The sequence below is a fragment of the Micromonospora yongxingensis genome (assembly GCF_052601155.1).
In genome coordinates this window covers 1-57,671 of the sequence record NZ_JBQXEO010000034.1, presented here as the reverse complement: position 1 = coordinate 57,671, position 57,671 = coordinate 1, and the positions used below count along the sequence as shown (strand labels likewise).

Genomic DNA, 57,671 nt, shown 5'->3' with positions numbered 1-57,671 from the left:
CACCGCCGGCCCGTCGCGCTCACCGCAGGACCCCAACCACGAACAGCACGAGTACGACCACCGCGATCGCGATGCCGTAGGCGTACTGCCGCCGGGTGAGCGGCGCCCGCGTCGGCCGGGCCGGACCGGGCACCCGATCCCCGTCCGGCTGCGGTGGCCGCGCGCCGGCAACGGGGTACGCGGGCGGCAGCGGCCCATCCGGCAAACGCTCGTCCAACTGTGCCTCATCGATGACGTGATCCGCTCGATCCAGTCCGGCGCACGCTCCAGCCCGGCGGCAAGTTGCCATCCATCGCGGAACTCGGCGAGCAGTACCGAGCCAGCGACACACCCATCAGGCTGGCCCTGCGGATCTTGGATGAGCGGGGCTGGATCGAGGTGCACCAGGGCAAGGGGTCGTTCGTGGCTGCGGAGCCGCCAGCCTGACTCCCTGGGCCACCACTCGCGGGTATTGGCTCGACGCTGGGATGGCCGCCTGCCACGATGCGGAGCCATGGCGGACGACGGGTCGAACAGACATCTTCTCGAGACGTGGGCGGACGTCGACCCAGCGCGGTACCCGTTCGACCCGGTCGAGATGTCGGTGGCGGTCCGGACGTTGGTGCCTCCGCCGCCTGCCCGGCCGACCTTCGGTGAGGGCGGGTGGGTCGGGTATTCAGAAGCCTCCGCCTGGGTCGACTCCGTCAGCGTTCTCCTGTCCGACCGGTACGGCCCGTGGGCTTACCGCTGGCACTGGGGGCCCTGGGAGAGGGAGCATGCGGGCTTCGTGACCGACCGCATCCCGACGCCGGCTGACGCGCCGACGTTCGTCGCCGACTCGCTGCTGGCCTGGCGGCGCTGGTTGGAGAGCCTGGCTGAGCGTTTCGACCACCTGCTGCCGTCGCTCGATCCGGCGCGGGCCGCCGGCGCGACCGACGTCGTCGCCGCCTGGGAGGTCGCCGTCGCACAGCTGATGGCGTTTGTCGCCGCCCCCGTCGTCGACGACGACGGCTGGCAGGGAAACTGCGAGCTCACCCTGCGGTGGTTCCTCACCGCCGCCGGCATACCGTCGGAACAAGCGCAGGCGGTGGTCGACGGAGCGCTCGAACGGTTCGGCTGGTGGGCGCCGCTGACCGCGGTGGAGATCGGCGAGATCGCCGAACGGGTCGCCCGAGACGCGCTCAACCCCGCCGGGATCGTGCCGGCCGGCCGAGTCGACAACTGGCCCGACACCTGGCCACAGGACTGGCCGTCCTGGCGGGCGACGAACACCGGCTGGGGCGCGCGGCCACCGTCCGACCGTGGGCAATCCGCCTGACACCACGGACCTCCTGACACCACGGGACCGCCCGACACCACCAGACCGGCACCCCGAAGATCCGCACAACTTCGGGGAAGTTGCTGCGTCGACGACGCCTGAGGCAGCAACTTCCCCGAAAGTGTGCGGATCTTGTCGCGCGGCACCGCGTGTGGGGCGGACCGGCAGGCTTGGCCGCGCGCGAACGGATCTCGCGCAGTAGGTTGGCGGGGTGACTGGACGGTTCCCGATCGAAGACGTCTCCCCCGTCGTCTCGTGCGGGCGGTACCCGGCCAAGGCGGTGGTCGACGAACCAGTTCCGGTGTCGGCCCGCGCCTACCGGGAGGGGCACGACGCACTCGGCTGCAACGTGGTCTGGACCGGCCCGGACGGCGCGCAGCGGCCGTTCACCCGGATGCGTCCGGGTGAACCCGGGCAGGACCGCTGGCACGCCGTGATCCGGCCGGACGCCGTCGGCACCTGGACGTTCTCCGTCGAGGCGTTCGCGGACCCGTACCTGACCTGGCAGAACGCGGTGACCAAGAAGGTCGCCGCCGGGCAGGGGCCGGAGGATCTGGCCAACGACCTGGCCGAGGGTGCGCGGGTGCTCGCCGCCGCCCGGGACCTGGTGCCGACCGCCGACCGGCCCCGGGTCGCCGATGCCCTCACCGCGCTGGTCGACACCGACCTGCCGCTACCGCAGCGGGTCGACCCGGCGCTGGCCCTGGCCGACCTGCTCTGGGACCACCCGGTGCGGGAGCTGGTGACCGCCGGTGAGACGTACTCCCTCTGGGTGGACCGGCAGCGGGCGCTCTTCTCCTCCTGGTACGAGTTCTTCCCCCGCTCGGAGGGGGCGGTGCTGGCGAGCGCAGACGCTCCGGCCCGTTCCGGGACCTTCGCCACGGCCACCGAGCGGCTGCCCGGGGTCGCCGCGATGGGCTTCGACGTGCTCTACCTGCCGCCGATCCACCCGATCGGCCGGGTCAACCGCAAGGGCCGCAACAACGCCCTCACCGCCGGGGCGGACGACGTGGGCTCGCCGTGGGCGATCGGCGCCGCCGAGGGCGGCCACGACACCATCCACCCCGACCTGGGTACGCCGGCGGACTTCCGGGCCTTCATCGAAGCGGCGGCCGCGCAGGGCCTGGAGGTGGCGATGGACCTGGCGTTGCAGTGCGCGCCGGACCACCCGTGGGTCACCGAGCACCCGGAGTGGTTCACCACCCGTGCCGACGGCAGCATCGCGTACGCGGAGAACCCGCCGAAGAAGTACCAGGACATCTACCCGGTGAACTTCGACAACGACCCGGAGGGCATCCGGGCCGAGGTGCTGCGGGTGGTGCTGCACTGGGTCGGCGAGGGCATCCGGATCTTCCGGGTGGACAACCCGCACACCAAGCCGTTCGACTTCTGGCACTGGCTGATCGCCGAGGTGAAGAAGGTCGATCCGGACGTGCTGTTCCTGGCCGAGGCGTTCACCCGGCCGGCGATCATGCACGGCCTCGGCAAGATCGGCTTCACGCAGTCGTACACCTATTTCACCTGGCGCACGACGGCGGCCGAGATGCGGGAGTACTGCGAGGAGCTGCTCGCGGCGGCCGACTACATGCGGCCGAACTTCTGGCCGAACACCCCGGACATCCTGCACGAGTCGTTGCAGCACGGCGGCCCGGCCATGTTCAAGATCCGGGCCGTGCTGGCCGCGCTGCTCTCCCCCTCCTGGGGCCTGTACGCCGGCTACGAGCTGTTCGAGCACGTGGCACGCCCCGGCGCCGAGGAGTACCTGGACAACGAGAAGTACGAGCTGCGCCCCCGCGACTGGGCCGGCGCCGAGGCGCAGGGCCGCTCGCTGGCGCCCTTCCTCGCCACCCTCAACCGGGTACGCCACGACAATCCCGCCCTGCACCAGCTGCGCAACCTGCGCTTCCACGAGATCGACAACCCGGCGCTGCTGTGCTGGTCCAAACACGACCCGGAGACGGGCAACACCGTCATCGTGATCTGCTCGTTCGACCCGCGTGTCGTGCAGTGGGGCAACACCACGCTCGACATGCCCGCCCTCGGCTTCGACTGGCACGAGCGGTTCACCGTGCACGACGAGCTGACCGGCACCAGCTACGACTGGGGTCAGCGCAACGCGGTGCGGCTCGACCCGTACCTGCAACCGGCGCACGTGCTCACCGTGCGTCGGCCGACCGTGCCCAGCACACCGGTGCCCGCCGCGACCGTCCCGGCCACGCTCACCGTCGCGGACGTCCCCTCCGACCTGTCCGGTGGTACCGCGCCGACCGCTCCCGCTCCGAAGGACGCCCGATGGACCAGCTGATCACCGGCGTGACGCACGACCCGCACGCGCTGCTCGGCGCGCACCCCGCCGACGGATGGACGACGATCCGCACGATGCGACGCGGCGCCCAGGACGTCGTGCTGCTTCTCGACGACGAGCGGCACCCCATGAAGCGGGTGCACGACACCGGCGTCTTCGAGAGCCACGTCGAGGGCACGGTGCTCGACTACCGGGTCGAGGTGGACGGCGCGGTGCACGACGACCCGTACCGCTACCCGCCGACCCTCGGTGAGCTGGACCTGCACCTGATCGGCGAGGGCCGGCACGAGCGGCTGTGGGAGGCGCTCGGCGCCCGGGTCTTCGACGAGGGTGTCGCCTTCGCCGTCTGGGCGCCCAGCGCCCGCGGGGTGCGGGTGGTCGGCGACTTCACCGGCTGGGGCCCCGACGACGGCTGGCCGATGCGCTCGCTCGGCTCCAGCGGCGTGTGGGAGCTGTTCGTCCCCAACGCCCGCGTCGGTTCCCGCTACAAGTACCGGGTGCTGGGCGCCGACGGGCAGTGGCGGGACAAGGCCGACCCCCTCGCGGCGTACGCCGAGGTGCCGCCGGCCACCGCGTCGGTCGTGCACCACTCGACCTACCGGTGGTCCGACGCGGACTGGCTGGCCCGCCGGGCCGAGCGGCAGCCGCACCAGGAGCCGATGAGCGTCTACGAGGTGCACCTCGGTTCGTGGCGGCCCGGGCTGGGCTACCGCGAGCTGGCCGAGCAGCTCACCGCGTACGTCACCGAGCTGGGCTTCACCCACGTGGAGTTCCTGCCGGTCATGGAGCACCCGTTCGGCGGTTCCTGGGGCTACCAGGTGACCGGCTACTACGCGCCGACCTCCCGTTTCGGCGACCCGGACGAGTTCCGGCACCTGGTCGACGAGCTGCACGCCGCCGGCGTCGGCGTGATCCTCGACTGGGTGCCGGCGCACTTCCCCAAGGACGAGTGGGCCCTCGCGCGCTTCGACGGCACCCCGCTCTACGAGCACGCCGACCCGCGGCGCGGCGAGCACCCCGACTGGGGCACGTACGTCTTCGACTTCGGCCGCCGCGAGGTCCGCAACTTCCTCGTCGCCAACGCGCTCTACTGGTGCGACCAGTTCCACGTCGACGGGCTGCGGGTGGACGCCGTCGCCTCGATGCTCTACCTGGACTACTCCCGCAAGGACGGCGAGTGGGCGCCCAACCAGTACGGCGGCCGGGAGAACCTTGAGGCCATCGCGCTCATGCAGGAGGTGAACGCGACCGTCTACAAGCACCACGCCGGCGTGGTGATGATCGCCGAGGAGTCCACCGCCTGGCCGGGGGTGACCCGACCCACCGCCGATGGCGGGCTGGGCTTCGGGTTCAAGTGGAACATGGGCTGGATGCACGACACCCTGCTCTACACCTCGAAGGACCCGATCTACCGCCAGCACCACCACCACCAGCTCACCTTCTCCCTGGCGTACGCCTGGAGCGAGAACTACGTGCTGCCGATCAGCCACGACGAGGTGGTGCACGGCAAGGGCTCACTGGCCGGCAAGATGCCCGGCGACACCTGGCAGCGGCTGGCCAACGTGCGGGCGCTGCTGGCGTACATGTGGGCGCACCCCGGCAAGCAGCTGCTCTTCATGGGCTCCGAGCTGGCCGACGACCGGGAGTGGAGCGAGGAGCGCGGCCTCGACTGGTACCTGCTGCACGACCCGGCCCGGGCCGGGGTGCAGCGCCTCGTCGGCGACCTGAACCGGGTCTACCGGGACACCCCGGCGCTCTGGGCGCAGGACACCGAGCCGGCCGGGTTCCGGTGGATCGCCGGTGACGACGTCGCCAACAACACCGTGTCGTTCATCCGGATCGCCCCGGACGGCTCGACGCTGGTCTGCGTGGCGAATTTCTCCGCCCAGCCGCTGCACGACTACCGGATCGGGCTGCCGGCCGGTGGCACCTGGGCGGAGGTGCTCAACACCGACGCGCAGCACTACGGCGGGTCCGGGGTCGGCAACCTGGGCGAGGTGCGTGCCGAGGACGTGCCGTGGCACGGGATGGTGGCCTCCGCCGCCCTCCAGGTCCCCCCGCTCGGCGTCATCTGGCTCCGCCAGGGCTGACGCCGCCCGCTGCGCGGGTCAGACCAGGCCGGCGTCGCGCAGCAGTTGCCACAGGCCGGCGCCGTCCGGTGCGGAGAGCCACTTCTGCCCCACCGGTCCCGCCGACGGGCGGCCGGCCGGGGCGGGCAGGCTGCCGGCCAGCACCGACTGGGTCGGGGAGAGCCGGCGGATCGCCACCCCGGCGACGTTCTCCGGGTGGGCGGCGGCGAACTCCCGGTAGATCTCCTGGTCGTGCTGGCCGTCGTCGCCGACCAGCAGCCAGCGCACCTCCGGGAACTCCCGGGCCAGTCGGGCCAGGGTGACCCGCTTGTGCTCCATGCCGCTGCGGAACCAGCGGTCGGCCGTCGGGCCCCAGTCGGTGAGCAGCAACGGCCCGGCCGGGTAGAGGTGCCGGGACAGGAACCGGGTCAGCGTCGGCGCCACGTTCCACGCACCGGTGGAGAGGTAGAAGACCGGCGCGCCGGGGTGCGCGGTGACCAGCCGTTCGTAGAGCACCGCCATGCCGGGCACCGCGGCCCGGGCGTGCTCGTCGAGCACGAACGTGTTCCACGCGGCGAGCAGCGGCCGGGGCAGCGCCGTCACCATCACCGTGTCGTCGATGTCGGAGAGGATGCCGAACCTGACGTCCGGGTCGAGGATGCGCACCGGCGCGTCGACCGGTTCGGCGTCCGGGACGCTGAGCCGGACCGTACCCCAGCCCGGTGGCAGGTCGGCCTCGACCAGCGTGTCGACGAAGCCGCTGCGGTCGGCCCGGGTCTCGTGCCGCACGCCGCCGGCCTCGATGGTCACGGTGACGTGTTTGGCCGGCAGCGTGGTGAAGCTGCGCCAGCCGCGGACCTTGTCCAACCGGCCCCGCTGACGGGTGTCCGGCCGGCCGAGCAGCACCCGGCACATCACCCGAACCCAACCCGGGGAGCCGTAGCCGGTGTACGCGATGATGTTCATCCGCCAGCCGGTGCGCCGCAACCGACGCTCCACGAGCTGGTGCACGGCGTCCTCGATCCGCGCGGCCCGGTGCAGGTTCGGAACGGCCAGTTGGCCGGCGGGAGTGGGTGGCACGCGCCAACCCTGCCACACGTCGACGACCACGGCCACGCGAGCCGACCCCGTCTGCCGCGAACCACCCCGACCACCCCGCCGTCCGTGAAACACTCCGGTCGGGACGACGACGGGGGCGTGGTCGTGTCGACACCAGAGCAGGACCGTGGGCGGTGGCGCCCGCGACTCGACCGACCGGCGCTCGTGGCGCTGCTGTTCGGGCTGGCCGGGGTCGTGTACCGGCTGGTCCTGACGCTGTACACCGTGCCGGTGTCGAACAGCGACGAGGCCACCTTCGGTCTCGCCGCGCTGCACATCGGGCAGGGCCGGGAACGCCCGGTCTTCCTCTACGGGCAGCACTACATGGGGATGCTGGAGTCGTACCTGGCCGCGCCGCTGGTCGCGGTGGCCGGGCCGAGCTGGCCGGTGCTGCGGCTGCCGATGCTCGCGCTGTACGCGGTCTTCCTCTACCTGATCTACCGGCTGACCCGGCGGCTCTGCACGCCGTGGTTCGCCGCGTTCGTCGTCGGTCTGCTGGCGCTCGGGCCGGAGCGGGTGGTGCGCGACCAGCTCACCGTGGTCGGCGGACGGCCCGAGGTGAAGCCGGCGGTGCTGCTGATGCTGCTGATCACCATGGGGCTGGCCGCCGGCACGGTCCGCCGCCGCCGGCTCGCCGTCGCGCTGTTCGGCCTGCTCGTCGGGTTGGCCGCCTGGTCGGACTGGCTGATCCTGCCCTACCTGGCGGTGGCCGGGCTGGCGCTGGTGTGGGCGGTGCGGCGGGAACTCCTCGGCTGGTCCGGCCTGCTGCTGGTGGCGGGCGTCGTGGTCGGGGTGGCTCCGATGCTGTGGGACAACCTGCGGGCGGCGCCCGGTGAGGATTCCCTGTCGGTGTTCCGGGAGGTCAGCACGAAGGCGGGCCCGATGCCGCCGTGGTCGGACCGGATCCGGGGCGGCCTGCTGGAGGGGGTGCCGCTGGCGCACGGCCTCTGCCCGGTGGACGGCTGCGGCCGCTGGCAGCAGTGGTTCGGGCTGCTCTACCCGGTGCTGCTGGCGATCGCCGCGGTGCTCGCGGTCCTCGCGTACCGCCGGGCCGCGGGCGCGCCGCGCGGGGAGCGGGTCCGGCCGGTGGTGCAGCTCGCCCTCGTCGCCGGCGCCGCGTTGACCCTGCTGTCGTACGTGCGCAGCCCGCTCGCCGCGACCAGCCCGCTGGACAACGCCCGCTACCTGTCGGTGCTGCAACTGTCGCTGCCGGCGGTGCTCTGGCCGCTCTGGGCGGCCGCCGTCGCCTGCTGGCGAGGGACGGTCGGAGCGCTCGGTCGGCTCACCGGCGCGCTGGCAACCGCCGCGCTGGCCGCCCTGACCGCGACCATGCTGGTGATCACCGTGCTCTTCGCGACCAGCGGCGTGCAGGCGTCCCGGACCGAGGAGCGCCAGGCCCGGCAGCTGGCCTCCGCGCTGCGCGCCAACGGCCCCCACGAGGTGTACGGGGACTACTGGACCTGCAACCGGTTGATCTTCAACACGGACGAGACGGTGGTCTGCGGGGTGCTCGACGCCGACCTGTCCCCCGGGCAGAACCGCTACCTGCCCTACTGGCGGCAGGTCGGGCGGGCCGAGCGACCCGGCTACGTCGTGGAGGTCGACTCGCCGATGGAGCGGCGGCTGCGGCGGCTGCTCGGCGACCGGCCCGACGCCGCGCCGGTACGGGAGGTCGACGGCTATCGCGTGTACCACCCCGACACCCCGGTGCGGCCGTGGCGGTAACGGCTGGTCGTACGCTGGCCGGGCCGGCGCGCGGGGCGCCGCCCGTACCGCCCGTCGAGGAGACCCGATGCTCATCCTGCTGCCGCCCTCGGAGGGGAAGGCCGACGCCGGCACCGGGCGACGGTGGAACCCGGACCGGCTGTCGCTGCCCGAGTTGAACCCGGCCCGGGAGCGGGTGCTGGACGCGCTGGTGGCGCTGTGCTCCGGGCCCGACGAGGCGCAGGCGCGGGCGGCACTCGGGCTCAGCGAGGGCCAGCGCGGCGAGCTGCGCCGCAACGCCCGGCTGCGGGTGGCCGCCACCGCGCCGGCCGCGCAGATCTACACCGGGGTGCTCTACGAGGCGCTGGATCTGGCCTCGCTGCCGGCGACGGCGCAGCGGGCTGCCCGACGGTCGATCCTGATCAGCTCCGGCCTGTGGGGCGCGGTCCGGCTCGCCGACCGGATTCCGCCGTACCGCTGCCCGATCGGTGCCCGGCTGCCCGGCGTGGGGGCGCTGTCGGCGTACTGGCGGCCGGTGCTGGCGCCGGCGCTGGTGGCCGCGGCCGGTTCCGGGCCGGTGCTCGACCTGCGCTCCGGCTCGTACGCGGCCACCTGGACGCCGCGCGGGGAGTTGGCCGAGCGCACGGTGACCGTGCGGGTGCTGCACGAGCGTGAGGTCGACGGTGTGCCGGTCCGCTCGGTGGTGAGCCACTTCAACAAGGCGACCAAGGGGCGTGTGGTCCGTGACCTGCTGGTCGCCGGCGCCCGGCCGCGTACCGCCGCGGAGCTGATCGGCACGCTGCGCGAGCTGAAGCACACCGTCGTGGAGCAGGAGGCCGCGGCCGGCCGGCCGCGGCAGGTCGATCTGGTCGTCGCCGACCTGTAGGCGCGGCCGCCAAGCCGCAAGATTTCCTCAAGGCTGGGCGGGATCGGTTCCGCAACGGCGGCGCAGGGGCCACGGTAGGGGAACCCAGACTCCGACAAGGGAGCACCTCGTTGGCCCGTGAACCCGCCCTGCTCGACCGGCCCCGCTCACCGGCGACGCCACCACCGCTGGACTGGCTGACCCTGGGCGACGCGTTCGAGGCCGCGTGCCTGCTGCGGTGCACACCCCCGCCGACGGCCGCCCGGCCGACCGCGGCGCCTCCGTCGCACTCGCCGGGTGTCGAGTTCAACCGGGAGGACGCCGCGCAGCGGATGCGGCAGCTCCTGGCCCGACTGGACATCCCGGTCCGCCACGAGGTCGCCGTCGGCGGCCTGCGCCGCCGCTACGAGCTGCACCGGCTCTCCGTGCCCCGGGAGCACCACGGCGCGTACGCCCGGATGCTGGACGCCGGCTGGTGGCAGGGGCGTCGGGAGCTGCTCGGCGGGCCGCTGCCCGGGGCGTCACCGGCCCGCCGGCGGTGGGTGTCCCAGCTCGCGGCGGCGGCCTGGCGCGCGGCGCTGCTGGCCGGCGGGCGGCATGTCCGCCGGCACATCCTCGGCGTGCGCCTCACCGACCGCGAGCTGGCGGCCGTGCTGATCCGCGGCGCGGCCGTGCTCGACGTGCCGGCCGTGCTCCGCCCGGGCACCGGCTGTTTCCTGGTCAGCGTCGCCGACGGGCCGGACCGGCAGCGGATTCTGCGCAGCGCCGCGATGGAGGCGGCACGCGGCGCGGCACCGGAGCGGGCGCGCCACCCGGCCTGCTGACGGAGCGGGCCACCTCGACGACCCGAACGGGGCTTGCGCGCTCCCGTCCGACGGCGCACAGTGCACCGCGTGAGTCGTACCTCGTCCTCCCGGCCCGGCCACCGCCGTCCGGGGACGGCGGCCCTGCTGGCGCTGCTGCTGGCCACGACCCTGACCGGCGCCGCCGGCTGCCAGGACGCGCCGGCCGAGCCCCTGACGATCAGGATCGCCACCGGCAGTCCGACCGCCGTCTACTACGCCTTCGGGCAGTCCCTGGCGACCATCCTCAACCGGGAGCTGCCCGACGTGCGGGCCAGCGTGGTGATCACCGCCGCCTCGGCGGAGAACGTCCGGCTGGTCGGCTCCGGCGCGGCCGAGCTGGGCTTCACGCAGGCCGACGTGCTGCCCACGACCACGGCGGGAAGCCCGGCGGTCGACGCGGTCGCCCGGGTGTACGACGACCAGCTGCACCTGGTCACCACGGGCGGCGGACCGGTCCGCACGGTCGCCGACCTGCGCGGTCGGCGGGTGTCCGTCGGCGCGCCCGGCTCGGGCACCGAGATCACCGCGACCCGGCTGCTGGATGTGGCCCGGCTCGGCGACGACGAGGTGCAGCTGGAGCGGCTCGGGCTGGACCACTCGGTGGCCGCGCTCCGCTCCGGGCAGATCGACGCGTTCTTCTTCTCCGGTGGGCTGCCCGTGCAGGGCATCACGGAGCTGGCCTGGCGCAGTGCCACCCGGCTCGTGGACCTCAGGGAGTGGACGGAGCCGCTGCGCTCCCGCTACGGCCAGGTCTACGTCTCCCGCGACATCCCCCGCTCGGTGTACGGCGTGGACCCGGTGACCACGGTCGCCGACCCGAACTACCTGATCGTCCGGGCCGACCTGCCGGAGCGGTTGGTCCGGGAGGTGACGCGACTGCTGATGGAGCGCCGGGCCGAGCTGGGCGCCGCACATCCGGCGGCGGGACGGATGAGCCCGCGCTCGGCGATCGTCACCGCGCCGCTGTCGCTGCACCCCGGCGCCGCCGCCTGGTACCGGGCGGCCAAACCCTGACGGCCGTCCCGCTAACGGGCGGGGGCGGGCCGTAGATCGGCGGCGGGATCCTCGTCGGCCGCCTCGACGGGGTCGGGTGGGGGCGCCGGGAACCACAGGCCGGCGACCAGGCCACGCGGCTCCCCCGGGCGCATGGTGAGCCGCCCGTCGGACGCGTCCACCAGGACGGCGGCGATCGTCAGGCCGAGACCCGCGCCGTCGACGTTCTGCGCGTCCGGTGCCCGCCAGAACCGCTCGGTGGCCTGACCGAGCTGACTCTCGGTCATGCCCGGGCCGGTGTCGCGCACCTCCAGGGCCACCCCGTGGTCGCGGCGGGCCACGGTCACCGTCACCGCCCCTCCGACACCGCTGAACTTCACCGCGTTGTCGATCAGCGCGTCCAGTGCCTGGTCGACGGCGGTCGGCACGGTCCGCGCGTACGCCGGGGCGTCGGTCGTGGCGAGCCGCAGCGCGACCGACCGGTGCCGGGCCAGCGGCGCCCACGCCGCCACCCGGGACGCGGCCACGGCGGCGGCGTCGACGGTGACCCGCTCGTTCTCCTCCCGTTCGGCCCGGGCCAGGGTGAGCAGCGCGTCGAGCACCAGAGCCAGCCGGTCGGTCTCCTCCAGTGCCAGCCGGTGCTCGGAGCGCCCCTCCGGGTCCGTCAGGCTGGGGCCCAGCTCCTCCACCCGCAGCCGCAGCGCGGTGAGCGGGTTGCGCAGTTGGTGGCTGGCGTGCGCCACGAAGGCGCGCTGCCGGTCCATCACGTCGGAGACCACATCGGCCATGTGGTTGAAGCTCGTCGCGAGCCGGCGCAGCTCCGGCGGGCCCAGCCGGTGCTGCACCCGCGCGCCCCGGTCCCCCTCGGCGATCTCGTGGGTGACGGCGTCCAGCTCGGTGACCGGGCGCAGCACCCAACCGGCCAGCCCGAACGCGGTGAGCACGCAGGCCAGCACGGCCAGCAGACCGGCCAGCGTGAGCAGCAGCCACCAACTGGCGACGGCCTGGCGGATCGGGCCGGCCGGGGTCACGATCACCACCGCGCCGAGCACCTCACCACCGTCGTTGATCGGCACCGCCACCACCACCGGGCCGGCCGTCCACGGCCACACCGACCCGGGGGCACTGGTCTGCTGGCCGGACAGCGCGACGTCCAGGGCCGCGGCGGTCCCGGAGGCGGGCTGCCAGCCGGGCGAGGCGACCACGGTGCGCCGGTCCCGGTCGACGACCGCCGCGCCGATCGCGTACAGCTCGTCGTAGCTGCGCAGCTCCGCCTCGAGGGGGTCCGGCCCGCCTCCGCGCAGCGCCGGCCCGGCCAGCGAGGCGAACCGGGTGGCGTCGGCGAGCCGGTCGGCGCGGACCCGTTCGGTCTCGCGGCTGGCCAGCGTGACGGCCAGCGGAGTCTCCAACGCGATGAGGACGAGCACCATCAGCAGCAGGTAGCTGATCACCAGTCGACGGCGCACGGCGACTCCTCACGCATCGCGCAGCCGGTAGCCGACGCCGCGTACGGTCTCCACCAGGCGGGCGTCGCCCAGCTTGCTCCGCAGAGACCCGACGTGCACCTCGACGGTGTGCCCGTCGGCCCAGGTGGTGCCCCAGGCGTCGAGCAGGATGCGGTCGCGCGGAACCGCCACCCCGGGCTGGCGGGCCAGCGAGAGCAGGACGTCGAACTCCTTGCGGGTCAACGTGACCACGCGGCCGTCCACCGTCACCGTCCGGGCGGCCACGTCGATGCGCACCGCCCCGGCCTCGATCAGGTGCCGCTCCGGTGCGGCGTTCGCGGCCCGGCGCAGCACCGCCTCGATCCGGGCCTGCAACTCCACCATCGAGAACGGCTTGACCACGTAGTCGTCCGCGCCCAGGCGCAGGCCGAGCACCCGGTCGCGTTCCTCGCCCCGCGCGGTCACCGCGATGATGCCCAGCTGGCTGCTGCGCCGGCGCAGCTCCCGGCACAGGTCGGTGCCGTCACCGTCGGGCAGGGTCAGGTCGAGCAGCACCAGGTCGGACGGGGCGGCGGAGAGCGCCGCCGCGACGGTGGACGCGTGCTCGACCTGGTATCCGCGGCGGGTGAGGGCGGAGGAGAGCGCAGCGGCGACCCGGCGGTCGTCCTCCACCAGCAGGATCCGCACCCGTGCCCCCGTCCGTTCGCAACGCCGTCCTGCGCATGGTGGCAGAACCGCGCCGCGAGCGGGAGGGCCGCCTCCCCGGTCGGTCGGCTACAGGCCGAACACGTCGTCATCGACGGCGTCCCGGACGCCGTCGACGAAGCCCCGGAAACCCGGGTCGTCGTGCCGGGCCGGCACGCTGGTGACGTTGACCCCGCTGGCCTGGGTGACGGCGTCGACCAGAGGCGGGTAGTCGATCTCGGCGTCGTCGAAGGCGTCGTCGTCCGCCTCGGCCAGGTTGATCACGTGCTGCACGTCATCGGACGGGGTGTCCGGGTCCTGCGCCCACTCGCCGCCAGCCCGGTAGCACTCGTCGTACAGCCCGCGCTGGCTGTCGGTCCAGTCGTCGTCGTAGCTCGCCATCGCCCATCCCTCCGCGGCCGCTCCACCTGAGCATGCCCGGTGGAGGGCGACGACCGCGGCGGTACCGGTGAAAACCGGGCGGGGGCCCCGGCGGCGCGCACGTAGGCTGCCGCTGTGATCTACAAACTGCTGCCGGCCACGGAGTGGGCGGACGCCCTCGCCGCCGGCACCTTCACCGGCACGGCGCTGGACCGCGAGTCCGGGTTCATCCACCTGTCCGGTCCGGACCAGGTGGTGCGGACCGCCCGCCGGTTCTTCACCGGCGCCATCGGGTTGACCCTGCTGAGCGTCGAGGACGATCGGCTGGGCGAGGCGCTGCGGTGGGAGTCGTCGCAGGGCGGGCAGCTCTTCCCGCACCTGTACGGTCCGCTGCCGGTGACCGCGGTGGTGGCGGCGCGGCCGTTGCCGGCGGACGTCCCGGTCGCCGATGCGGTGGCCGCGCTGCTGGCCTGACACGACCGCGCCCGGCCCGACGGGTGTCGGGGCCGGGCGCGGATCGTCGTACGCGAGGTTCAGCGGCAGAGGCGGGCGATCTCCTCCTGGAACCGGTCCATCGGGTTGGCCTCGGCGGGGCCGAGCAGGTAGGTCTTCAGCTCCCGGCGTGCCTCGGTCATCGGGTCGTCGCCGGCCCGGGTGACCGCCACGATCTTCTCCAGCTCGCCGCAGTCCTTGGAGAGCAGGTACGCGGCCCGCGCGGTCGGGTACTCGCGGCGGAACTCGTCCTCCGGCAGGCCGGCCGGGTTGGCCACCACGTACGGCCGCTGGCTCTGCACGAAGTCGGAGACCACACTGGACACGTCGCTGATCAGCAGGTCGGTCTGGTTGAAGCAGTCGAACAGCCCCGGGGTGCGTCCGGTGACCACCAGGTGCGCGGTCCCGTCGAGGGAGGACGCGTTCGTGTTGCCGCCGGCCGCCCGGATGGCGTCGACCACCCGCTCGTGCACGACCCTGGCCGCCTTGGACCGCGACCCGGTGAGCGGGTGCGGCTTGTAGATCAGGCGCACCCGGGGGTTGGTGGCCAGCACGCCCTTGACGATCCGCTCGCCCATCAGCACCAGCGAGGTGTGGTACGGGTCGTCGTCGAGCCAGCCCTCCCAGGTGGGCGCGTACAGCACGGTGAACGGCCGGTCCACCGATTCGGCGCCGAAGGTGTGCACCCCGGCCAGCTGCGGCCGGCCGATCTCGACGATGTCCGAGTCGAGCACCCCCACGCCGGCGCGGGCGTACCGCTCCCGGCCGGCCAGGCCGGCGACCCAGACCTCGTCGTACACCTTGCTGTAGGGGTTGACGCTGGCCTGCTTGTCGCTGTCGCCGTGCCCGACGAAGACGTGCTTCATGCCGGGTTCGCGGAGCAGGTGGATGTTCGCGCCGACGTTCGCGGAGTAGAGCGCCGTGCGGACGCTGCCGAACTCGAGGTTCATGAAGTCCACCCCGGCCGGTACGCAGATCACCGGCAGCCGCGTGTCGGCCAACTCCAGGAACGCGTCCCGGCTGCGCATCAGCACCACCGCGCGCTGCTGCAGCGCCTCGGTCGGAGCGAGCCACATGTTCGCCTGGTAGACGTCCTTGGCCGGGCCGGCGAAGTAGAGCGCGACCTCGGGTCGGTAGGTGTCCAGCCAGCGCTGGACGGCGGGCAGCAGAGGACCCTGCCCGGCGCCCCGGCCACGCAGCCAGGTCAGCGCGATGATCGCGCCCACCAGGCCGGTCGCCACCACCGCCACGGCCCCGGCGATGAAGAACGGCGTCGGGTCGTGCTGCACGGCGGCGGCGACGGCGGCCGGAACGAGCAGCAGGTTGAGCAGGGGCATCCGGTCACCGGCGACCGCGGCCGCCCACGCCGGCGGCCGAGGGGCGGAGCGCAGCGGACCCAGCTCGATGTTGCGCACCATGGCCGAGAGCGGGTTCCGCCGGTCGATCATCGTGGAGAGCGCGCCGGCGAAGACCGAGACGACCCAGACGACGGCCGGCAGGACCAGCAGCACGGTCAGCTCGGTGCCGGTGAGCGGCACCTCGGCGGCGACCAGCAGCACGGCCGCGAGGTCCCGGGTCAGCTGCCGGTACGACCAGTGCAGGCCCACCTTCTCCAGCAGCAGCTGCGACTGCGGCGACCAGCGGGCGACGGCGAACTCGCCGATCACGGCGATCAGCCCGGCGACGGCGAACAGCCCGATCCAACCGAGGGCGCCGGCGACGAGCATGACCAGGTAGGACAGCACCAGCAGCGCGGCCTGGGCCGCCACTCCGATACGCCCTGTCAACGTGCCGAACAACGAGTACGCTCCCTACGAGATTGATGACCGGCTTGAGCAGGTAGATCTCCGAGGCCGGAGGCGCTGGGCCGGTCGACGGCCGCGACCCGACGCGAGCACCGGGTCGCCGTTCGACCGTTCCTCCGCTCGTCGCGCAGGCCGTGTCCCATGTCCGAGCTCCTGGAGTGCAGTGTGCCGCGCGGCCGACCCGTTGCCCACAGGGCGGGCCTCCAGCGCGTGACTGCGACCTTAACGCGAGTGGGCACAGCGGCATCGGCCGGGTATCGGCTGACATTCCGGTCAAACGCAGCGGCGCTCCCCCGGCGTCACGGCGCGGGCCTGGACCCGGTCGGTGCGCGGGACCGGTCCGGGATGGCCACCTGGCCGCACCCGAAACACCCGCGCACCGACATTTCCGCAGGTCAGCCGCCGCTGGTGGCAGAGGCGGTCGTCGTGGTGCGATAGCAGATCATCCCGCCGGGCGACTTCCGGGAGGCAACCTTCACCAGGCCCAGGGCCGGTGCCGCGTCGTTGGCGGCCTTGTTCGTCCTCCACAGGCACACCGCGCTCACGTCGACCCGGCGCAGGGCGGCGTCGACCTCGGCGACGGGGACCTGCTCGGTGCCGTCGGCGAAGGCGCCCAGCAGCAGCCGGTCCTTGGCGAACGGGGTGTCGATGCCGTAGTCGGTGAGGTAGAGGTCCCGGGCCATCACCACGCGGGTGCGCGTGGTGACCTGGGGCATGGCCCGCATGACCGACGTGGGGGCGAGCACCAGGCCCTTCGGCAGGTCCTGCCTGGTGATCCAGAAGGTCACGTTCTTCCGCGTTTCCGGCATCCGCCAACTCGGCTTGTCCTGGAGGACATTGGCCGTCCACATAGGCTCGCCAAGGTTGGCGAAGGTGAGCACCAGGGCGACGGGAAGCCCGACGGCGAGGGCTCGGTTCACCCAGGTGAGCCGGGGCAGCCGGATCGCCGCCAGGAGGCCGACGAGCAGGGGCAGCGGGATGATCCACGGCACCCGCCACAGCACCGCCGCCAGGCCGGTCAGCTCGGCACCCACGACCAGCACGCCGGGAATGAGCAGGATCGTCACGGTCAGCGCGGCAGCGGCGCTGAGCAGTCGCGGCACGCCGCGCCGGAGCAACAGCGGGGACGCCCACATGGCCAGGCCACCGATCACACCGAGCACGCCGAGCCACAGGGTGAACTCATAGACGCCCCGCGGTTCCTGCACCTCGGTGTACGTGGCGATCACGTTGTCGAGGCCGTTCGTGGTGAGGCGGGTGAGCAGGCCGGACAGGAGCGGGTAGGCCGCGGCGGCGGCGAAGCAGAGGGCCGCCTCACGCGGTCGCCGCATGACCAGGAGCGCGGCCGCGGCCGTGGCCGCCAGGAGTGGCAGCAGGATGACCGCGGTGGTGGTCAGGCCGACGGCGGCGACGGAGAGCAGCGCGAGCAGGCCGAGCGCACGCCGGGACCGGGTCTCCAGGAAGTCCGTGAGATACACCCAGGCAAGCGGGATGAGCGCGTGGACGAAGACGCTCTTGCCCTGCGTGAGCCGGGGCAGGTGGTAGGTGTTCAGCGCGTCCGGTGCGCCGGCCACCAGGACGATGTAGGCCAGCGCCACGCCGAAGACCAGCAGCGGGCGCCTCGGCGCCCATCTCAGGACCAGCCGCCACAGCGCGAAGATGGTGAACACTGCCAGCACCGGCAGCATGAGGTACCAGGTCACCGAGGCGGCGTGGACGTGCAGGACACGCGCCAACGCTCCGATGAACACCTCGAAGGAGGGGATCGGTGGGTTCGCCGTCCCACCGGGGAGGACGCCCTCGGTGAACAGGAAGTCCCGGAAGGGGATCTCGTCGCGCTCGGCCACCCAGACCGACTTGCCGACGTAGAAGACGTCGTCGAGGGACACCCGGGCGAGCAGCGTCCCGAACCAGGCGCCGGCCAACGCGACGACGGTCACCACGTACGCCTGCACCGGCGTGGTCACCGGACCGCCGACGGTGGAACCCTCGTCGGCCGGATCGTCGGAGCTGGAGCTGGCCGTCGCGAAGCGCACCCGCAGGGAGGTCCACGCGGAGGCGATCGCGACCACCCCGAGGGCCACCGCCAACCACCAGGTGAGTCGACCGTCGCCGAGGGCGGCGAGCAGGGCCGCGGCGGCGGCCGCACCCACCGGGAGGGAGTAACGCCGCAGCAACCCCGGCCAGCCGTTGCCGGTCGACGACGCCTCGGCCGACTCGGCGATCGCCGCGGCGGTCGCCATCTGACGGCCGGCCGCACGACGTGAACGGAGCCGCCACCCGACGACCACCGTCGCCACCATGGTGACCACCCAGGCGGCGAAGACGATGGACGGACGGAGGTCGAGGGCCAGGTTGAGGTGGTACAGCAGTGTCCACAGTGCGAAGGAGACGACTCCCGCATCAGTGAGGACGACCGGCAACGCGGCTACTCCGGCGTTGATCCGGCGGATCGGGCCACGGCCCCGGCCCGATCGGCGGTCACCCGGTGCCGTGGGCTTCGCCCGGTCGGCGGGCGCGGGCGCCTCAACAACGTCTTGGACTTCCGTCACGAGCCGTCCTTGTCGTCTATTCGTGCACGCAGGGGGCCGGACCGCCCTGGCATCGGCACGGGAGGGTCTCCGAATTGGCGGGTGCAGCCTACCGGGCTGGCACCGGACACGCGGGGGTGCCCGCCGGCGGCGAGGGTCATTTTCCGACCGCCACGTCGCGCTGGCGGGGCACCGCGCTCTCCGCACCGAGCCCGGCGGCGACCGACTCGACCAGGCGGTCCAGGTAGCTGTCGGTGAGCGGGAGGCGGGCGATGGCGAGCCGCCAGTAGAGCGGGCCGACGATGAGGTCGACGGCGGCGTCCGGGTCGGTGTCGGCGGGCAGCTCGCCACGCTCGACGGCACGGGTGACCAGGCGGCCGCCGATCTCCTGCTGGCGGGCGTACAGCACCTGACGCAGGCTCTGGTCGATGCTGGGGTTGCGGGCGGCCTCGGCCAGCAGGTCGGGAATGATCTGCGCGGCCAGCGGGTGCCGCAGCGCGTGCGCCACCACCTGGAACAGCAGCGCGAGATCCCCGCGCAGGTCGCCGGTGTCCAGTGCCGGCAGTTTGCCGTGCGCCGCGGCGGCGACGAGCTCCAGCACCAGGTCGAGCTTGGAGCTCCACCGCCGGTAGATCGCCGTCTTGCTGACGCCGGCCCGTCGGGCCACCGCCTCGATGGAGAGCCGGCCGTAGCCGACCGCGGCGAGCTCCTGCATCAACGCGCGCCGGATGGCCGTGGTGATCTCGCCACGGAGCACCGCCGCGCCGGCCGGGGCGCGCCTCTTCTCGGTCGTCACCAGGGACTCTTCTCGCAGGTCACGAAGGCCAGGGTAGCGCAACGACGGTACGGTTGCGTCCCGACGTGTTTCGGACTACTGTCCTCGCAGCGACGAGGCGGCGCTCCGCGCACAGCTCCCACTAGGATTCCATCGTCGCGAGCAACCCCGTCGTCCCGAAAGATCGGAGCGCCCTTTCCATGGCCACCACCGCGCTGGTCGACCCCGAAACGGGCCTGACCCAGGCGCAGCTGGCCGCTCGGCACGGACTACGGGTCGCCGGTGAGCGACCCAGCCTCGCCGAGTACAGCCGCCGACTGTGGGCCTACCGGCACTTCATCGCCGCGTACGCCAACGCCAAACTGGTCGCCTCGTACAGCAACGCGAAGCTGGGCCAGCTGTGGCAGGTGCTCACCCCGCTGACCAACGCCGCGGTCTACTACCTGATCTTCGGGGTGGTGCTGGCGCAGAACGACATCCCGAACTTCATCGCCTACCTGACCACCGGGTTGTTCATCTTCAACTTCACCCAGAGCGCCGTCCTGGCCGGCACCCAGTCGATCAGCAGCAACCTGGGGCTGATCAGGGCGCTGCACTTCCCCCGGGCCAGCCTGCCGCTGTCCACGACGATGACCCAGTTCCAGCAGCTGCTGGCCTCGATGGTGGTGCTGATCGGCATCGTGCTGGCCACCGGCGAGCCCATCACCCTGGAGTGGCTGCTGCTCGTGCCGGCGCTGCTGCTGCAGGCGGTGTTCAACGCCGGTGTGGTGCTGCTGGTGGCCCGGATGGGCGCCAAGGCGAGCGACCTGAAGCAGGTCATGCCGTTCATCCTGCGCACCTGGATGTACGGCTCCGGCGTCCTCTACAGCGTCAGCCTCTTCGACCGGCTGCCCGGCTGGGCGACGACCCTGGTGCAGTACAACCCCATGCTGGTCTACATCGAGCTGGCCCGGTACGTGCTGCTGGAGCAGGCGCCACTGCTCAACGAGTCGCTGACCCAGCTCTGGCTGGTCGGCGCCGGCTGGGCGCTGGTGGCCGGAATCGGTGGCTTCATCTACTTCTGGCGCGGCGAACAGGAGTACGGCCGTGGTTGAGCACTTCGAGGACTCCCCCCAGGCGACCGCGACGCTGGATCCGGCTGGCGAACGCATCCCCACCGTGGTCGTGGACGACGCGCACATCATCTACCGGGTGCACCAGGGCGCCGCCGGTGGCACCACGCCCGTGGCCGCACTGCGCCGGCTGGTGAAGCGCACCAACGCGCCGAACGTGCGGGAGGTGCACGCGGTCAAGGGGATCTCCTTCACCGCGTACCGGGGCGAGGCGATCGGGCTGATCGGCAGCAACGGCTCCGGCAAGTCCACGATCCTGCGGGCCATCGCCGGCCTGCTGCCGGTCAACCGGGGCGCGATCTACACCCAGGGGCAGCCGTCGCTGCTCGGTGTGAACGCGGCACTGCTCAACGACCTCTCGGGCGAGCGCAACGTCGTCCTCGGATGCCTGGCCATGGGGATGCATCCCGACGAGGTGGCCCAGCAGGCCGCGGGGATCATCGACTTCTCCGGGATCAACGAGCGGGGTGACTTCGCCAGCCTGCCCATGCGGACGTACTCCTCGGGCATGGCGGCCCGCCTGCGCTTCTCCATCGCCGCGGCGAAGAGGCACGACGTGCTGCTCATCGACGAGGCGCTCGCCACCGGCGACAAGGGCTTCCGCAAGCGCAGCGAGCAGCGGGTGCGGGAGCTGCGGGAGGGCGCCGGCACGGTGTTCCTGGTCAGCCACCAGCTCTCCTCGGTGCGGGACACCTGTGAACGGACAATCTGGCTGGAATCTGGCGTCCTGCGCATGGACGGCCCCACCGACGAGGTGATCCGGGCGTACGAGGCCTACGCGAACAGCAAGTAGGGCGCCGGCGAACCTCCGGCATCGACACGGCGCTGTCGACCGCGTCGCCCCCGTTGGGGCGACGCGGTTCGCGCGTTAAGGTTCATTCCGTCGCCGCTCGGGCGGAACCTTCCGTTAACGCATTCCTGAGAGTGAGGATCCGGCAATGACGCAGGACCAGACCACTGGCCCGGACGCCGCCCCGGAGACCCCGGCACCGTGGCGGCCCTCCCGGACGGTGGCCGTGGTGCTGGCCGGCGGCACCGGGACCCGGCTGGGCCTCGGCATCCCGAAGCAGCTCCTGAAGATCGCCGGTAAGCCGATCATCGAGCACACCCTGGCGGTGTTCGAGGCCGCGCCGGAGATCGACGAGATCATCGTGCTGATGGCGACCGGGCACGTCGAGGACGCCCGGCAGATCGTCGAGAAGGCCGGCCTGCGCAAGGTCACCAAGGTGATCGAGGGCGGCGACACCCGCAACGCCACCACCCGGATCGCGTTGGACGCGGTCGGCCCGGCGGACTGCAACATCCTCTTCCACGACGCGGTGCGTCCGCTGCTCAGCGGCCGGATCGTCCGCGAGTGCGTGAACGCCCTCTGGACCTACGACGCCGTGGACGTGGCCATCCCGTCCGCGGACACGATCATCCAAGTGGACGACAACGACTGCATCACCGACATCCCGGTGCGCTCCCGGCTGCGTCGCGGGCAGACCCCGCAGGCGTTCCGCTCCCCCACCATCCGCGAGGCGTACCGGATCGCCGAGGGTGACCCGAACTTCGCCGCCACCGACGACTGCGGTGTGGTGCTGCGCTACCTGCCCGGCACGCCCATCAAGGTGATCGACGGCTCGGACGAGAACATCAAGGTCACCCACCCGGTCGACGTGCACCTGGCGGACAAGCTCTTCCAGCTCGCCGCGGCGCAGGCGCCCCGGCTGACCGACCACCGCAGCTACACCGAGGAGCTGACCGGCCGCACCATCGTGGTGTTCGGCGGCAGCTACGGCATCGGCCACGAGCTGAGCGAGCTGGCCCAGCGCTACGGCGCCCAGGTCTTCCCCTTCAGCCGCTCCACCACCGGCACGCACGTCGAGCGGGCCGAGGACGTCGAGGCCGCGCTGAAGACCGCCTTCGAGGCCACCGGCCGGATCGACCACGTGGTGGTCACCGCCGGGGTCCTGGAGAAGGGCGCCCTGGCCGAGATGGACGAGGCGACCATGGACCGCGTGCTCCAGGTCAACTTCGTCGGCCCGGTCACCATCGCCCGGCAGTCGCTGCCGTACCTCCAGCAGACCAAGGGTCAGCTGCTGCTCTACACGTCCAGCTCCTACACCCGGGGCCGGGCCCGCTACGCGCTCTACTCGGCCACCAAGGCCGCCCTGGTCAACCTCACCCAGGCACTCGCCGACGAGTGGGCCGAGTTCGGCGTACGCGTCAACTGCATCAACCCGGAGCGGACGGCGACCCCGATGCGGACCCGCGCCTTCGGCGAGGAGCCCGAGCACACCCTGCTCGCCGCCGAGGCCGTCGCCCAGTCGTCGCTGGACGTGCTGATCTCCGAGCTGACCGGCCAGGTGATCGACGTACGTCGGGCGCCCGGTGACACCGCCGCGCCGGCCGTGCCGGCCCAACCCGCGCCGGGTCGGGTCGAGGCGCCGGCCGCCGCGGCGTCCGCGAGCTGACGCTGACGGCGGCGGAACACCGACGGCGGCGAACGGAGCGACATGCGCGGTGACCTGGTCCGAAAGCTGGCCGCCCGGTGCCTGAGCACCGGCCTGGCGGTGCTGGCCTTCGTCGTGGTGGCGCTGACCGGCGCCACCGGCTGGGGGCTGGCGCTGGCCGTCGGCGCGCTGGCCGCGGCGGCCGCTGAACGGCGGATCCGGCCCGGCGCGGACCTCGTCGCCGAGACGGCGCTGATCGCCGCCGCGGTCCTGGTCGGATACTCCCGACGGCTGGACGACGGGCTCGACCCGGCGCTCGTCGCCACGGCGCTGGTCCTGCTGGGGCTGGTGCTGCTGGTGGGGCCGCTGCGCACCGCCGGCAACCTGGAGATCCGGGCGGTCAACCTGCCGGTGCGCGCCTGGACCCCGGTGATCGCCGACCAGCTCGGCACCGCCCTGCTCGGGTTGCTCGCCGCGGTGTCCCTGGCCGCCGCGCTGGCCCTGCCCGCAGCGGTGGCGCTGGTCGCCAGCCTGGTGGTGGGCGCCGGAGCCGGGGCGATCGCACTGGACCTGGCCCGGCGACGGTTCCGGCCGACCGCCGGTGGCGGGGCGGTGGCCCGCGCGCTGCGCCGGCACCAGCCGGAGTTCCTGCTCTACTTCTCCGCCCCGCCGGGCTCCGAGTACCAGGTGACCATGTGGCTGCCGTACCTGGAGCGGATCGGCCGGCCGTTCATGGTCGTGCTGCGCGAGCCGGAGTTCCTGGCGCCGATCGGGGCCGCCACCAACGCCCCGGTGGTCTACTGCCCCACCCTGCGGACGCTCGACGAGGCTCTGGTGCCGAGCCTGCGGGCGGCGTTCTACGTCAACCACGGGGCGAAGAACAGCCACTGCATCCGGTTCACCCAGCTCACCCACGTCCAGTTGCACCACGGTGACAGCGACAAGGCGCCGAGCGCCAACCCGGTGTCCGGGATCTTCGACCGGATCTTCGTGGCCGGTCCGGCCGCCATCGACCGGTACGCCCGTGCCGGGGTGCGGATCCCGGCGGAGAAGTTCGTGGTGGTGGGCCGCCCGCAGGTCGAGTCGATCGAGGTACGCCCGGAGCCGGTGCGCGGGCTGGCACACCCGACCGTGCTGTACACCCCGACGTGGACCGGGCACCACGCCGACGCCGACTACTGCTCACTGCCCGTGGCGGAGAACCTGCTGCGGCGGCTGCTGGAGCGCGGCGCCACGGTGATCCTGCGCGCCCACCCGTACACCGCGCAGAACCCGGCCTCGGCCCGGCAACTGGGCCGGCTGACCGAGCTGCTGGCCGCCGACCGTGCCCGCACGGGGCGGCAGCACGTGATGGGCGCGGCGGCCCGGGAGCTGAGCCTGACCGAGTGTGTGAACGCCTCGGACGCGCTCGTCTCCGACGTGTCCGGGGTGATCTCCGACTACCTCTACTCCGGCAAGCCCTACGCGGTCACCGACATGGGCGACGGGGGCGACCGGTTCGTGGACCGCTTCCCGCTGGCCGGGTCGGGCTACGTGCTGCGCCGCGACATGTCGAATGTGGACGAGGTGCTGACCGCACTGCTGGACACCGACCCGCTGGCCGAGGCGCGCTGGGCGACCCGCCGCCGCTACCTGGGTGACTTCCCGGCCGAGTCGTACGCTGACGCGTTCCTGACCGCCGCCCGGCAGGAGTTGGCGCCGGCGAGGCCGCTGGCCACGTCGACCCCGGTGTAGCGGCTCAGCGGTACGCGTCCAGCAGCGCCAGCACCGCCGCCGGGTCCTCCACGTGCGCGTTGTGCCCCAGCCCCGGCAGCGTGGCGACCGGTACGCCGAACTCCTTGAGCTGGGCGTCGGTGACCATCGGGTCGTGCTCGCCTCGGGCCAGCACCACCGGCACGTCCGTCGCGGCCAGCAGAGCGGCGAGGTCCGGCTCGCCGACGGCGAACGCGCCCGGGTCCATCGCCAGCCGCCACCGGCCGTCGACCTGGCGCAGCCCGGCGTCGACCACCGGGTGGTCGGGCGGAAGCAGGCCGGAGAGCCCGGAGACCCGCAGGTAGCGGCGGGCCGCCTCGGTGCGGCTGGGGAACCAGGCGACCGGGCGGGCGGCGAGTTCGGCGGCGCGGGTCAGTTCCTCGGGTGACCAGACGGCCTTGATGCCCAGCCCGACCATGGCGGCCACCCGCGTGCCGGCGGCGCGGGCGGCCAGCGCCAGGCCGACCACCCCGCCCAGCGAGTGCCCGAGCACGACGACCCGGTCGTCGGCGGCCAGGCCGTGGGCGATCCGCTCGGCGAACCCGTCGAAGGAGTACGACGGCAGCGGCGCCGACCAACCGTGACCGGCGAGGTCCGGTGCCAGCCACCGCCCCGGCCAGTGCTGCTCCAGCAGCGGCGCCCAGGGCAGCCAGACGTCGCCGGTCGCCCCCATCCCGTGCAGAAGCAACAGGATCGGTCCGCGACCTGCCCGGCCCTCTGGTTCATCCACCACGGCCGCAGTCTCGCACGGTTCGACCGCTGGTACGAGAGCTGTCGCCGGCGACGCGCGCGGGGACACCGTGCCGGGAAGATCCACTGTAGAGTCCGGCGCCTGGACGGGCTCGGCCACCGTCGGGCCCATCGCGAGAGGAGAGCCGACCGTGCGTACGAAGCATCGATCAGCACTGGCGGCGGCCCTGGTGGCCGTCGCGCTCGCCACCGTGCCCGGCACCCCCGCTCTCGGCACCGCACCAGCCAGCCCTGCCCGAGGCGCCGACACGGCGGTGGCCGCCGACCGGGTCCTGCGGGTCTACAACAACAACATCGAGAACCTGGTGGTCAACAACTCCGACGGGACGTGCAGCCGGATCTCCGGGCCGGACCACCTGACCTCGATCCTGGTCGACGACGCCGGCCGCACCGGCACCACCGGTGTGGTGGCGCCCGACATTCTCATCGTGCAACAGGTACGCGGCACCGGCCAGGCCGAGGCGTACGCCGATCAACTGTCGGCCAAGTTCGGCTACCCGGCGGGCACGTACGGTGCGATCGTCGCCTGGAGTGACCCGGAGCCGTGGGGCAGCACGCACAGGTGCAGCTCGCAGGCGCTCGGTGACCTCAAGAAGAAGCAGACCAACGGGATCATCTGGAACACCAGGACGCTCGGCCTCGCCGCCGGTGACATCTCGAAGTACTGGAGCGCGGGCTGGCTCAAGCCCGGCACGGCCTACGACAACGGCGCCGGGTGCACGCTCTACAAGCCGCCGAACAGCGACCCGGACAGCACCGACTACTACAAGTGGAAGCGGACCAGCGCCATCGCGGCCCGGTTCACCATCAGGGCCACCGGCACCAGCGTGTTCGCCGCGACGATGCACCTACCCCAGGAGAACCGGCAGAACGCGTGCGCCGGCGACGGCGACCGGGGCATCGCCAACAGCGGCATCCACCTCGGTGCGGACGCGACCAGCCTGCTGAACGCCTCCACGATCCGCATCGTGGGCATCGACGCGAACCGCACGGGCATCGCGTCGGGCACGCTGAGCGGGTACGGCATGACCGGCTACGGGTCGAAGGCCACCAGCGGCTCCAGCAAGATCGATTATCTCTTCGTGAAGGGCAGCGTGCAGCCGTCCGTAGTCGACCACACGGTCAGCGGGACGAAGTCCAACCACCTCGCGCTGTACGGCTTCGTCAGCTACTGATCGCACCGACGCGGACGCCGCGGGCGCCGGCCCCTCGTGGGGGACGGCGCCCGCGGCGGCTGCGCCCGGGTCAGGCGGAGTAACCCCGAGTGGCGATCCAGTTCGCCAGGTCGATCGTGGTGATCCAGTACGCCGGGTCGGCGGCGTTCGCCGAGTCGGCGATCCGCACGGTCCGGCCGTTGTCCTTGTAACCCACGACGGCGATGTAGTGGCCACCGCCGTAGGAGTGCCAGCCGCCGTTGGTGTCGGTGGCGTCGCCGACGACGTTGGCCACCACGCCGCGACCGGCGCTGATGGCCGCGACCACGTCGGCCTGGAGCTGGTCCATCTGCGCCGGGCTGGGCGTGCCGGCGAACATGCGGGTCCGGTACGGGGAGCCCTTCACCTCGGCGTTGAGCACCCGGGTGGTGTCCAGGGCGGAGTTGGTGCCCATCTCGGTGGTGCCCAGCTCGGCGCCCAGCTCGTCCTGCGTGCGGTCGATGCCGGTGGCGCTGAGGGCGTTGCGGGTGGCCGCCGGGCCACAGTTGTAGTACGTGTTCTGCGCCTGGTAGTCGTAGTCGAGCACCTTGGTCGCGGGCGGCTTCGGCGGCTGCGGCTTACGGGTCAGGTCCGGGTTGCCGCTGGCCTTGGCGGCGGGCGACGCGGCGCTGGTGGCCGGCACGGGAGCGGTGGTGGTCGGCGCGGAACTGGCCGAGGGGGACGCGTCGCGCGCGTCGCCACGGGAGGCAGCGGTGTCGCTGCGCATCTCGGCGACCGTGGTCGCGGTGTGCTGGGTGGCCGGGGCGTCGTCGGTGCCGGCGAGCAGGGCGCCACCGGTGGTGGCGATCGCGAGGGCCGCGGCGGAGGCGGCGACGATCTGGTACGGGCGCTCGCTGGTGAGGCGGCGGAGCTGACGCTGCAGGGTGTGCTTCACGGGGTCCTCCACGGATCAGGGGGAGAGCGGCACACCGGGGCCGGACCGGTATCCGGGCAGGCGCCAACGCGCGGACCGTGGTCCGCGGATGATGAACCGCTCAGGGGATGGCCCGGCGTGGCCGGGCGGAAGAGGCGGTGACCCGGGGGGTCAGCTCACCGTCACAAGACGGATGGGCGGGGGCACCGCGGCGCCGTGGAGGCGGGGGAACAACCGAGGGGTGGAGAGTTGCTGCACGAGGATGGAACTCCTTCCGACACCGCCTACCGGGTTAGCTGACGGATTCGGGCGGGAAGATCGCCCTACCGCGGCCGTGGCTCGCGGATTCACCCCGGACTTGCTGGTGGGTCCCCGGTTCGTTGATCACGATTAAGCGGGTCGGCGCGGCGTCGCCTCTTGCGAACGGTTACCGCACCGGACGGGACGACACTACTGGTCGTGTTCCCACCCTGCCAAGCCAGGTTCACCTGCGTAAACCTGAAATGGCGCAGCAATTTCTGCGCGTATTGCCACTGACGCGACTCGATGGGACAACCGGTTACGGAGGCGCCTGCGGGCGGGAACCGGACAGGCCGGTGACAACGGCGCCGGATTCGCGGGAACAATCGCGCCGATCGCGCCGTGCGCCCGGTTCCGAGCGGGTGTGACCGGGCTCACGTCCCTAATCGACGACTCAGCCGACCCGGGCCGGACGCCACCGCGTCACGGCCGCCGGACGCAGCGCCGCGGTCATCGTGCGACGTGCCGGTAGCGTGTTCGGGCGCAGCCGGGCCGCCGCCGCGTACGCCTCCTCGGCGAGCGCCCGGGCCGAGGCCGCGGCCAGTTCCGCGTCCCGCCACGCCGACCGTTCCCGCCCGGCCGCGGCCCGGTAGTCGGCCAGCCGCGCGTCCCGGACCGCCCGGCTCAGCAGCGCCTCCTGCTCGACGGGGTGCCGGCGGGGATCCCAGCCGTTGCGGTGCGCGAAGACGTCACCGAGCTGCCGCATGGACAGGTCACCGCGCCAGTGCGCCTCCATCGCCGCACGATGCAGATAGCGCTCCCGGGCGGCGTACTCGGCGGGGGTGCGCGGCGTACGCGGGGTGGGCAGCGCGCCGGCCCCGTCGAACCGGCGGGCGGCGGTGTCCGCCTCGTCGTACCTGGCCCAGGCCTGCTCCACCTCTTCCTGAGCGGTCAGCCAGTCGGTGCGCCGCCGGCGGGCGGTCTGCGCAGCCCCGGCAGCGGCGACGGCGACCTCCTCGGCGTACCGGCGCAGGTCGGCGGCCTCGGCCTCGGCCACCTCCCGGGCGCTTGGCGCCGGCGCCGGGTCCACCGCCGGCTGGTCCCGCTCCGGGCGGGCGACGAGCACGGCGAGCACGGTGAGAGCGAGCAGGAACAGGGCTGACCAGATGGCGGCGGCCTGCGGCACCTCGGTCAGGAAATGGTGGAAGACGACGGTCTCCATGGTCGGCACCTCGCGGAGAGAGTGATGCGATGAGGATCCGCACGGGCCACCGGCGGCGGGCCACGGGTCGGCGGGGTGCGGAGCGGATGAGTCGACAGGTGCGGCGGCGGGACGCGTCCCGGTGGCTCAGCGTGCGGGTGGGGCCCGGGGCGCCCGGCTGGCCGGGCCGGCAGAGCGGGGCAGCCGGCCGGCGCCGGCCGCGCGCACCGGCGCCGCGTCGACGGCGGCGGCCTGTTCGGCGAGGGGCGTTGCCTGCCCGTCGGTCGACCACGTCGGGCCGGCCTGCTCGACGGCTCCCTCGGCGCCGAACGGCGTCGTGTGTGCGGCACCGTCGGCCGGGGCGGGTCGGGACATCGGCGCGAGCAGCCCGGGGGTGAACGCCGTCGGCCCGGAGGCCGGCGCCGTCGACCCGGAGGCGGTGGCGGGGGCCGTGCCCGCGCCGAGCGCGAGGGCGGCGACGACGGCGAGGCTGGTCAGCACACGTGTCGCCCAGCGCGCCACCCACCACAGCGGACAGGTGAGCGCGACCGGAAGCACGTACCCACGCTACCGTCGTGGCCGCCCGGGTGCATGGGTGCCGGGCGTGTCGGCGCACGCCGCGCCGACCAGGATGGACGGTGTCAGCGCGACTCGGCGTAGGTCGGTCGCTCGCCGGGTCGGTCCACTTCGACGTCGTGCGATCCGGTGGCCTCGGCCTCTGCACCACGAGCCTGCGCGGTGCCGCCGGGTTCGGTGCGGCCGGCTTGGGCGCCGCCGGTCCGCTGTCGCGGAACGACCGCCGGGCGGGCCGGGCGGCGCGGCGCGAGCCGCCGCATCATCGGGGTCTCCACGAAGCGATGCAGCAGCCCGGCGAGGACCAGGTTCACCAGCAGGAAGCCGAGCACCGCCGCCGGGCCGCGCCAGCCGCCGAAGCCGGTCCCCCAGTCCCCGGTCCACCGCAGCACGCTCGTCATCACCAGCACGTGCACCAGGTAGAAGGCGAACGAGACCTCGCCGAGCCACACCAGCGGCCGCGACCGCCACGGCGAGCGCAGCCCCCGCACGTCGGCGTCCGCGGCGGCGGTGATCACCAGCAGGTACGCCACCGCGAGCAGGGTGGTCCACAGCTCGGCGCGGATCCACTGGGCGGCGGCCAGCCAGGTGACCGCGAAGATCAGGCTGGCCGCGGTCAACCCGGGGCCCCGCCAGAGCCCGCGGCGCATCAGCTCGGCCGCCACCGCGCCCAACCAGAACTCCAGCGACCGCACCGGCGGGAAGACCTGGGTGAACCACCAGCGGCTGGCCTCCGGCACCAGATGCTGCGCCGGCCAGAGCGCGAAGATCAGCAGCGGCAACGCGACGACCAGCGTCCAGAGCAACGCCGGCCGGGACCGGCGCAGCAACGGCAGGGCCAACGGCAGGCAGAGGTAGAAGAAGAACTCGCAGGACAGCGACCAGCTCACCGTGTTGATGCTGTAGAACCAGCCCGGCCGGGGGTCCCAGGCCTGCAGCAGCAGCAGGTTCTCCAGCGCGGCGGCCGGCAGCACCGGATCGGCGAACCACCAGGCGACCAGCAGCGCCGCGGCCCACAGCACCAGATGGTTCGGATAGATCTTGGCGACCCGGCGCCGCCAGAAGCTCCGCCGGGAGTCGCCCGGGCGGGCCGACCAGACCAGCACGAAGCCGCTGAGGATGAAGAAGAACTGCACCCCGGACAGCCCGAGGGTGAACAGCGTGTCGACCACGGCCTTGTAGTCCGGCTCGGTGATGATCCGCATGGTCCCGGCGTGGAAGCCGAAGACCAGCAACGCGGCGATCCACCGCAGCCCGGTCAGCGAGGGCAGCCGGGTGGTGGTGGGCGCGGGCCGGGCCGCCGACTCGGCGACGGTGCTCGTCATGCCGAGGTCCCGGCGCTCCGCAGGATCACCAGCACGTGCGTCTCCTCCTCGGCGCGGCGTCGGACGGCGCGACGGCGACGCCCACGGCGGCCCGGGCAGGGCCGCACCCGGGGCACCCTACCGGGTCACTCCAGGGTGAACCGGACGTGTCCCACGGGTGCCGGAGGGCCGGCGTTAACCTTCCGCTCCGCGCAAGTTCAGGGATTCCACCTTCGTAGGCCACGTCAGGTTCCGAGCCCGGCCATCCGGGTCGTCGAAGGTGGCGGCGTGGTCAATGAGCCGACGCACGCACCGCTGCTGAGCATCGTCGTGCCCGTGTACGGCGTCGAGGCGTACCTCTACCAGTGCCTGGAGTCGATCCGGGCCGACGTACCGGCGGGCGAGGCGGGGGCGGTCGAACTGATCGCCGTCGACGACGCCTCCCCGGACGGCTGCGGCGCGATGCTGCGGTCGTACGCCGCCGGCCGCGACGGGGTCCACGTCGTCCACCTGAGCAGCAACGTGGGCCTGGGCCTGGCCCGCAACGCCGGTCTCGACGTGGCCACCGGCCGGTACGTCTGGTTCGTCGACAGCGACGACTGGCTGCCGCCGGGCACCATCGCAGCGGTGCTGGACCGGCTGCGCCAGCACCAGCCCGACGTGCTGATGCTGGACCACCTGCGGGTGCACGAGGACGGCCGGCGTGAGGTCGACGCGAGCAGCCACCTGCTGCGCGGGATGCCCGGCGTGGCCCGTCTGGCCGACCAGCCGCAGCTGCTGCGTGTGCAGCACACCGCGTGGAACAAGGTGGTCCGCCGGGCCTTCCTCGACGAGCTGGAGCTGCGGTTCTTCCCCGGCTGGTACGAGGACATCCCGTTCAGCCACCCGCTGCTCATCGGCGCGGAGAAGATCTCCGTCCTCGACCAGGTCTGCTACCTGTACCGGCAGGGCCGGCAGGGTGCGATCACCTCCACCCGCAGCGGCCGGCACTTCGACGCCTTCGCGCAGTACGAACGGCTGATGGACTGGGCCCGGCGGCGGCATGCGGACGAGCAGTTGCAGGCCGAACTGTTCGAGTTGATGATCAGCCACCTCCTGGTGGTGGTCGGCAACGACGACCGGCTGCACCCGCACCTGCGGCGGGCCTTCTTTCATCGGGTGGCCGAGCACTACCGCCGCTACCTGCCCACCGGTGGCTACCCGGTGCCACCGGGCGTGGCCGGGCTCAAGCACCGTCTGGTCGGCCGCGGTGACTACCTGTCGTACTCGGCGCTGCGTCAGGCGCACCGGGTCGCGGGCCGGCTGCGCCGGGGCGGCGCCACGGGGGACGCCGACAACGGTGCCGGTCCGGACCTCGGAGACGAGGACCCGGGCCGACCAGCCGGTTCCGCGGCCGCAGCGGGCGAGCGCGCCGTCGAGAACACGGATCGGGTCGACGCGCTGGCCGGGCGCCGCCTGCCGTGACCCCCTCCACCGCACACCAGGCCGGGAGCCGGGTCGGCTCCCGGCGCCCTGGTTTTCCAGGTCCTCCGCCCGCCGGGCGGACGACGACAGCACCACCGCACCTCGGTGCGGGCGTACCTGAGCAGAGGTCGGAATGACGGCGACAATCAAGATCGGACCGCACGCGGTCGGTGCCGGGGAGCGACCCTTCGTGGTCGCCGAGATGTCCGGTAACCACAACGGCGACCTGGACCGGGCGCTGGCCATCGTCGACGCGGTGGCCGACAGCGGGGCACACGCCCTCAAGCTCCAGACGTACCGGCCGGACACGATCACGATCGACGTCGACACACCGGCGTTCCGCATCTCCAGCGGGCACGAGCTGTGGGGCGGGGAGAACCTGTACCGCCTCTACGAGCGGGCGCACACCCCGTACGAGTGGCACGCCCCGATCTTCGCGCGTGCCCGCGCACGGGGCCTGACCGTCTTCTCGTCGCCGTTCGACGCGACCGCCGTGGAGCTGCTGGAGTCGCTGGACGCGCCGGCGTACAAGATTGCTTCCTCGGAGCTGGTGGACCTGCCACTGATCCGGTTGGTGGCCTCCACCGGCAAGCCGATGGTGATCTCGACCGGGATGGCGACGGTGGCCGAGATCGACGCCGCCGTGCGGACCGCCCGCGACGGCGGTGCGGCGGGCATCGTGCTGCTGGCCTGCACGGCGTCCTACCCGGCGCCGCCGGCCGACAGCAACCTTCGCCGGTTGCCGGTGCTGGCCGGCGCGTTCGACGTGCCGGTGGGGCTCTCCGACCACACGCCCGGCATCGGGGTGGCGGTCGCGTCGGTGGCGCTGGGCGCCTGCTTCATCGAGAAGCACGTGACGCTGGACCGGGCCGACGGCGGCGTGGACTCCGACTTCTCACTGAACCCGTCGGAGCTGACGGCCCTGGTCGCCGAGTCGGGCCGGGCGTACGCGGCGCTGGGCGGCACCGCGATCGGCCCGACCCCCGCCGAGCGGGAGGGCCTGCGGTTCCGCCGTTCGCTCTTCGTGGTCGAGGACGTACGGGCCGGCGACCCGGTCACGGCCCACAACGTCCGGTCCATCCGGCCGGCCGGCGGGCTGGCGCCGGTCGAGATCGACCGGGTCCTCGGTCGGACCTTCGCCACCGACGTGCCGCGTGGCACTCCCCTGAGCTGGGACCTGATCTGACGGGTGCACGCTCGACAGGAGACCTGGCACGCGAGCGGCGGTGCCGCCGGTCTCATCCCCGATGGAAGCCGGGCGCTGGGGCGAAGCCGACGGTGACCACCAGGTCGGCCAACCGCAGGGTCCGCCAGACCGCTGCGCCGTCGGCAGGCGTACCCAGACCGTAGCGGCGCCACCAGGCGACCACCGGCATGTCGGCCAGCTTGCAGCAGCACTCGGCCCGGGTCCAGCGCGCCCAGAAGTCGGCGACGCCGAACCGGCGGGCCAGCGCCGGCGGCACCGGGGCGTCCGCGCGCTCCGCGTCGATCGCCACCCGCCACCCGGGCGCGGGCGGCCCGTACCAGCCCACGCAGCGTCCGTCGTCGAGGTGACTGCGGGTCACCGCGTCGGCCAGCGCGGCCGGGGTCCCGACGCGCAGGTGCCGCTCGGCTGCGGCCAGCAGCCCCGGCACCGGGCGCGGCCCGCCGGCGCCACCCGGCCGCGACGGCGCGGCCGGGCCGGCGATGGTGACCGGCCCGGGCGCCGCTTCCGGTGGCACCGGTCGCAGGTCAGATGGAGGCGGCACCGTCCACCACGATGACCTGGCCGTTGATGTTGGTGTGCTCCCGCAGCAGCATCCGGACCACCGGTACGACCTCCACCGGCTCGGTCAGGTGGCCGGTCGGGGTGCGGCGCACGATCTGGTCGAGCTGGGTCGGGCCGAGCACCGCGGACATCTCGGAGGCGAAGAAGCCGGGGGCGACCGCGTTGACCAGCATCCGACCACCCAGCTCCCGGGCGAGCGAGCGGGTGGCGGCGTCCATGCCGCCCTTGGTGGCCGAGTACGCGACCAGGCCGGGGAAGCCGCGCTGCGCGCAGATCGACGTGATGTTGACGATCCGCCCGCGCAGCCCCTTGCCGAGCATCCGCCGGATCACCAGCCGGGTCAGCTGCAACGGCGCGGTCAGGTTGGTCTCGATGATCCGGGCGATGTCGTCGGTGGACGTGTGCACGTGCAGGGAGTCCTGCCCGACGGCGGCGTTGTTGACGATGCCGTCGATCGGCCCGAGGCGCTGCTCCACCTCGCGGACGAAGCCCTGGGCGGCGCGCAGGTCGGTGACGTCCACGGAGCCGACGTGCACCCGGTCGGGGTGCTCGGCGGCGAGCTTCTCCAGCTCCGAAGTGACCGTGCGGGCGAACGCGGCCACCCGTACGCCGTGGTCGAGCAGGTCGGTGACGATGGCCAGGCCCAGCCCCCGGGAGCCGCCGGAGACGAGAACCACGGAGCTGGGCGGGACGAGCTGGGTGTCGGCGAGGTCAGACATCGCTCTTCAGGGTCTCCTTGACGGGGATCTCGGTCAGCACGCGGATCCGGCGTGGCACCGCGTGCTCGGGCAGCCGCTCGGCACACCAGCGGACCAGTGCGGCCTCGTCGGTGACGCCGGCGGCGGGGGTGAGGACCACCTCGGCGACCACCATCCGGCCGAGCACCGGCGCCCGGCGGCCGGTGACCCGGGCCCACGCCACCGCGGGATGCCCGGTCAGCACGCCGCGGACCACACCGGCGGAGACCTTGCTGCCGCCGACGTTGATCTCGTCGGAATCCAGCCGGCCGGTGATCAGCACCCGGTCGTCGACCACCTGCACGCGGTCCCCGGTGCGGACCGGGCCGGCCAGCCCGACCCCGTGGTACGGCGAGGTGACCACCAGCTCGTCGTCGTGGACGGAGAGGGTCGGCCGGCCGGGGGCCTCCCTGCCCAGCCAGGCGGCCGGGAACCCGGCTCGCCCGTCGTGCACCACGATGGACGCCCCCACCTCGGAGGACGCGTAGATCCAGGAGATCCGGGCGGCGGGGAAGACCTCCCGCAGCTGGTCCAGGATCGCCTGGTCCACCGGCTCCCCGCCGAGGGTGATCTGGCGCAGCGGCACCCGGGCCAGCGCGGCGGCGTCCCGGTAGAGGGTGCGCCGCCAGAAGGTCGGCGTGCCGGAAGCGGCGTCGACCCCGTGCGCGGCGGCGACCGCCGGCCAGTCGTCCAACTCGTCCGGCTCGACGACCACCAGGTGCTGACCGGCCTGGGTCAGCGACAGGGTCACCACCTGCCACCAGGCGTACGTGCCGGGGGCGTAGGGGCAGAGCCAGGTCCGGTCCGGCTGGCCCGCCCGTACGGTGGTCAGCGTGTCGAGGGTGTGCCCGACCCGCTTGGGGCGGCCCGTCGAGCCGGAGGTCAGCAGCCAGAGCCGCCCGGGTTCGCCGGCGCGCGGGCGGGGCGGCGCGCCGGGGTGCGCACCGTCGTCGTCGAGGACGGTCACCGTGAACCCGGCGTCGAGCAGCTCCGCGCGCATGGCCGCGTCGACCCGGCCCACGGTGCTGAGCAGCAGCTCGGTGCCGTGCAGGGCGTGCTGCCGCGCGGCGGCCAGCGCGTGACCGGCGGAGTGCGCGAGCACCGCGGCCGGGTCGGGCAGCGCCGGCGTCGGCAACGTCCCCCAGGTCAGTGTGGTGCCGCCGACGACGAGCCGGTTGTCGGCGCCGGCCAGGCGCGCGCCGGCCGGGGGGTGGGGTGTCGCGACGGTCACTGCTGCTGGAGCTCGACGAGGAAGTCGAGGACGTCGGAGACGGTGGCGATGCGGCGCAGGCCGGGTGCGTCGAAGTTGAGCTCCTCCCCCGTCTCGTCCTCCACCCGCAGGGCCAGCTCGGAGAAGTCCAGCGAGCGGAAACCGATCTCCCGCAACTGCGCACCGTCGTCGGCGGGCAGCTCCTTGTCCTGGTTCTTCAGCACCTGAGCCATGAGGTCGCGGATCTGCGCGCGACTCAATTCGTTCATGCGCCGGAGTCTACCTCCTGACGAATGGCCATTCGATTTCCCGGTGCGCCCGGGTAGGGTGCCGGAACCGGACGTGAACAGATCGGAAAGCGAGAGGTACGTGCTGCGCGAAGCGACGGCGGAAGACGTTCACCTGATGTTGTCCTGGCGTAATCAGGAAACCAACCGTCAGGTCAGCAAGACCAGCCACGAAATCACCGCCGACGAGCACGCCCGGTGGTGGTCGGCGGTCCGCGGGGACCCGTCCCGGCGGGTGCTCGTGTACGTCCGCGACGACCTGCCCTGCGGCGTGGTCACCTTCTTCGACCTGCGGTTGGACGGCTCCCGGACCGGCGCGTGGGGCTTCTATCTCGACGCCGACGGGCTGGCCGAACGGGGCGAGACGCTGCCCGTGTGGCTGGCGGTGATGCGGGAGGCCGTGGAGTACGCCTTCGACGGGTTGCACCTGGACCGGCTCGACGGGGAGGTGCTGGCGCACAACACGGTCGTACGACAGATGAACCGACGTTTCCGATTCGTCGAGGGCATCCCGCGACAGGAGCTGTCCGACGGGCGGGAAATCACCGTCATACCGATTTCGCTGGCCCGGGCCGACCGTCGGCAGCGCTGATTCCGGTACGCATTTCCGCAATCGTCCGACACCATTAACCGGCCGTGTGTCCGGTGGACATCGGCTGTTCACGAAAAGCGGTGCCCACCGGAGCGCGGGCGGTCAGGCCCGCCGCCACGCCGCCCAGTTCTGGCGCACGTTGCCACCGAGCCGGACGAAGCCGTACGCCGCGCCGTCCCAGTCGTCGGGTTGACCGGGCGCCCAACGGGCGAACACCACCTGCGCCGCGGCCGGCGGCTGCTCCCGGAACCACCGCACGTCGGTCCACGTCACCTGGTGGCTGAGGTTGAACCGTTGGATGTAGTGCACGCCCGTGGAGGCCCAGACCCGCTCGCCGGGACGGACCCCGACATCGGCCACCCACGGGGTCGGCGCGGTGCTCGCCACCATCGGCCGCACCAACCGCTGGTCGATCACCTGCATGGTGACGAGGTTGACCACGACCAGGGCGCCGAGCACCGGCAGCCGCAGCCGGGGCACCCGGGCCGCCGCGACGAGCAGCACGCAGCCGGCGATGCCGATCAGCGACCCGACGACCGGTCGGAACTCCCGCCAGCCGCCGGTCAGCGCCATCAGGTCCGGTGCGCCGAAGCCGCCGTAGCGCAGCGAGTGCCCCCGGCTGGCGACGTACGCGAGGCGGACGGCGATCAGCGCGCCGCCGGCGACCAGCAGCGCGACCGCGACGGCGGCCCGGCGCAGCACGACCCGACGGCCGGCGGTGAGCAGCACTCCGAGCCCGACCAGCAGCCAGAACGGGGCCAGCATCTGCACGTAGCGGCCGTAGATGGCGTCCAGCGGTTTCCCGGTGATGCCCGCCAGGATCACCGACGCACCGCTGGCCACTCCGACGCTCACCACCAGCGCCACACCCATCGTCCAGCGGGTGGCGTCGCCGCGCCGGGGGCGCCACAGTTCACGGACGGCGGCGGCCCAGGCGACCCCGGCCATGCCGAACGTGATCACCACGAGGTACCAGAGCTGGGTGGTGACCGCCGCGCCGACCCGGACCACGCCCGCGCCGGAGGCGACCGCGTCGACCACACTGCCACCCGGGGTGCTGCCGAGCAGGTAGACCTTGTCCCCGAGCAGCCGGATGCCGGCCTCGTTGACCAGCGCCAGGGCGAGCACCGGCAGCAGCGCCGCGAGCACCGCGGCCGGCGTGATCCGGCGGCGGACCAGCAGCAGCAGGACCAGCCCGGCGTGCACCGCCACGATCACCAGGCCGCGGGAGTGCAGGAGGTGGAACGCGCCGACCAGCAGGCCGACGGTGGCCGCGGCGACCGGCCCGGGCCGCTCGATCCAGCGGTGCACGGCGAGCAGCCAGGCGACCACCAGCGGCGCCATCACCGTGTCGATCATGGCAACGCCGGAGTAGAAGGCGGTGGCCGGCAGGGTCGCGGCCACCACGGCCCCGAGCAGGGCGTACGACCGGCGCAGTTGGAGCAGTCGCCGGCCGAGCAGGTACGCCAGCGGCAGCAGCGTCGAGTTGACCATCGCGTTGATCAGGTGGACCAGCCGGTAGCTGTCGCTGAAGTCCCGGTCGCCGAGGAACGCGGGCGAGATCAGCATCGGGTAGCCCACCCGGCGCAGAAGCTCGTTCTCGCTGCTGAACCCGCCCGGCCCGCCCGCCAGCGCCCGGGCGGTGTTGAGGTAGCTGTCCTCGTCGGTGTGCGCGATCGGCAGCACGATGTGCCGGGACAGCCACATCCGCCAGGCGACGCTGAGCACCCAGCCGACGAGCAACAGCAGCGGGACCAGCCAGCGCCGCCCGACCGTGGCCGGCTGCGTCCCGGCCGGGACCGCCGGCCGTTCCATCACGTCGCTGCCGGATGCCATCAACGCCTCCTGAACTGCCGGCGGACCGGGCCGGTGCACGCCGGTGACGCTCGGGGTGAACCGCTCGCGCCGGGGTGGCGCGACGGTCGGGTGAACGCGGGAACCGGCGGCGCGCAGGGGCGGACGGGTCGCTCGCGCGGCCACTGTAACGGCCGGATCGAGCCTGGTCAGGCCGCTTCGCGGGTGGCCGGAAGTGTTCGCCTACGCGGTGCCCGGCATTCACGGGGGCAGGGGAAGCGGTTAACCCGCGAGCGCCGGCCCGTTAACCCGCCGCGGTTAGCGTCTCACCCCGGTCGGCCGGCCGAGGGCCGCCCGTTCATCCACGATCACGGGAGCACCAAATTGAGTGAGTTGAATGGATCGTCCATTCTGATCACCGGGGGAACGGGTTCCTTCGGCAGGACGTTCCTCCGGCACATCCTCACCGAAGCCGACCCCGCCCGCGTGGTGGTGTTCTCCCGCGACGAGCTCAAGCAGTACGAGCTGCGCCAGCAGCTCGGTGACGACCCTCGGCTGCGCTGGTTCATCGGCGACATCCGGGACCGCCACCGCCTCACCCGGGCCATGCACGGCGTGCAGCACGTGGTGCACGCCGCCGCCCTGAAGCAGGTGGACACCGCGGAGTACAACCCCTCCGAGTACATCGCCACCAACATCACCGGCTCGCAGCACGTGGTCGACGCCGCGATCGAGGCCGGGGTGCGGAAGGTCATCGCGCTCTCCACCGACAAGGCGTCCAGCCCGATCAACCTGTACGGCGCGACGAAGCTCGTCGGCGACAAGCTGTTCGTCTCGGCCAACCACTACGCCGCCCACCACCCGACCCGGTTCGCGGTGGTCCGCTACGGCAACGTGGTCGGCAGCCGGGGTTCGGTGGTCCCGCTGTTCAGCCGGCTGGCCGCCGAGGGCAAGAGCCTGCCGATCACCGACAAGCGGATGACCCGTTTCTGGATCACGCTGGAGCAGGCCGTCCAGTTCGTCATGGACTCGTTCGACCAGATGCAGGGCGGCGAGCTGTTCGTGCCGCGGATCCCCAGCATGCGGATCCTCGACCTGGTCGAGGCGGTCGCTCCGGAGGCCACCACGCACGAGATCGGCATCCGGCCCGGCGAGAAGCTGCACGAGGAGATGATCGCGCCGGACGACAGCCGGCGGACGCTGCGCGCCAAGGACCGGTACATCGTCCAGCCGACCATCGCCGGCTGGGGCTACCAGCCGCCGGTCGACTGCGAGCCGGTGCCGGACGGCTTCGCCTACCAGTCGGACACCAACGACGAGTGGCTCAGCGTCGACCAGCTGCGCGACATGCTCGGTCTCACCGCATGACGGGGATGCTCCCGTACGGCCGGCACTCCGTCACCGAGGACGACGTCGCCGCCGTGGCCGGTGTGCTGCGCGGCGACTGGCTCACCACCGGGCCGCAGGTCGACGCGTTCGAGGCCGACCTCTCGGCGTGGACCGGCGGCGCGGGCTGCGCCACCGTCTCCAACGGCACCGCCGCGCTGCACGTGGCGTACGCGGCGGCCGGCGTCGGCCCCGGCGACGAGGTGATCGTGCCGCCGATGACGTTCGTGGCGACCGCCAGCAGCGCCGTCGCGCTCGGCGCCAAGATCGTCTTTGCCGATGTCGAGGAGGAGACCTTCACGCTCGACCCGGCGGCGGTCGCCGCCGCGACCACCCCCCGCACCCGGGTGGTGTCCGCCGTCGACTACGCCGGCCACCCGGCCGACTACGACGCGCTGCGCACCGCGATGGGCGGGCACGACGCCCTGCTGCTCGCCGACGCCGCGCACTCCATCGGCGCCAGCTACAAGGGTCGCCCGGTCGGGACACTGGCCGACCTGACCACCCTGTCGTTCTTCCCCACCAAGAACCTCACCACCGCCGAGGGCGGCGCCGTGGCCACCCCGCACCCGGAGCTGCTGAAGCGGGCCCGGCGGTTCCGCAACATCGGTCTGGTCCGCGAGCGCGACGAGCAGCGGTGGCCGGACGAGGGCGGCTGGCACCAGGAGGTGCACGAGTTCGGGCTGAACTACCGGCTGCCGGACGTGCTCTGCGCGCTGGGCCGCAGCCAGCTGCGCCGGCTCGGCGAGTTCCTGGACCGCCGGGACCGGCTCGTGGCCCGCTACGACGAGGCCCTCGCCGACCTGCCGGGCGTCCGACTGCCGGGCCGACGGTCGTGGGCGCGACCCGCCTGGCACCTCTACCCGATCCGGGTGCTCGACGGCCGTCGCCGCGAGGTGTACGACCGGATGCGCGCCGCCGGCATCGGCGTGCAGGTCAACTACATCCCCGTGCACTGGCACCCGGTCTTCGCGGACCTGGGCTACCGGCGCGGATCCTGCCCGGTGGCCGAGTCGTTCTACTCCCAGCAGCTGTCGCTGCCGCTCTACCCGGGACTCAGCGACGCCGACCAGGACCGCGTCATCGACGCGCTGACCGCGGCCCTGCGGGCCGGCTCGGTGCGTTCCGCCGCCTGATGGGAACCTGATGCACCACGCCAACCACTTCTACGGCCACGCCCACGTGCTGGCCCGGTACGCCGGCCTCGGCGACCGGCACCCCCCGCGGATCAACGGGTACGTGCAGCACGGCTGGAACATCGGCGACGGCCTGGCCCCCGGCCACCCGTACGCCGACCGCACCCCGAGCCTGCTCTGGTCGGAGCAGACCCGCCGCCGGGCCTGGTCGGTGGGTCGGCGCAACGTGGTCGTGATCGGCGCCCCGTTCGCCTACCTCCTGGCCATGCGGCCCGAGGATCCGCCCGCCGAGGAACGGGAGGGCACCATCTGGTACCCGTTCCACGGCTGGGAGGGCCAGCACGTCAAGGGTGACCACCGCGCGCTGATCGCCCGTATCCGGGACACCGAGCCCGGCCCCGTGACGGTCTGCCTCTACTGGCACGAGTACGGCATGCGCAACGTCCGCCGCCTCTACGAACGCGCCGGCTTCCGGGTCATCTGCCACGGTTACCGGGGGCACTGGTGGAAGGACACCGACCCCGAGTTCCTCGACAACCAGCTGACCGAGCTGCGCCGGCACCGCCGGGTAGCGTCCAACCGGCTGACCAGCGCCATCTTCTACGGCATCGCGGCGGGCTGCGAACCGGCGGTCTACGGCGACCCGATGATCCTTTCCAACGAGGATCCGACCTTCGGCGGGACCGCCCGCATCCGGCGGCAGTGGCCGGAGCTGCACGGCGCCGCGGTCGACCTGCCCACCGCGGTCGAGATCGCCCGCGCCGAACTGGGCACGGACCACCGCTGCACGCCGGCCGAGCTGCGCGAGCTGCTCGGTTGGGCGCACCTCCAGGAGGAAGAGGAAGACCGTGACGACTGAGACGGCACCCGCCGGCCGGATGACCCTGCCGGGCGGCGAGATGCTGGCCTGGTCCGACCTGCCGAAGGAGCGGTTGGCCGACGGCGGGCCGCTGGCCGCTCTGGCCGCCCGGATCGTGCCGGCCGGTGCGCGGGTCCTGCTGGCCGGGCCGCACGACCCGGCGCTGCTGGACCGGCTCGCCCACGCCGAGGTGACCTGCCTGCTGCGCAGCCACCCGGACGCGGTGGCGCTGGCCCAGCGGGCCGCCCGGGTGGTGGTGGGTGGCCCGGGTGGGCTGCCCGACGACGACACGTACGACGTGGTGATCGCCGGTGCCGGGCTGGACCCGGTGGAGTCGGTGGAGGGCGCCCGGTTCGGCTGGGACGGGGTGCTGGCACGCCTGGCCGCCGCCGTACGGCCCGGTGGCGCTCTGCTGCTGCGCCTGGACAACCCGCTCGGCCTGCAACGAATGGTGGCCGCCACCCCCTGGTACGCCGACCGGGACGACTCCGCCTGGGTGATCGGCGGCGTGCTGGACCGGACCCACCCGGCCAACCGGGAGCAGCTGCGCCAGCGGCTCACCGGCTCCGGGCTGCTGCCGACCGCCTGCTGGGCCGCGTACCCCGCAGCCGCCAGCGCGACGGCGCTGCTCGACGCCGACCAGCTCGACCGGGACACCGGGTCCGGGCTCTTCGACGCGGTGCTGCACGGCGCCTGCGCGGGCGGTTCGACCACCGCGCCGGTGCTCCAGGACCCGGCCCGGCTGGCCGTGGACGCGCTGCACGCCGGGCGCGCCGCCGACCTCGCGCCGGGCTGGCTGATGCTGGCCCGGCGACCCGGTGGGCCGGCGGACCCGGCCACACCGGCCGGCAGCGGGGACCTGCCGACGGTGCTGGCGCAGACCGGGCCGCCCGGGATCGGCGTGCTGGAGGTGCTGCACGGCCCGTCCGGATGGCGGTGGGGGCTCGCCGCGTCGACCGACGCGAGGGTGCCGGCCGCCGCGCCGTTCGCCAGCCGCGAGGCCGCGTACCGGGATCCCGACGCGCTGACCGGGCCGGTGCCGTCCGGGCGGCTGCTGCGTACCCTGCTGCTCGACGCGGCGCTGCGCCGCGACCTGGCGACGCTGCGCACGCTGCTTAAGGGGTACGCGGGCTGGCTCGCCGGCCAGGCCGACGACGACGGCCGGGTCGCCGGAGCGGGCGCGCTGGCCAGCACCGACAACGTCGTGGTCGACGGGGACCGCTACGCGGTGCTCGACCCGAGCTGGCGGGCCACCGCCGCGGTGCCCGGCGACGTGGTGCTGGCCCGCGGGCTGTGGCGCTTCGCGACGGAGCTGCTCACCGGCGGGTACGCCAACCCGTGGTCGTCCACCCTCGACGTGGCGGGACTGACCGTGGTGCTCGGCGGGCTCGCCGGCCACGACCTGTCCCGGGACACCGTGGCGCAGGCGGTGGAGGCCGAGGCGGCGATCACCGCTGCGCTGCACGGGCTGGACACCGACGGCCGGGGCAGCCTCGCCACCCGGCTGCACGCCATCGAGCCGACCGACCCGCCGGTCGGTGCCCACAGCTACCAGCAACTGCGGGAGGCGTGGCTGCGCCAGCGCGAGGAGATCAGCCGGCTCGCCTCCCTGGCCAGGTGGACCGACGAACTGCTCACCTCGCGGGAGCGGGCGTTGCGCCGGGCCGAGACGACGATCAGCCTGCTCAGCGGTTCGCTCAGCTACCGGGTCGGCCGGCTCGCCATCACCCCGGCGCGGCTGGCCAAGCGGGGTGCCCGTGCCGCCAAGCGCCGCGCCCGCTGGGCGCTCGCGCCGAAGCAGGAGGAGCAGCAGTGACCGGCCACGACGGCGCGCCCGACGCGGCGCGGGCGGTGCTCCCGACGGAGGCCACGGTCGCGGCCGGAGGACCGCGCATCGTCGGCATCGTGCAGGCCCGCATGGGATCGTCCCGACTACCCGGCAAGGTGCTGCGCCCGCTGGCCGGGCGTTCCGTGCTGGGCCGGGTGGTCCGCGCCGCGCGGGACAGCGGCGTCCTGGCCGACCTGGTGGTCGCCACCAGCACCGACGCGGTCGACGACGCCGTGGTGGCCGAGTGCGCGCGACTGGGAGTGCCCTGCCACCGCGGGCCGGTCGACGACGTGCTGGGCCGCTTCGTGGGCGCTCTGGCGGCACACCCCGCCGACGCGGTCATGCGGTTCACCGCCGACTGCCCGCTGCTCGACCCGGAGATCATCACACTGGTCGCGTCGGTCTACCGCGCGGTGCCCGGGCTGGACTACGCGAGCACGTCGATCGCCCGCACCCTGCCCCGCGGGATGGACGTGGAGATCATCCGCGCGGAGACGCTGCGTACGCTCGACCGGCTCGCCACCGGTCACCACCGCGTGCACGTGACCTCGTACGCGTACACCCATCCGGACCTGTTCCGGGTGCTCGGGGTGACGCTCACCCCGGACCGCTCGGCGCTGCGGCTGACCCTCGACACCGAGCAGGACTGGGCGCTGGTGAGCGCCGTGGCCGACCACTTCGGCGACGTCAGCGTGCCGCTGGCCAAGCTCGCCGACTGGCTCGACGGTCAGCCCCGGCTGCGCGCCCTCAACGCCGACGTACGGCAGAAGCGGCTGGAGGAGTCCTGAGCACGCTACGGGTCGGACTGCGCTGCGACGCCGGGCCGCGACGCGGCGTCGGCCACCTCGTCCGCTGTCTGGCGCTCGCCGAGGAGTTCCTGGCCCGGGGCGCCCACGTCGCGGTGTTCGGCGCGGTCGAGCGGCTCGACTGGGCCACCGCGGAGCTGGCCGCGCGGGGCATCCCCCTGCATCCGGGGCCGGAGTCGCCGGCCGAACTGGTCGAGGCGGCCCGCCGCCACGAGCTGGACGTCCTGGTCCTCGACTCCTACGAGCTGGACCCGGCCGGGGCGGGCGCGCTGCGCGCCGCAGGTGTGTTCACCCTCGCCCTGATCGACGGTGACAGCCGCGGCCAGGACGCGGACCTCTACCTCGACCAGAACTTCGGGGCGCAGTCCGCCGCGCTGCCCGGACGGCTGCTCGCCGGCAGCGGGTACGCCCTGCTGCGCGACTCGGTGGTGACCGCCCGACCGCCGGCCCCCCGACCCGCCACAGCGGTCAGCCGGCCCCGGGTGCTGGCCTTCTTCGGGGGCACGGACGCCGTCGGCGCGGCCCCGGTGCTGACCCGGGTGCTGGTGGCCACCGGCCATCCGATGGACCTCACGGTCGTCGTCGGCCGACCGGAGATCGAGGCGGAGCTGGAGGAGATCACCCCGGGGCGCGGGCAGGTCGTACGGCCCGTCCCGCCCACCGGATCGCTGCCGGCGCTGATCACCGCCGCCGACCTGGTGGTCAGCGCCGCCGGCACGTCCACCTGGGAACTCTGCTGCCTGGGCGCACCCTCGGCGCTGGTCTGCGTGGTGGACAACCAGCGCGACTCGTACGCCCGGGTGGTGCGGCACGGCCTGGCCGCCGGCCTGGGCGAACTGCCGGAGCTGACCGGCGGCGGGGTCGCCGGCCGGGCCGCCCGCGCGGCGGCGGCGCGCACCCTGCACGGGTTGCTCAGCTCACCGCAGCGACGCACGGCGCTCGCCGCACGGGCCTGGTCCACCGTCGACGGGCGGGGCCGGGCACGGGTCGTGGACGCGGTGTTCGACGCCGTACGCCCCGCCGCCGTCGGGGGCTGACCGTCGGCCAGGGTCACGCACCCCGTACATCAATTGGCACGGGTGTACGAAAGTGCTGCTAGGGTGGCCCCATGACGCAGGCCGCCTACCAGCCGTCGATGCTCGACCTGGCCGACGCCGGGCCGACCCTGGGGCCGCTGCCCGGCCAGATCCGCCGGCACCACCTCACCCGGGGCGCCTGGGTCGACCACCTCCCCGGCTGGGTGCGCGGCTCCGACGCGGTCCTCGACACCCTGCTCAGCGAGGTCCCCTGGCGGGCCGAGCGGCGCCCGATGTACGACCGCGAGGTCGACGTGCCCCGCCTGCTCTGCTGGTACGGCGGCGACGAGCAACTGCCCCATCCGGTGCTCACCGAGGCACGGACGGAGCTGACCCGGCACTACGCTCCCGAGCTGGGCGAGCCGTTCGTCACGGCCGGCATGTGCCTCTACCGCTCCGGGCGCGACAGCGTGGCCTGGCACGGCGACACCATCGGTCGCTCTGCGCACACCGACACGATCGTCGCGATCGTCTCGTTCGGGTCGCCCCGGCCACTGCTGCTGCGCCCTCGCGGCGGCGGCGACAGCCTGCGCTTCCCCGTGGGCCACGGCGACCTGATCGTGATGGGTGGCTCCTGCCAACGCACCTGGGAACACGCCATCCCGAAGACCGCCCGCGCCGTCGGCCCCCGGGTCAGCGTCCAGTTCCGCCCCATCAACGTCGCCTGACCCTCCCCACCCTCGCCCGCCGCGCCGCGGACACGGACAGGCTGAGGGTTAGAGAAGGCCGGCGAGCTTGTAGAGGACCAGCGAGCCGGCGACTGCGACGTTCAGGCTGTGGCCGTGCCCGACCATGGGAATCTCCACCGCCGCGTCCAGGTGGTCGAGCGCCTCGGGCGGGATGCCGGTCGCCTCATGCCCGAGCAGCACCACGGTGCGACCCCGAGCGGCGGGCAGATCACCCAGCCGGACGGCCTCGTCGGCCAGTTCCACCCCGAGGATCCGGGTGCCGGCGGCCCGTTCGGCGGCCAGCCAGCGCAGCGGACTGCCAACCCGGTGGACGCAGCCCGGCCGGCGCAGCGTGTTGCCTCGGGCCACGGCCTCGTCCACCCAACGGAACGGCGGCACGGCGAGGCAGGCACCGACCGCGTCGCAGGTGCGCAGCAGGGTGCCCAGGTTCGCGCCGTGCAGCGGCCAGAGCGGAGCGGCGATCAGGTGACCCCAGCAGCGGTGTGGCCGGGGCCGGCGAGCGGCCCGCAACTCGCGCGGCGGCCGGACCCGGATGGCGGCGCTCACGCCGCGCCGGCGACTCCGCCGGACAGAAGAAAGATCATGCGAAGAGTGCTTAGCGGCGCACCCGAACCCTCACCGACAACAGAACCCCCACCATACCGTGCCGCACCACTCCCCCACCCACCCTCGAACTACGTTGATCATGAAGTTATTGCCCGCAAAATCGGCGTGTCGCCGCAATAACTTCATGATCAACGGGGCGGGGTGGGTTGGGGTTGGGGTTGGGGTTGGGTTAGTCGCGTTCGATGAGGTGGCCCACCACGGTTGGGCCGAGCATCACGGCGAAGCCGGAGCCGTCGCGGCGCGGGTCCGCCGCGGGCAGCTCGACCGGCTCGCCGGTGCCGGTCGCGCCGACCGGACGCGGCCCCACCCAGGCGACGGCCACGTCCGTCTCACCCTTGAGGAAGCGGTGGGCACGCACCCCGCCGGTGGCCCGCCCCTTGGCCGGGTACGCCTTGAACGGCGTCACCTTGACCGTCGCCCCGGTGGAGGTGACCACCATCGGCTCCCCGTGCCCCGGATCGTCGGTGCGCACCGCACCGAAGAAGGCCACCCGCGCGCCGGCGGGCAGGTTGATGCCGGCCATGCCGCCACCCTTGAGACCCTGCGGGCGGACCAGCCCCGCCGCGAAACGCAGCAGCGACGCCTCCGAGGTGACGAACGTCAGCGTCTCGGCGCCGTCGGTCAGCCAGGTCGCGCCGACCACCTCGTCGCCGTCGCGCAGGCCGATCACCTCGAACTCGTCGGAGCGCACCGGCCACTCCGGCGCGCAGATCTTCACCATGCCCTGCCGCGTGCCCAGCGCCAGCCCCGGTGAACCCTCGGCCGAACCGCCCAGCGGGGCCAGGCCGACCACCGTCTCCCCCGGCTCCAACGGCACCAGCTCGGCGGCGGACATGCCGCCCCGCAGTGACACGGTGCCGGCCTGCTCGGGCAGCACCGGCAGCGGCAGCACGTCGACCTTGAAGGCCCGACCGGCGCTGGTCACCAGCAGCACCCGACCCCGGGCGGTGGAGTGCACGATCGCGCGTACCGTGTCGTGCTTGACCCGGCCGTTGCGTCGGCGCCCCTCGGAGCTCTCCTCCGACTCGGCCGCAGTCCGGGCCACCAGCCCGGTCGCGGAGAGGATCACCTGGCACGGGTCGTCGGCGACCTCCAGCGGACCGGCCGGCGCGGACGCGGCCAGCACCTCCTTGAGGTCACCGTCGACCAGGGTGGTGCGCCGTTCCGTGCCGAACTGCTTGACCACCGCGGCCAGCTCGTCGGAGACCAGCTTCTTGAGCACCTTGTCGTCGTCGAGGATCGTGGACAGCTCGGCGATCTCGGCGCGCAGCCGCTCCTGCTCGGCCTCCAGCTCGATCCGGTCGAACTTGGTCAGGCGACGCAGCGGAGTGTCCAGGATGTAGGTGGCCTGGATGTCGGAGAGGCCGAACTGGCTCATCAGCCCGTCCTTGGCAGCCTGCGCGTCGTCGCTGCCCCGGATCAGCCGCACCACCCGGTCGATGTCCAGCAACGCGATCAGCAGACCGTCGACCAGGTGCAGCCGCTCCTGCCGCTTGCGGCGGCGGTACGAGCTGCGCCGGGTGACCACCTCGTACCGGTGGGCCAGGAAGACCTCCAGCAGCGCCTTCAACCCGAGGGTCCGCGGCTGCCCGTCGACCAGCACCAGGTTGTTGACGCCGAAGGACTGCTCCAGCGGGGTCAGCCGGTAGAGGTCGGCGAGCAGGGCCTGCGGGTTGACCCCGACCTTGCACTCGATGACGAGCCGGGTGCCGCTCTCGCGGTCGGTGAGGTCCTTGACGTCGGCGATGCCGGTCAACCGCTTGGTCTTGGTGACCTCGTTGGTGATCGCCGCGATGACCTTCTCCGCGCCGACGCCGTAGGGCAGCTCGACCACCGTGATCGCCTGACGCCCCCGGCTGCCCTCGATCGGGCCGATCTCGACCTTGCCGCGCATCCGCACCACGCCGCGCCCGGTCTCGTACGCCCGGCGCACCTCGTCCAGGCCGAGCAGCACGCCGCCGGTGGGCAGGTCGGGGCCGGGCACGTACTCCATGAGCTTGTCGAGCGTGGCGTCCGGGTGGTTGATCAGCCAGCGGGCGGCGGACACCACCTCGGCGAGGTTGTGCGGGATCATGTTGGTGGCCATGCCGACCGCGATCCCGGACGCGCCGTTGACCAGCAGGTTGGGGAACGCGGCCGGTAGCACGGTGGGCTGGGTCAGCGAGCCGTCGTAGTTGGGCTCGACGTCGACGGTGTCCTCGCCCAGCTCACCGACGAGCAGCATGGCCTCGCGGGACATCCGCGCTTCCGTGTAACGCGAGGCGGCCGGGCCGTCGTCGGGGCTGCCGAAGTTGCCGTGCCCGTCGATGAGCGGCACGTTGAGGGAGAAGTCCTGGGCGAGGCGGACCATGGCGTCGTAGATCGCCGTGTCGCCGTGCGGATGGTACTTACCCATGCAGTCGCCGACGATGCGGGCGGACTTCACGTGCCCGCGATCCGGACGGTAGCCCTGCTCGTACATGGACCAGAGGATGCGCCGGTGCACGGGCTTGAGGCCGTCGCGGGCGTCGGGCAGGGCGCGGGAGTGGATGACCGAGAACGCGTACTCCAGGTAGGAGTCGGAGACCTCGGTGACCAGCGGGTTGTCGAAGACCCGCGCGCCGGCCTGGTCGAACGAGGAGAGATCGACCTTGTTTTCCTTGCGGCGTGCCATGACTCAGCTTTCCCCTCGGACGGAACCCGTGCTCATGCGTCGATCGCCTCGCGGTCGACGCGGTCGGCGGAGTCGATCAGCCAGTTGCGGCGCGGCTCGACCTTCTCGCCCATCAGCAACTCGAGGATCCGCTCGGCGGCGTCCACGTCGTCCATGGTGATCCGGCGGACCGCCCGGGTGGCCGGATTCATCGTGGTGTCCCACAGCTCGTCGGCGTCCATCTCACCGAGACCCTTGAACCGCGGGATCGGCGTGACGATCTGCTTGCCGGCCTTCTCCAGCTTGCGGACCGTCGTCTCCATCTCGGCCTGGGTGTAGGTGTAGACGACCTGCGGGTTGCGCCCCTTGGTAGTGATCTTGTGCAGGGGCGGCATGGCGGCGTAGAGCCGGCCGGCCTCGATCAGCGGGCGCATGTACCGGGCGAACAGGGTGATCAGCAGCGTCCGGATGTGCGCGCCGTCCACGTCGGCGTCAGCCATGATCAGCACTCGGCCGTAGCGCAGCGCGGACAGGTCGAACGTACGCCCCGAGCCCGCGCCGAGCACCTGGACGATCGCCGCGCACTCGGCGTTGTCCAGCACCTGCTGGAGGTTGGCCTTCTGCACGTTGAGGATCTTGCCGCGGATCGGCAGCAGCGCCTGGTATTCCGACGAGCGGGCCATCCGGCTCGTGCCGAGGGCGCTGTCACCCTCCACGATGAACAGCTCGCTGCGGTCGATGCCGGTGGCCCGGCAGTCGACCAGCTTCGGCGGCATCGACGCGCCCTCCAGGGCGGTCTTGCGCCGGGCGGCGTCCTTCTGCTGCTTCTGGGTGAGCCGCACCCGGGCCGCGTCGACGATCTTCTGGAGCACCGTGCGCGCCTCGGCCTTGGTGCGCCGGTCCTCCATCCACGCCTTGATGTGCGCCTCGACCAGCGTGTGGATGACCTTGGTGATGCCGGTGGTGGAGAGCTCGTCCTTGGTCTGCGAGGTGAACTGCGGCTCGGGGAGCCGCACGTGCACCACGGCGGTCATCCCCTCCAGGACGTCGTCCAGGGTGGGCGGCTCCTCCTTGGCCTTGAGCAGCCCGCGGGTGTTGCGGACGGCGTCGGCGAGGGTGCGGACCAGTGCCCGCTCGAAGCCCTTGCGGTGGGTGCCGCCGTGGGCGTTGCGGATGGTGTTGGTGAAGCACTCGACGGTGCGGTCGTAGCCGGTGCCCCAGCGGAACGCCACCTCGACCTCGGCGCGGCGCTGCACGTTGGACTGCATGACGCCGTTGGCGTCGGCGGCGTTCTCCCGGTAGGTCCCCTCGCCGGTGACCAGCAGGGTGCCGGAGACGGGCCGGTCGCCGGCGGGGGCGAGGAACTCGACCATGTCGCTGAGCCCGTTGGGGTAGTGGAACCGCTCCTCGGTGGGCGCCTCGCCGGTCAGGTCGCGCAGCAGGTACGTCACGCCGGGGACCAGGAAGGCGGTGTTGCGCAGCTTCATCCGGACCGCGTCGACGTCGAGCGCCGCGCCGGTCTCGAAGTAGCGCGTGTCGTGCCACCAGCGGATCGAGGTGCCGGTGGCCTGCCGGCGCTTCATCGCGCCGACCACCTGGAGCCCGGGGCCGGCGGTGAACGGCGCGTCCGGGCCGTCACCGTCGAAGATCCCCGGCACGCCGTGCCGGAACGACATCGCGTGGATCTTGCCGGCGCGGCGGACGGTCACGTCGAACCGGCGGGACAGCGCGTTGACCGCGGACGCGCCGACGCCGTGCAGCCCACCGGAGGTCTTGTAGCCGGAGCCGCCGAACTTGCCGCCCGCGTGCAGCCGGGTGAGCACCAGCTCGACGCCGGAGATGCCGGACTTGGCGTGCACGTCGGTGGGGATGCCCCGGCCGTCGTCGTCGACCTGCACCGAGCCGTCGGCGTGCAGGATCACCTCGACGTGGCTGGCGTGACCGGCGACACCCTCGTCGGTGGAGTTGTCGAGGATCTCGTTGACGAGGTGACCCACGCCACGGCTGTCGGTGGAGCCGATGTACATGCCGGGCCGCTTGCGGACAGCGTCCAGCCCCTCGAGGTGGGTGAGGTCATCGGCCCCGTACAGGGTGTCAGGCTCTGCGGTCAACTGGTCGAACTCCCGGGTCTCAGGCGGTGTGCTGCCTCTCACCGGCGACATCAGCCGGCGTGGCGCGCCGCAGCGAGCCTAGCCCGAGGCTGGGACAAGATTCGGAGGCCCCGCGCGACCCGCCGGGTGTCGACCCCTGAGACGTGAGCCACGGAACAGCCCCCCGGCGGCCCTGACCGGCCTCGCCGTGGCGTTCGCGGGGCAACGGAGGGGCCGTCCGGCCGATATTCTGACCGGCGATCGCGTCCGGCAGGTGCCGGCGCGGGGCGGGAGCGGGCATGGACGACGACGAGGCGACCGGGCGGCTGGCCGCGGCGTCGCTGGCCGCCGGTGACCCGACAGGCTGGTTCGAGCAGCTCTACACCGAGGCGCGGCACGGCGCGGCGATCGTTCCCTGGGACCGGGACGACCCGCACAGCCTGCTCGTCGAGTGGACCGCCGATCGGCGTCCGACCGGGGCTGGCCGCCGGGCGGTCGTGGTGGGCTGTGGGTACGGCCGCGACGCCGAGCACATCGCGGGGCTGGGCTTCGCCACCGTGGCCTTCGACATCTCCCCCACGGCGGTGGCCGCCGCCCGCGACCGGCACCCCGGCTCACCGGTCGACTACCGCACCGCGGACCTGCTGGACCCGCCACCGGCCTGGCGACGGTCGTTCGACCTGGTGGTGGAGAGCATGACGGTGCAGGCTCTGCCTGCGGAGATCCGTGCCGCGGCGATCGACGCGGTGGGTGAGCTGGTCGCGCCGGGCGGCACCCTGCTGGTCATCGCCGCCGGGCGCGCCGACAGGGACCCCGCACCGGTCGGGCCGCCGTGGCCGTTGACCCGCGCCGAGGTCGACGCGTTCGCCGGCGCCGGGCTCGCGCCGGTCGGGGTGGAGGACATCCGGGACCAGAGCGGAGTACGCCGTTGGCGCGCCGAACTTCAGCGAGAGCCGATCGGGTGACCGCGACGAGGAGCCCCGACGACCCGGGTACGGCCGACCGTCAGGGGGCCACCGTGGCGCACGAGTCGACGCGTGACGCCCTCCGGCGCGCCCTGGGTACGCGGGCCCGCCGGTGGCTGCTCGCCATCACCCTGCTGGCGGGCGTGCTCGCCGCCGTGGCGCTGACCGCGGCGGCCGACCCGGCCGACCGGACGTTCGCCGCACTGTCGGACACGGTGCAGAGCCTGATGTCGGTCCTGACACCGCTGTTCGGCATCCTGCTGGTGCGTGACCTGCGGCGGGCACCCGATGCCGTGCGCGTCGGCCCGACCCTGGTGGCGGTGGGATTGCCGGCAGTCGTCATCGGCGTCTTCGGGGTGGTGGTCTGCGCCGTGACGCTCGCCCTCGCTCCGGCGGACATCGCCGACCAACCGTGGCGGCACGCCGGCACCGTCGCGGTCGGCGGTGTGCTGGTGCAGGTCGTTGCCGGGCTGGTGGGCACCGGGCTGGGTCTACTGCTGCGCTCGCCGGTCGTCGCGTTCCTCGCCACCATCGTGCTGCCGCTGGGCCTGTACGGGCTGCTGGGCGGCGTGGACGCTCTGCGTCCCGCCCAGGCGTGGCTGACCCCGTACGGGAGTGTGCGCAACCTGCTCTCCGGCGAGATGAGCGCCCTGCGGTGGGTCCAGTGGCTGACGGTCCTGCTCGTCTGGGGTGTCGGGCTGAACGCCGCCGGTGCGGCCCTGCTCCGGCGGCGCCACCGGTCCCACCGGTAGGCCGCCCGGCCCTCGCGTCGCTGGGCGGTGACGGTGGTGCACCTCGCCCGGGTGTACCGGTCCGGCGTGTCTTTCATCGAACGATTCTGTTACGGGCCATTGACGCCCGTCGCACAGGGGTGATCTGATCGCGCTCCCAGAGAATCTTTCATCTTTCGATGGATGGGAGCCCCATGCCCAGGTTCCGGCGTACCGCGCTCGCCGCGGCAATCACGATCGTCACGGCGGCGCTCTCGACCGCCGTCGCGTTGCCAGCCCCCGCGTCCGCCGCGCTGCCCACCGCCGCGGTGGCGATCGGTGACAGCTTCATCAGTGGCGAGGGCGCCGGGGCGTACACCCCGGTGGTCGACGTCAACGGGGTCGCGCAGGGCTTCCCCGGCTGGACGGCACCGAACAACAACGCCTACTTCTGCCACCGCTCCGCGAACGCCTCGCTGAACCAGGCCAACCTGCCGGGCATCCAGAACCGGTTCAACCTGGCGTGCTCCGGCGGTCAGCCGCACGACATCGCCACCGCGTCGGCGGCACGCGAGAAGGGCCGCACGGTGGCCTCGCAGATCGACCAGGTGCGTGCCGTCGCGCAGACCCAGGACATCGACCTGGTGCTGATCGGCCTCGGGTCGAACAACAGCTCGTTCACCTTCGGCAGCGTCGCGGAGAAGTGCGCCAACCGGTTCATCGCCGACGCCTGGACGGGCTGGTGGGAGTTCTGGGCGTACCTCGGTGGCCCGGTGGAGCAGAAGCCCTGCAGCGACGCCGACCTGGCCACCGCCGCGCAGCTCAGCGCCGCCACCGCGGAGACCACCGCGGCGGTACGCCAGCTGCTGACCACCCTGGACCAGGTGGACGCGGACGGGCAGCACCGGGTCGTGTTCCAGGACTACACCAACCCGCTGCCGCTGGATCTGGAGCCGACGTTCCACACCCAGGACGGCCGGGACGACACCCGGGACAAGTTCCGCGACCTCGGCGCCGAGCGCTACGCGGCCGGCTGCCCGATCCACCGGGCGAGCCTCGCGCCCGGACACCGTTTCTCGCAGGGCCTGGGCACCCTGGTGAAGTCCACCCGGGACACCCTGGCCGCCGAGTTCCCCGGCGCCGACCTGGTCTACCTCAACGTGCAGCGGGCCTTCGACGGCGCCCGGCTCTGCGAGTCGGCGGCCAGCCCGACCGGCGCGCTGGCCACCCCGATCCGGTTGCAGGACAACCCTCCGAACGGCACCTTCGTCACCAGCCTCTCCGGCAAGGACAAGATCGCCATCCAGCGGATCGCCAACACCTGCGTCAGCTACTTCCAGACCTGTCAGGAGTCGTGGCACCCGAACGCCACCGGGCACCAGGTGCTCGGCCAGTGCCTGAGCGGCGCCGCCGTCACCAGCGCACGGTCGGTGGCCTGCGTCCGCGCGGGCAACGGGAGCATCTCCGTCTCCTGACCGCAACCGTCACCGGAGGCCCCGCCAGCCGGCGGGGCCTCCGCCGCCTCCGGCCACATCGGACACGGATGGTGATCGCCCGATCACGCGCCGGACCAGTCGATCCGCGCCGTCGGAGAAGTCGATGATCTACAGGTTAGTCGGGCGAAGCAGGGGTACCGACCCTTCATGCGGGTCCTCGGTATCAATGCGATCTTCCACGATCCGGCGGCTGCCCTGGTGGTCGACGGGCGAGCGGTGGCCGCCGCGGAGGAGGAGCGGTTCAGCCGTCGCAAGCACGGCAAGCGACCGGTGCCCTTCTCCGCCTGGGAGCTGCCCGAACTCGCCGCCGCCTGGTGTCTGAGCAGCGCCGGCCTGGGCGTCGACGACCTCGACGCGGTGGCCTACTCCTTCGACCCGACGCTCTGCGGTGACGCCGCGGCCCTCGGGCTGAGCGACCCGTGGGACTGGCTGCGGGTCGAGTACGCCACCCGCGCACCGCAGTTCCTGGCCGCCGCGTTGCCGGGCCTCGACCCGGCCCGGGTGCGCTTCGTCCCCCACCACGTGGCGCACGCCGCGTCCGCCGGGCTGGCCGCGCCCACCGCCGGCGACGACACCGCCGTGCTGGTCCTCGACGGGCGCGGCGAGGTGGCCAGTCACCTCGCCGGGGTGTACGACGGCGGCGAGCTGCGGTCACTGCGCACGCAGGAACTGCCGCACTCGCTCGGCCTGCTCTACGAGGACCTGACCCGACACCTCGGCTTCCTGCACTCCAGCGACGAGTACAAGGTGATGGCGCTGGCCTCCTACGGCCGCCCCCGCCACCTGGGGCTGCTGCGCGAGCTGGTCCGGGTCACCGACGACGGTGGGTTCACCGTGGACCGGATCGACTGGGCCAGCCTCGCCAAGCCGCGCGATCCCGACGGCGAGATGACCGACGACCACGCGGACCTGGCGGCGAGCGTGCAGGCCCGTCTGGAGGAGGTGATCCTCGACCTGTCCCGCTGGCTCCACGACGCCTCGGGCGGGGCGTCCACCCTGGCCCTGGCCGGCGGCGTCGCGCTCAACTGCGTGGCCAACGCCCGGCTCGCGGCCGAGGGCCCGTACCGGCGGGTCTGGGTGCAGCCGGCGGCCGGCGACGCGGGTACCGCGCTGGGTGCGGCCCTGCACGTCGCCGGCGCGCTCGGTGACCGGTCGGCGCCGATGAGCGGGGTCGACCTGGGCCGTGGCTGGTCCGACGAGGAACTGGAGGCGGAGCTGCGTCGGGCCGCCCTGCCGTACACCCGGCCGCGGTCGATCGCCGCCGAGGCGGCCCGGGTGCTGGCCGACAACGGCATCGTGGCGTGGTATCAGGGCCGCAGCGAGTACGGCCCACGCGCCCTCGGGCACCGGTCGCTGCTGGCCCACCCCGGTGACCCGGCCACCACCGCCCGGATGAACGACGTGAAGGGTCGGGAGCAGTTCCGGCCGATCGCGCCGATGGTCCGCGCCGAGCGGGCCGCCGAGATCTTCGACGGTGTGCTGCCCAGCCCGTACATGCTCTTCGTGCACCGGGTGAAACCGTGGTGGCGGGACCGCATCCCGGCCGTCACCCACGTCGACGGCACCGCCCGCGTGCAGACCGTCGCCGCCGACACCGAGCCGGTCGTGGCCGAGCTGCTGGCCGAGTTCGAGCGGCTGACCGGGCTGCCGGTGGTGGTGAACACCTCGCTGAACACCGCCGGCCGGCCGATGGTGGACACTCCGCGCGAGGCCATGGAGCTGTTCGGCTCCGCGCCGGTGGAGCTGCTCGCCCTCGGCCCGTTCGCTGTCCGCCGGTCGGCGCTGGGCGGTGCCCGGTGATCAGTCTCGTGGTGCCGACCCTCGGCCGGCCGAGCCTGGCCGTGCTGCTCGCCGCGCTCGCCGACCAGATCGGTGAGCTGCCGGAGGCGGAGCTGCTGCTGGTCGACGACCGGCGCGACGAGACCGGGGAGCTGGCGGTGCCGGGGGCGCTGGCGGCGTACACCAAGGTGCTGACCGGTCGGAGCGCCGGCCCGGCGGCGGCCCGCAACGTCGGCTGGCGGGCGGCCCGGGCGCCCTGGGTGGTCTTCCTCGACGACGACGTGGTGCCGGCCGACGACTGGGCCCGACGGCTGCGCGCCGACCTGGCCGTCGGCGACCGCGTCGGCGGCGTGCAGGGGCGGGTGCGGGTCCCGCTGCCGACCCACCGGCGGCCAACCGACTGGGAACGCGTCACCGCCGGCCTGGCCGACGGCGAGTGGATCACCGCCGACATGGCGTACCGGCGGGCCGCCCTGGCGGCGGTGGGCGGCTTCGACGAACGTTTCCCCCGCGCCTACCGCGAGGACGCCGAGCTGGCCCACCGGATCCGCCGCGCCGGCTGGGAGCTGCTCGTCGGGGAGCGGTCGGTGACCCATCCGGTACGCCCGGAGAGCCGGTGGATCAGCCTGCGCACGCAGCGCGGCAACGCCGACGACGCGTTGCTGCGCCGGCTGTACGGCCCGCGCTGGCGCACCGAACTGGGCGTGCCGCCGGGGCGCCGGCACCGGCACGTCGCGGTCACCGGCGCCGCCGTGCTGGCCGTCGCCGGCGCGATCACCGCCCGGTCGCGGCCACGTGGCGGCCCGACCCGGCGGGCGCTCGACGTCGCCACCGTTCTGGCCGCGCTCGGTTGGGCCGCCGGCACCGCCGAGTTCGCCCGGGCGAGGATCGCCCCCGGCCCCCGATCCGTCGACGAGGTCGCCACCATGCTGGCCACCAGCGCGCTGATCCCGCCGCTGGCGGCCGCCCACTGGGTACGCGGCTGGTGGCGCAGCCGAGGCGCGCGGGCAGGCACCGGATGGTGACCGACGGGCCGCG

Annotated in this window: 51 protein-coding genes and 1 riboswitch (1 of these 52 running past the window's edge); of the genes, 29 read left to right on the top strand and 22 right to left on the bottom strand. The window is 73.2% G+C overall.

The genetic code is table 11. The features are described 5' to 3' along the window. Positions 1 to 3 carry the 5' portion of a helix-turn-helix domain-containing protein gene (locus tag ACTWLT_RS28985; protein ID WP_445321099.1) on the bottom strand. 1,407 nt of this gene lie to the left of the window's left edge, so 3 of the gene's 1,410 nt are visible here — the first part of the coding sequence; it begins with the start codon at positions 1 to 3; the stop codon falls past the left edge of the window. 16 nt (positions 4 to 19) lie between these two features. Then, positions 20 to 217 (bottom strand): hypothetical protein, encoded by a 198-nt coding sequence (locus ACTWLT_RS28980; RefSeq protein WP_445321098.1) that lies wholly within the window; start codon positions 215 to 217, stop codon positions 20 to 22. 65 nt (positions 218 to 282) lie between these two features. On the opposite strand from ACTWLT_RS28980, the gene ACTWLT_RS28975 reads away from it, so the two are divergent. From ACTWLT_RS28975 to glgB, 4 genes are all read left to right on the top strand, one after another. Further along, positions 283 to 426 carry a GntR family transcriptional regulator gene (locus ACTWLT_RS28975; protein ID WP_445321097.1) on the top strand — a complete coding sequence of 48 codons (144 nt, stop codon included), beginning with the start codon at positions 283 to 285 and terminating at the stop codon, positions 424 to 426. A gap of 340 nt (positions 427 to 766) precedes the next feature. After that, a complete protein-coding gene (locus tag ACTWLT_RS28970; protein ID WP_445321096.1) occupies positions 767 to 1,297 on the top strand; it encodes a hypothetical protein in 531 nt (176 codons plus the stop codon). A gap of 211 nt (positions 1,298 to 1,508) precedes the next feature. Beyond that, positions 1,509 to 3,602: an alpha-1,4-glucan--maltose-1-phosphate maltosyltransferase gene (locus ACTWLT_RS28965; protein ID WP_445321095.1), complete on the top strand. Its 2,094-nt coding sequence runs from the start codon at positions 1,509 to 1,511 to the stop codon at positions 3,600 to 3,602. Beyond that, positions 3,590 to 5,692 (top strand): 1,4-alpha-glucan branching protein GlgB, encoded by a 2,103-nt coding sequence (gene glgB, locus ACTWLT_RS28960; protein WP_445321094.1) that lies wholly within the window; start codon positions 3,590 to 3,592, stop codon positions 5,690 to 5,692. The genes ACTWLT_RS28965 and glgB overlap by 13 nt, the downstream gene beginning before the upstream one ends. Before the next feature lie 18 nt (positions 5,693 to 5,710). Here glgB and ACTWLT_RS28955 read toward each other — a convergent pair whose 3' ends face one another. Beyond that, positions 5,711 to 6,751, bottom strand: coding sequence for an App1 family protein phosphatidate phosphatase (locus ACTWLT_RS28955; RefSeq protein ID WP_252419947.1), 1,041 nt, complete (start codon positions 6,749 to 6,751; stop codon positions 5,711 to 5,713). An 84-nt stretch (positions 6,752 to 6,835) separates the two neighbouring features. Here ACTWLT_RS28955 and ACTWLT_RS28950 point away from each other — a divergent pair, with 84 nt between their 5' ends. The 4 genes from ACTWLT_RS28950 to ACTWLT_RS28935 all read left to right on the top strand — a co-directional run bounded on the left by ACTWLT_RS28950 (position 6,836) and on the right by ACTWLT_RS28935 (position 11,197). Continuing rightward, positions 6,836 to 8,494 (top strand): ArnT family glycosyltransferase, encoded by a 1,659-nt coding sequence (locus tag ACTWLT_RS28950; protein WP_445321093.1) that lies wholly within the window; start codon positions 6,836 to 6,838, stop codon positions 8,492 to 8,494. Positions 8,495 to 8,561: 67 nt separating this feature from the next. Next, positions 8,562 to 9,359 carry a peroxide stress protein YaaA gene (gene yaaA, locus ACTWLT_RS28945; RefSeq protein ID WP_445321092.1) on the top strand — a complete coding sequence of 266 codons (798 nt, stop codon included), beginning with the start codon at positions 8,562 to 8,564 and terminating at the stop codon, positions 9,357 to 9,359. Between the two features lie 110 nt (positions 9,360 to 9,469). Beyond that, the gene (locus tag ACTWLT_RS28940; RefSeq protein ID WP_445321091.1) at positions 9,470 to 10,162 is read left to right on the top strand and encodes a hypothetical protein; all 693 of its coding nucleotides are present in this window, start codon (positions 9,470 to 9,472) and stop codon (positions 10,160 to 10,162) included. Positions 10,163 to 10,222: 60 nt separating this feature from the next. After that, a complete protein-coding gene (locus ACTWLT_RS28935; RefSeq protein WP_445321090.1) occupies positions 10,223 to 11,197 on the top strand; it encodes a TAXI family TRAP transporter solute-binding subunit in 975 nt (324 codons plus the stop codon). Between the two features lie 11 nt (positions 11,198 to 11,208). Here the strand turns inward: ACTWLT_RS28935 and ACTWLT_RS28930 are convergent, their stop codons facing one another. From ACTWLT_RS28930 to ACTWLT_RS28920, 3 genes are all read right to left on the bottom strand, one after another. Next, positions 11,209 to 12,642 (bottom strand): sensor histidine kinase, encoded by a 1,434-nt coding sequence (locus ACTWLT_RS28930; protein ID WP_445321089.1) that lies wholly within the window; start codon positions 12,640 to 12,642, stop codon positions 11,209 to 11,211. 9 nt (positions 12,643 to 12,651) lie between these two features. Further along, positions 12,652 to 13,308, bottom strand: a complete 657-nt coding sequence (locus ACTWLT_RS28925) for a response regulator transcription factor (protein ID WP_252419942.1) — start codon at positions 13,306 to 13,308, stop codon at positions 12,652 to 12,654. 87 nt (positions 13,309 to 13,395) lie between these two features. Then, the gene (locus ACTWLT_RS28920) at positions 13,396 to 13,707 is read right to left on the bottom strand and encodes a hypothetical protein (RefSeq protein WP_445321088.1); all 312 of its coding nucleotides are present in this window, start codon (positions 13,705 to 13,707) and stop codon (positions 13,396 to 13,398) included. A gap of 114 nt (positions 13,708 to 13,821) precedes the next feature. Here ACTWLT_RS28920 and ACTWLT_RS28915 point away from each other — a divergent pair, with 114 nt between their 5' ends. Further along, positions 13,822 to 14,160, top strand: a complete 339-nt coding sequence (locus ACTWLT_RS28915) for a DUF952 domain-containing protein (protein ID WP_445321087.1) — start codon at positions 13,822 to 13,824, stop codon at positions 14,158 to 14,160. Positions 14,161 to 14,219: 59 nt separating this feature from the next. Here the strand turns inward: ACTWLT_RS28915 and ACTWLT_RS28910 are convergent, their stop codons facing one another. From ACTWLT_RS28910 to ACTWLT_RS28900, 3 genes are all read right to left on the bottom strand, one after another. Next, positions 14,220 to 15,977, bottom strand: a complete 1,758-nt coding sequence (locus tag ACTWLT_RS28910; protein WP_445321086.1) for a CDP-glycerol glycerophosphotransferase family protein — start codon at positions 15,975 to 15,977, stop codon at positions 14,220 to 14,222. 401 nt (positions 15,978 to 16,378) lie between these two features. Beyond that, on the bottom strand, positions 16,379 to 18,535 hold the full coding sequence (locus ACTWLT_RS28905) for a DUF6077 domain-containing protein (RefSeq protein WP_445321085.1): 2,157 nt from the start codon (positions 18,533 to 18,535) through the stop codon (positions 16,379 to 16,381). A 136-nt stretch (positions 18,536 to 18,671) separates the two neighbouring features. Further along, entirely contained in the window at positions 18,672 to 19,271 is a 600-nt protein-coding gene (locus ACTWLT_RS28900; protein ID WP_445321110.1) for a TetR/AcrR family transcriptional regulator, read from the bottom strand. Between the two features lie 218 nt (positions 19,272 to 19,489). On the opposite strand from ACTWLT_RS28900, the gene ACTWLT_RS28895 reads away from it, so the two are divergent. The 4 genes from ACTWLT_RS28895 (at position 19,490) to ACTWLT_RS28880 (ending at position 24,570) form a co-directional block, all read left to right on the top strand. Next, the gene (locus ACTWLT_RS28895) at positions 19,490 to 20,383 is read left to right on the top strand and encodes an ABC transporter permease (protein WP_445321084.1); all 894 of its coding nucleotides are present in this window, start codon (positions 19,490 to 19,492) and stop codon (positions 20,381 to 20,383) included. Further along, positions 20,376 to 21,194, top strand: coding sequence for an ABC transporter ATP-binding protein (locus ACTWLT_RS28890; protein WP_252419936.1), 819 nt, complete (start codon positions 20,376 to 20,378; stop codon positions 21,192 to 21,194). The genes ACTWLT_RS28895 and ACTWLT_RS28890 overlap by 8 nt, the downstream gene beginning before the upstream one ends. Before the next feature lie 145 nt (positions 21,195 to 21,339). Further along, positions 21,340 to 22,857 carry a D-ribitol-5-phosphate cytidylyltransferase gene (locus tag ACTWLT_RS28885; protein WP_445321083.1) on the top strand — a complete coding sequence of 506 codons (1,518 nt, stop codon included), beginning with the start codon at positions 21,340 to 21,342 and terminating at the stop codon, positions 22,855 to 22,857. Positions 22,858 to 22,899: 42 nt separating this feature from the next. Beyond that, positions 22,900 to 24,570, top strand: a complete 1,671-nt coding sequence (locus tag ACTWLT_RS28880; protein ID WP_445321082.1) for a CDP-glycerol glycerophosphotransferase family protein — start codon at positions 22,900 to 22,902, stop codon at positions 24,568 to 24,570. Positions 24,571 to 24,574: 4 nt separating this feature from the next. Here the strand turns inward: ACTWLT_RS28880 and ACTWLT_RS28875 are convergent, their stop codons facing one another. Beyond that, positions 24,575 to 25,321: an alpha/beta fold hydrolase gene (locus tag ACTWLT_RS28875; protein WP_445321081.1), complete on the bottom strand. Its 747-nt coding sequence runs from the start codon at positions 25,319 to 25,321 to the stop codon at positions 24,575 to 24,577. A 148-nt stretch (positions 25,322 to 25,469) separates the two neighbouring features. Here ACTWLT_RS28875 and ACTWLT_RS28870 point away from each other — a divergent pair, with 148 nt between their 5' ends. Continuing rightward, complete coding sequence (locus tag ACTWLT_RS28870) at positions 25,470 to 26,513, top strand: hypothetical protein (protein WP_445321080.1); 1,044 nt, start codon at positions 25,470 to 25,472, stop codon at positions 26,511 to 26,513. Positions 26,514 to 26,583: 70 nt separating this feature from the next. On the opposite strand, the gene ACTWLT_RS28865 is transcribed toward ACTWLT_RS28870, so the two are convergent. The 4 genes from ACTWLT_RS28865 to ACTWLT_RS28850 all read right to left on the bottom strand — a co-directional run bounded on the left by ACTWLT_RS28865 (position 26,584) and on the right by ACTWLT_RS28850 (position 30,744). Beyond that, the gene (locus ACTWLT_RS28865) at positions 26,584 to 27,438 is read right to left on the bottom strand and encodes a C39 family peptidase (protein WP_445321079.1); all 855 of its coding nucleotides are present in this window, start codon (positions 27,436 to 27,438) and stop codon (positions 26,584 to 26,586) included. Between the two features lie 233 nt (positions 27,439 to 27,671). Further along, positions 27,672 to 27,812: riboswitch (cyclic di-AMP (ydaO/yuaA leader) on the bottom strand. Positions 27,813 to 28,099: 287 nt separating this feature from the next. After that, a complete protein-coding gene (locus tag ACTWLT_RS28860) occupies positions 28,100 to 28,867 on the bottom strand; it encodes a hypothetical protein (RefSeq protein ID WP_445321078.1) in 768 nt (255 codons plus the stop codon). Between the two features lie 126 nt (positions 28,868 to 28,993). After that, the gene (locus tag ACTWLT_RS28855) at positions 28,994 to 29,404 is read right to left on the bottom strand and encodes a hypothetical protein (RefSeq protein WP_445321077.1); all 411 of its coding nucleotides are present in this window, start codon (positions 29,402 to 29,404) and stop codon (positions 28,994 to 28,996) included. Between the two features lie 83 nt (positions 29,405 to 29,487). Further along, positions 29,488 to 30,744: an acyltransferase family protein gene (locus tag ACTWLT_RS28850; protein ID WP_445321076.1), complete on the bottom strand. Its 1,257-nt coding sequence runs from the start codon at positions 30,742 to 30,744 to the stop codon at positions 29,488 to 29,490. Positions 30,745 to 31,011: 267 nt separating this feature from the next. Between ACTWLT_RS28850 and ACTWLT_RS28845 the strand changes: the two genes are divergently transcribed. Continuing rightward, the gene (locus tag ACTWLT_RS28845; protein WP_445321075.1) at positions 31,012 to 32,187 is read left to right on the top strand and encodes a glycosyltransferase family 2 protein; all 1,176 of its coding nucleotides are present in this window, start codon (positions 31,012 to 31,014) and stop codon (positions 32,185 to 32,187) included. A 133-nt stretch (positions 32,188 to 32,320) separates the two neighbouring features. Then, the gene (pseI, locus tag ACTWLT_RS28840) at positions 32,321 to 33,373 is read left to right on the top strand and encodes a pseudaminic acid synthase (protein WP_252419926.1); all 1,053 of its coding nucleotides are present in this window, start codon (positions 32,321 to 32,323) and stop codon (positions 33,371 to 33,373) included. A 52-nt stretch (positions 33,374 to 33,425) separates the two neighbouring features. On the opposite strand, the gene ACTWLT_RS28835 is transcribed toward pseI, so the two are convergent. The 4 genes from ACTWLT_RS28835 to ACTWLT_RS28820 are packed head-to-tail and all read right to left on the bottom strand — an operon-like array spanning position 33,426 to position 36,171. After that, positions 33,426 to 33,908: a hypothetical protein gene (locus ACTWLT_RS28835; protein ID WP_445321074.1), complete on the bottom strand. Its 483-nt coding sequence runs from the start codon at positions 33,906 to 33,908 to the stop codon at positions 33,426 to 33,428. A 10-nt stretch (positions 33,909 to 33,918) separates the two neighbouring features. Beyond that, a complete protein-coding gene (locus tag ACTWLT_RS28830) occupies positions 33,919 to 34,674 on the bottom strand; it encodes an SDR family NAD(P)-dependent oxidoreductase (protein WP_445321073.1) in 756 nt (251 codons plus the stop codon). Next, positions 34,667 to 35,923 (bottom strand): AMP-binding protein, encoded by a 1,257-nt coding sequence (locus ACTWLT_RS28825; protein WP_445321072.1) that lies wholly within the window; start codon positions 35,921 to 35,923, stop codon positions 34,667 to 34,669. The genes ACTWLT_RS28830 and ACTWLT_RS28825 overlap by 8 nt, the downstream gene beginning before the upstream one ends. Beyond that, entirely contained in the window at positions 35,920 to 36,171 is a 252-nt protein-coding gene (locus ACTWLT_RS28820) for an acyl carrier protein (RefSeq protein ID WP_252419922.1), read from the bottom strand. Before ACTWLT_RS28820 ends, ACTWLT_RS28825 begins: the two co-directional genes overlap by 4 nt. Positions 36,172 to 36,244: 73 nt before the next feature. On the opposite strand from ACTWLT_RS28820, the gene ACTWLT_RS28815 reads away from it, so the two are divergent. Continuing rightward, positions 36,245 to 36,781 (top strand): GNAT family N-acetyltransferase, encoded by a 537-nt coding sequence (locus ACTWLT_RS28815; protein WP_445321071.1) that lies wholly within the window; start codon positions 36,245 to 36,247, stop codon positions 36,779 to 36,781. A gap of 102 nt (positions 36,782 to 36,883) precedes the next feature. Here the strand turns inward: ACTWLT_RS28815 and ACTWLT_RS28810 are convergent, their stop codons facing one another. After that, positions 36,884 to 38,617 (bottom strand): hypothetical protein, encoded by a 1,734-nt coding sequence (locus ACTWLT_RS28810; RefSeq protein WP_445321070.1) that lies wholly within the window; start codon positions 38,615 to 38,617, stop codon positions 36,884 to 36,886. Between the two features lie 342 nt (positions 38,618 to 38,959). Here ACTWLT_RS28810 and pseB point away from each other — a divergent pair, with 342 nt between their 5' ends. The 7 genes from pseB (at position 38,960) to ACTWLT_RS28775 (ending at position 46,334) form a co-directional block, all read left to right on the top strand. Further along, positions 38,960 to 39,943: a UDP-N-acetylglucosamine 4,6-dehydratase (inverting) gene (gene pseB, locus ACTWLT_RS28805; protein WP_252419919.1), complete on the top strand. Its 984-nt coding sequence runs from the start codon at positions 38,960 to 38,962 to the stop codon at positions 39,941 to 39,943. Next, the gene (locus ACTWLT_RS28800; protein WP_445321069.1) at positions 39,940 to 41,097 is read left to right on the top strand and encodes a DegT/DnrJ/EryC1/StrS family aminotransferase; all 1,158 of its coding nucleotides are present in this window, start codon (positions 39,940 to 39,942) and stop codon (positions 41,095 to 41,097) included. Before pseB ends, ACTWLT_RS28800 begins: the two co-directional genes overlap by 4 nt. A 10-nt stretch (positions 41,098 to 41,107) precedes the next feature. Beyond that, on the top strand, positions 41,108 to 41,956 hold the full coding sequence (locus ACTWLT_RS28795) for a hypothetical protein (protein WP_445321068.1): 849 nt from the start codon (positions 41,108 to 41,110) through the stop codon (positions 41,954 to 41,956). Next, positions 41,946 to 43,772 carry a class I SAM-dependent methyltransferase gene (locus ACTWLT_RS28790; protein ID WP_445321067.1) on the top strand — a complete coding sequence of 609 codons (1,827 nt, stop codon included), beginning with the start codon at positions 41,946 to 41,948 and terminating at the stop codon, positions 43,770 to 43,772. The genes ACTWLT_RS28795 and ACTWLT_RS28790 overlap by 11 nt, the downstream gene beginning before the upstream one ends. A gap of 77 nt (positions 43,773 to 43,849) precedes the next feature. Next, positions 43,850 to 44,572, top strand: coding sequence for a cytidylyltransferase domain-containing protein (locus ACTWLT_RS28785; protein WP_445321109.1), 723 nt, complete (start codon positions 43,850 to 43,852; stop codon positions 44,570 to 44,572). Beyond that, the gene (locus ACTWLT_RS28780) at positions 44,569 to 45,627 is read left to right on the top strand and encodes a PseG/SpsG family protein (RefSeq protein WP_445321108.1); all 1,059 of its coding nucleotides are present in this window, start codon (positions 44,569 to 44,571) and stop codon (positions 45,625 to 45,627) included. The genes ACTWLT_RS28785 and ACTWLT_RS28780 overlap by 4 nt, the downstream gene beginning before the upstream one ends. Positions 45,628 to 45,698: 71 nt before the next feature. Beyond that, positions 45,699 to 46,334: an alpha-ketoglutarate-dependent dioxygenase AlkB gene (locus ACTWLT_RS28775; RefSeq protein WP_445321066.1), complete on the top strand. Its 636-nt coding sequence runs from the start codon at positions 45,699 to 45,701 to the stop codon at positions 46,332 to 46,334. Positions 46,335 to 46,382: 48 nt separating this feature from the next. Here ACTWLT_RS28775 and ACTWLT_RS28770 read toward each other — a convergent pair whose 3' ends face one another. The 3 genes from ACTWLT_RS28770 to ACTWLT_RS28760 form a co-directional block, all read right to left on the bottom strand. Further along, complete coding sequence (locus ACTWLT_RS28770; RefSeq protein WP_445321065.1) at positions 46,383 to 46,901, bottom strand: TrmH family RNA methyltransferase; 519 nt, start codon at positions 46,899 to 46,901, stop codon at positions 46,383 to 46,385. 229 nt (positions 46,902 to 47,130) lie between these two features. Further along, positions 47,131 to 49,614, bottom strand: coding sequence for a DNA gyrase/topoisomerase IV subunit A (locus ACTWLT_RS28765; RefSeq protein ID WP_445321064.1), 2,484 nt, complete (start codon positions 49,612 to 49,614; stop codon positions 47,131 to 47,133). Between the two features lie 32 nt (positions 49,615 to 49,646). Then, a complete protein-coding gene (locus ACTWLT_RS28760) occupies positions 49,647 to 51,755 on the bottom strand; it encodes a DNA gyrase/topoisomerase IV subunit B (RefSeq protein WP_445321063.1) in 2,109 nt (702 codons plus the stop codon). A gap of 227 nt (positions 51,756 to 51,982) precedes the next feature. Here ACTWLT_RS28760 and ACTWLT_RS28755 point away from each other — a divergent pair, with 227 nt between their 5' ends. The 5 genes from ACTWLT_RS28755 (at position 51,983) to ACTWLT_RS28735 (ending at position 57,658) form a co-directional block, all read left to right on the top strand. Beyond that, the gene (locus tag ACTWLT_RS28755) at positions 51,983 to 52,648 is read left to right on the top strand and encodes a class I SAM-dependent methyltransferase (protein WP_445321062.1); all 666 of its coding nucleotides are present in this window, start codon (positions 51,983 to 51,985) and stop codon (positions 52,646 to 52,648) included. After that, positions 52,645 to 53,400 (top strand): hypothetical protein, encoded by a 756-nt coding sequence (locus ACTWLT_RS28750; RefSeq protein WP_445321061.1) that lies wholly within the window; start codon positions 52,645 to 52,647, stop codon positions 53,398 to 53,400. The genes ACTWLT_RS28755 and ACTWLT_RS28750 overlap by 4 nt, the downstream gene beginning before the upstream one ends. Positions 53,401 to 53,573: 173 nt before the next feature. Then, positions 53,574 to 54,833 (top strand): SGNH/GDSL hydrolase family protein, encoded by a 1,260-nt coding sequence (locus ACTWLT_RS28745; RefSeq protein WP_445321060.1) that lies wholly within the window; start codon positions 53,574 to 53,576, stop codon positions 54,831 to 54,833. Positions 54,834 to 55,001: 168 nt separating this feature from the next. Then, complete coding sequence (locus ACTWLT_RS28740; RefSeq protein WP_445321059.1) at positions 55,002 to 56,654, top strand: carbamoyltransferase family protein; 1,653 nt, start codon at positions 55,002 to 55,004, stop codon at positions 56,652 to 56,654. After that, complete coding sequence (locus ACTWLT_RS28735; RefSeq protein ID WP_445321058.1) at positions 56,651 to 57,658, top strand: glycosyltransferase family 2 protein; 1,008 nt, start codon at positions 56,651 to 56,653, stop codon at positions 57,656 to 57,658. The genes ACTWLT_RS28740 and ACTWLT_RS28735 overlap by 4 nt, the downstream gene beginning before the upstream one ends. The last annotated feature ends 13 nt before the right edge of the window (positions 57,659 to 57,671 follow it).

Bases quoted from the DNA above. Each gene is read 5' to 3' on its own strand.
- ACTWLT_RS28830 (WP_445321073.1), bottom strand. From the start codon at position 34,674: ATGTCTGACCTCGCCGACACCCAGCTCGTCCCGCCCAGCTCCGTGGTT.
- ACTWLT_RS28920 (WP_445321088.1), bottom strand. From the start codon at position 13,707: ATGGCGAGCTACGACGACGACTGGACCGACAGCCAGCGCGGGCTGTAC.
- pseI (WP_252419926.1), top strand. From the start codon at position 32,321: ATGACGGCGACAATCAAGATCGGACCGCACGCGGTCGGTGCCGGGGAG.
- ACTWLT_RS28880 (WP_445321082.1), top strand. From the start codon at position 22,900: ATGCGCGGTGACCTGGTCCGAAAGCTGGCCGCCCGGTGCCTGAGCACC.
- yaaA (WP_445321092.1), top strand. From the start codon at position 8,562: ATGCTCATCCTGCTGCCGCCCTCGGAGGGGAAGGCCGACGCCGGCACC.
- ACTWLT_RS28860 (WP_445321078.1), bottom strand. From the start codon at position 28,867: ATGGAGACCGTCGTCTTCCACCATTTCCTGACCGAGGTGCCGCAGGCC.
- ACTWLT_RS28885 (WP_445321083.1), top strand. From the start codon at position 21,340: ATGACGCAGGACCAGACCACTGGCCCGGACGCCGCCCCGGAGACCCCG.
- ACTWLT_RS28775 (WP_445321066.1), top strand. From the start codon at position 45,699: ATGACGCAGGCCGCCTACCAGCCGTCGATGCTCGACCTGGCCGACGCC.
- ACTWLT_RS28810 (WP_445321070.1), bottom strand. From the start codon at position 38,617: ATGGCATCCGGCAGCGACGTGATGGAACGGCCGGCGGTCCCGGCCGGG.
- ACTWLT_RS28755 (WP_445321062.1), top strand. From the start codon at position 51,983: ATGGACGACGACGAGGCGACCGGGCGGCTGGCCGCGGCGTCGCTGGCC.
- ACTWLT_RS28795 (WP_445321068.1), top strand. From the start codon at position 41,108: ATGCACCACGCCAACCACTTCTACGGCCACGCCCACGTGCTGGCCCGG.
- ACTWLT_RS28850 (WP_445321076.1), bottom strand. From the start codon at position 30,744: ATGACGAGCACCGTCGCCGAGTCGGCGGCCCGGCCCGCGCCCACCACC.
- ACTWLT_RS28765 (WP_445321064.1), bottom strand. From the start codon at position 49,614: ATGGCACGCCGCAAGGAAAACAAGGTCGATCTCTCCTCGTTCGACCAG.
- ACTWLT_RS28895 (WP_445321084.1), top strand. From the start codon at position 19,490: ATGGCCACCACCGCGCTGGTCGACCCCGAAACGGGCCTGACCCAGGCG.
- ACTWLT_RS28760 (WP_445321063.1), bottom strand. From the start codon at position 51,755: ATGTCGCCGGTGAGAGGCAGCACACCGCCTGAGACCCGGGAGTTCGAC.
- glgB (WP_445321094.1), top strand. From the start codon at position 3,590: ATGGACCAGCTGATCACCGGCGTGACGCACGACCCGCACGCGCTGCTC.
- ACTWLT_RS28740 (WP_445321059.1), top strand. From the start codon at position 55,002: ATGCGGGTCCTCGGTATCAATGCGATCTTCCACGATCCGGCGGCTGCC.
- ACTWLT_RS28800 (WP_445321069.1), top strand. From the start codon at position 39,940: ATGACGGGGATGCTCCCGTACGGCCGGCACTCCGTCACCGAGGACGAC.
- ACTWLT_RS28745 (WP_445321060.1), top strand. From the start codon at position 53,574: ATGCCCAGGTTCCGGCGTACCGCGCTCGCCGCGGCAATCACGATCGTC.
- ACTWLT_RS28820 (WP_252419922.1), bottom strand. From the start codon at position 36,171: ATGAACGAATTGAGTCGCGCGCAGATCCGCGACCTCATGGCTCAGGTG.